This window comes from Sphingomonas xinjiangensis (assembly GCF_014199255.1).
In the GTDB taxonomy this organism is placed as follows: Bacteria; Pseudomonadota; Alphaproteobacteria; order Sphingomonadales; family Sphingomonadaceae; genus Sphingomonas; species Sphingomonas xinjiangensis.
This window is the reverse complement of the sequence record NZ_JACIJF010000001.1, coordinates 503,115-555,330: the sequence shown is the minus strand read 5'-3', so window position 1 is coordinate 555,330 and position 52,216 is coordinate 503,115. Positions and strand designations below refer to the sequence as shown.

General features: G+C 63.0%; 72 protein-coding genes, 1 tRNA gene and 1 pseudogene (2 of these 74 only partly in view). 26 read left to right on the top strand and 48 right to left on the bottom strand.

The genetic code is table 11. From position 1 onward, the window contains the following. From FHT02_RS02920 to FHT02_RS02860, 13 genes are all read left to right on the top strand, one after another. Positions 1-939, top strand: the 3' portion of a protein-coding gene (locus FHT02_RS02920; protein WP_184084012.1) for a SulP family inorganic anion transporter. The gene continues 570 nt to the left of window position 1, outside the view; only the last 939 of its 1,509 coding nucleotides appear in the window; the start codon falls outside the window, past its left edge; the stop codon is at positions 937-939. Between the two features lie 170 nt (positions 940-1,109). Continuing rightward, entirely contained in the window at positions 1,110-1,934 is an 825-nt protein-coding gene (locus tag FHT02_RS02915; RefSeq protein ID WP_184084010.1) for a TorF family putative porin, read from the top strand. Positions 1,935-2,009: 75 nt separating this feature from the next. Beyond that, positions 2,010-2,468, top strand: a complete 459-nt coding sequence (gene mntR / locus FHT02_RS02910; protein ID WP_184084008.1) for a manganese-binding transcriptional regulator MntR — start codon at positions 2,010-2,012, stop codon at positions 2,466-2,468. An 80-nt stretch (positions 2,469-2,548) separates the two neighbouring features. Beyond that, complete coding sequence (locus FHT02_RS02905) at positions 2,549-3,904, top strand: Nramp family divalent metal transporter (RefSeq protein WP_184084006.1); 1,356 nt, start codon at positions 2,549-2,551, stop codon at positions 3,902-3,904. Between the two features lie 26 nt (positions 3,905-3,930). Beyond that, the gene (locus FHT02_RS02900) at positions 3,931-6,219 is read left to right on the top strand and encodes an FdhF/YdeP family oxidoreductase (protein WP_184084004.1); all 2,289 of its coding nucleotides are present in this window, start codon (positions 3,931-3,933) and stop codon (positions 6,217-6,219) included. A gap of 70 nt (positions 6,220-6,289) precedes the next feature. Beyond that, positions 6,290-7,042 (top strand): formate dehydrogenase accessory sulfurtransferase FdhD, encoded by a 753-nt coding sequence (gene fdhD / locus FHT02_RS02895; protein WP_343056805.1) that lies wholly within the window; start codon positions 6,290-6,292, stop codon positions 7,040-7,042. A gap of 11 nt (positions 7,043-7,053) precedes the next feature. Next, on the top strand, positions 7,054-7,560 hold the full coding sequence (gene mobA, locus FHT02_RS02890; protein ID WP_343056804.1) for a molybdenum cofactor guanylyltransferase: 507 nt from the start codon (positions 7,054-7,056) through the stop codon (positions 7,558-7,560). 132 nt (positions 7,561-7,692) lie between these two features. Then, positions 7,693-8,112, top strand: a complete 420-nt coding sequence (locus FHT02_RS02885; protein WP_184084000.1) for a GIY-YIG nuclease family protein — start codon at positions 7,693-7,695, stop codon at positions 8,110-8,112. Beyond that, positions 8,109-8,246, top strand: coding sequence for a hypothetical protein (locus FHT02_RS02880; protein ID WP_184083998.1), 138 nt, complete (start codon positions 8,109-8,111; stop codon positions 8,244-8,246). The genes FHT02_RS02885 and FHT02_RS02880 overlap by 4 nt, the downstream gene beginning before the upstream one ends. A gap of 133 nt (positions 8,247-8,379) precedes the next feature. Next, positions 8,380-8,859 carry a hypothetical protein gene (locus FHT02_RS02875; RefSeq protein WP_184083996.1) on the top strand — a complete coding sequence of 160 codons (480 nt, stop codon included), beginning with the start codon at positions 8,380-8,382 and terminating at the stop codon, positions 8,857-8,859. A 516-nt stretch (positions 8,860-9,375) separates the two neighbouring features. Further along, positions 9,376-9,549 carry a hypothetical protein gene (locus tag FHT02_RS02870; protein ID WP_184083994.1) on the top strand — a complete coding sequence of 58 codons (174 nt, stop codon included), beginning with the start codon at positions 9,376-9,378 and terminating at the stop codon, positions 9,547-9,549. Between the two features lie 116 nt (positions 9,550-9,665). Beyond that, entirely contained in the window at positions 9,666-9,923 is a 258-nt protein-coding gene (locus tag FHT02_RS02865) for a hypothetical protein (RefSeq protein ID WP_184083992.1), read from the top strand. Positions 9,924-10,389: 466 nt separating this feature from the next. After that, a tRNA-OTHER gene (locus FHT02_RS02860) sits at positions 10,390-10,460 on the top strand. 29 nt (positions 10,461-10,489) lie between these two features. Here FHT02_RS02860 and FHT02_RS02855 read toward each other — a convergent pair. Genes FHT02_RS02855 through FHT02_RS02840 form a run of 4 tightly spaced genes read right to left on the bottom strand, consistent with a single transcriptional unit; the run spans position 10,490 to position 12,031 of the window. Beyond that, a complete protein-coding gene (locus FHT02_RS02855; protein WP_184083991.1) occupies positions 10,490-10,645 on the bottom strand; it encodes a hypothetical protein in 156 nt (51 codons plus the stop codon). Further along, entirely contained in the window at positions 10,642-10,944 is a 303-nt protein-coding gene (locus tag FHT02_RS02850; protein ID WP_184083989.1) for a hypothetical protein, read from the bottom strand. The genes FHT02_RS02855 and FHT02_RS02850 overlap by 4 nt, the downstream gene beginning before the upstream one ends. Beyond that, positions 10,941-11,507, bottom strand: a complete 567-nt coding sequence (locus FHT02_RS02845) for a lysozyme (RefSeq protein ID WP_184083987.1) — start codon at positions 11,505-11,507, stop codon at positions 10,941-10,943. Before FHT02_RS02845 ends, FHT02_RS02850 begins: the two co-directional genes overlap by 4 nt. Next, complete coding sequence (locus FHT02_RS02840) at positions 11,504-12,031, bottom strand: hypothetical protein (protein WP_184083985.1); 528 nt, start codon at positions 12,029-12,031, stop codon at positions 11,504-11,506. Before FHT02_RS02840 ends, FHT02_RS02845 begins: the two co-directional genes overlap by 4 nt. Before the next feature lie 62 nt (positions 12,032-12,093). Between FHT02_RS02840 and FHT02_RS02835 the strand changes: the two genes are divergently transcribed. Both FHT02_RS02835 and FHT02_RS02830 read left to right on the top strand, forming a co-directional pair. Next, entirely contained in the window at positions 12,094-12,450 is a 357-nt protein-coding gene (locus tag FHT02_RS02835) for a hypothetical protein (RefSeq protein WP_184083983.1), read from the top strand. Between the two features lie 39 nt (positions 12,451-12,489). Beyond that, the gene (locus FHT02_RS02830) at positions 12,490-13,179 is read left to right on the top strand and encodes a formyltransferase family protein (protein WP_184083981.1); all 690 of its coding nucleotides are present in this window, start codon (positions 12,490-12,492) and stop codon (positions 13,177-13,179) included. Here FHT02_RS02830 and FHT02_RS02825 read toward each other — a convergent pair. The 16 genes from FHT02_RS02825 to FHT02_RS22170 form a co-directional block, all read right to left on the bottom strand. Beyond that, positions 13,155-15,113 carry a hypothetical protein gene (locus FHT02_RS02825; protein WP_184083979.1) on the bottom strand — a complete coding sequence of 653 codons (1,959 nt, stop codon included), beginning with the start codon at positions 15,111-15,113 and terminating at the stop codon, positions 13,155-13,157. The genes FHT02_RS02830 and FHT02_RS02825 overlap by 25 nt on opposite strands. Further along, positions 15,110-15,460, bottom strand: coding sequence for a hypothetical protein (locus tag FHT02_RS02820; protein WP_184083977.1), 351 nt, complete (start codon positions 15,458-15,460; stop codon positions 15,110-15,112). Before FHT02_RS02820 ends, FHT02_RS02825 begins: the two co-directional genes overlap by 4 nt. Further along, positions 15,450-16,142: a hypothetical protein gene (locus FHT02_RS02815; RefSeq protein WP_184083975.1), complete on the bottom strand. Its 693-nt coding sequence runs from the start codon at positions 16,140-16,142 to the stop codon at positions 15,450-15,452. The genes FHT02_RS02820 and FHT02_RS02815 overlap by 11 nt, the downstream gene beginning before the upstream one ends. Positions 16,143-16,183: 41 nt before the next feature. Beyond that, positions 16,184-17,962 (bottom strand): hypothetical protein, encoded by a 1,779-nt coding sequence (locus tag FHT02_RS02810; RefSeq protein WP_184083973.1) that lies wholly within the window; start codon positions 17,960-17,962, stop codon positions 16,184-16,186. Further along, complete coding sequence (locus tag FHT02_RS02805) at positions 17,947-18,330, bottom strand: hypothetical protein (protein WP_184083970.1); 384 nt, start codon at positions 18,328-18,330, stop codon at positions 17,947-17,949. The genes FHT02_RS02810 and FHT02_RS02805 overlap by 16 nt, the downstream gene beginning before the upstream one ends. After that, a complete protein-coding gene (locus FHT02_RS02800) occupies positions 18,327-18,881 on the bottom strand; it encodes a hypothetical protein (protein WP_184083968.1) in 555 nt (184 codons plus the stop codon). The genes FHT02_RS02805 and FHT02_RS02800 overlap by 4 nt, the downstream gene beginning before the upstream one ends. A 41-nt stretch (positions 18,882-18,922) precedes the next feature. Next, on the bottom strand, positions 18,923-21,709 hold the full coding sequence (locus FHT02_RS02795) for a tape measure protein (RefSeq protein WP_184083966.1): 2,787 nt from the start codon (positions 21,707-21,709) through the stop codon (positions 18,923-18,925). A gap of 127 nt (positions 21,710-21,836) precedes the next feature. Beyond that, positions 21,837-22,280 carry a gene transfer agent family protein gene (locus tag FHT02_RS02790; RefSeq protein ID WP_221239248.1) on the bottom strand — a complete coding sequence of 148 codons (444 nt, stop codon included), beginning with the start codon at positions 22,278-22,280 and terminating at the stop codon, positions 21,837-21,839. Continuing rightward, positions 22,280-22,741: a phage tail protein gene (locus FHT02_RS02785; protein ID WP_184083962.1), complete on the bottom strand. Its 462-nt coding sequence runs from the start codon at positions 22,739-22,741 to the stop codon at positions 22,280-22,282. Before FHT02_RS02785 ends, FHT02_RS02790 begins: the two co-directional genes overlap by 1 nt. Positions 22,742-22,784: 43 nt before the next feature. Then, positions 22,785-23,036, bottom strand: a complete 252-nt coding sequence (locus tag FHT02_RS02780; protein ID WP_184083960.1) for a hypothetical protein — start codon at positions 23,034-23,036, stop codon at positions 22,785-22,787. A 24-nt stretch (positions 23,037-23,060) separates the two neighbouring features. Next, complete coding sequence (gp17, locus tag FHT02_RS02775; RefSeq protein WP_246352164.1) at positions 23,061-23,513, bottom strand: tail completion protein gp17; 453 nt, start codon at positions 23,511-23,513, stop codon at positions 23,061-23,063. Beyond that, positions 23,513-23,950, bottom strand: coding sequence for an HK97-gp10 family putative phage morphogenesis protein (locus tag FHT02_RS02770; protein ID WP_343056803.1), 438 nt, complete (start codon positions 23,948-23,950; stop codon positions 23,513-23,515). The genes gp17 and FHT02_RS02770 overlap by 1 nt, the downstream gene beginning before the upstream one ends. Continuing rightward, a complete protein-coding gene (locus tag FHT02_RS02765; RefSeq protein WP_184083954.1) occupies positions 23,928-24,287 on the bottom strand; it encodes a hypothetical protein in 360 nt (119 codons plus the stop codon). Before FHT02_RS02765 ends, FHT02_RS02770 begins: the two co-directional genes overlap by 23 nt. 29 nt (positions 24,288-24,316) lie before the next feature. Continuing rightward, positions 24,317-24,550 (bottom strand): hypothetical protein, encoded by a 234-nt coding sequence (locus tag FHT02_RS02760; RefSeq protein ID WP_184083952.1) that lies wholly within the window; start codon positions 24,548-24,550, stop codon positions 24,317-24,319. Next, positions 24,547-24,945 carry a DUF4054 domain-containing protein gene (locus FHT02_RS02755; RefSeq protein WP_184083950.1) on the bottom strand — a complete coding sequence of 133 codons (399 nt, stop codon included), beginning with the start codon at positions 24,943-24,945 and terminating at the stop codon, positions 24,547-24,549. Before FHT02_RS02755 ends, FHT02_RS02760 begins: the two co-directional genes overlap by 4 nt. A gap of 588 nt (positions 24,946-25,533) precedes the next feature. Then, positions 25,534-25,812 carry a DUF6894 family protein gene (locus FHT02_RS22170; RefSeq protein WP_425506407.1) on the bottom strand — a complete coding sequence of 93 codons (279 nt, stop codon included), beginning with the start codon at positions 25,810-25,812 and terminating at the stop codon, positions 25,534-25,536. A gap of 215 nt (positions 25,813-26,027) precedes the next feature. Between FHT02_RS22170 and FHT02_RS02750 the strand changes: the two genes are divergently transcribed. Beyond that, the gene (locus FHT02_RS02750; RefSeq protein WP_184083948.1) at positions 26,028-26,213 is read left to right on the top strand and encodes a hypothetical protein; all 186 of its coding nucleotides are present in this window, start codon (positions 26,028-26,030) and stop codon (positions 26,211-26,213) included. Between the two features lie 785 nt (positions 26,214-26,998). Here the strand turns inward: FHT02_RS02750 and FHT02_RS21835 are convergent. The 4 genes from FHT02_RS21835 to FHT02_RS02735 all read right to left on the bottom strand — a co-directional run bounded on the left by FHT02_RS21835 (position 26,999) and on the right by FHT02_RS02735 (position 33,500). After that, complete coding sequence (locus FHT02_RS21835; protein WP_281393010.1) at positions 26,999-27,133, bottom strand: hypothetical protein; 135 nt, start codon at positions 27,131-27,133, stop codon at positions 26,999-27,001. A 54-nt stretch (positions 27,134-27,187) separates the two neighbouring features. Further along, the gene (locus tag FHT02_RS02745; RefSeq protein ID WP_184083946.1) at positions 27,188-28,345 is read right to left on the bottom strand and encodes a cellulase family glycosylhydrolase; all 1,158 of its coding nucleotides are present in this window, start codon (positions 28,343-28,345) and stop codon (positions 27,188-27,190) included. Between the two features lie 146 nt (positions 28,346-28,491). Beyond that, the gene (locus FHT02_RS02740; RefSeq protein WP_184083944.1) at positions 28,492-29,814 is read right to left on the bottom strand and encodes a cellulase family glycosylhydrolase; all 1,323 of its coding nucleotides are present in this window, start codon (positions 29,812-29,814) and stop codon (positions 28,492-28,494) included. Between the two features lie 5 nt (positions 29,815-29,819). After that, complete coding sequence (locus tag FHT02_RS02735) at positions 29,820-33,500, bottom strand: FAD-dependent oxidoreductase (RefSeq protein ID WP_184083942.1); 3,681 nt, start codon at positions 33,498-33,500, stop codon at positions 29,820-29,822. 84 nt (positions 33,501-33,584) lie between these two features. Here FHT02_RS02735 and FHT02_RS02730 point away from each other — a divergent pair, with 84 nt between their 5' ends. Continuing rightward, positions 33,585-34,214, top strand: coding sequence for a PEPxxWA-CTERM sorting domain-containing protein (locus FHT02_RS02730; protein ID WP_246352136.1), 630 nt, complete (start codon positions 33,585-33,587; stop codon positions 34,212-34,214). A 206-nt stretch (positions 34,215-34,420) separates the two neighbouring features. Here the strand turns inward: FHT02_RS02730 and FHT02_RS02725 are convergent, their stop codons facing one another. Genes FHT02_RS02725 through FHT02_RS02710 form a run of 4 tightly spaced genes read right to left on the bottom strand, consistent with a single transcriptional unit; the run spans position 34,421 to position 37,354 of the window. Then, positions 34,421-34,714: a YceH family protein gene (locus tag FHT02_RS02725; RefSeq protein ID WP_184083940.1), complete on the bottom strand. Its 294-nt coding sequence runs from the start codon at positions 34,712-34,714 to the stop codon at positions 34,421-34,423. Between the two features lie 3 nt (positions 34,715-34,717). Continuing rightward, positions 34,718-35,737 (bottom strand): major capsid family protein, encoded by a 1,020-nt coding sequence (locus FHT02_RS02720; RefSeq protein ID WP_184083938.1) that lies wholly within the window; start codon positions 35,735-35,737, stop codon positions 34,718-34,720. An 11-nt stretch (positions 35,738-35,748) separates the two neighbouring features. Continuing rightward, on the bottom strand, positions 35,749-36,195 hold the full coding sequence (locus tag FHT02_RS02715) for a structural cement protein Gp24 (RefSeq protein ID WP_184083936.1): 447 nt from the start codon (positions 36,193-36,195) through the stop codon (positions 35,749-35,751). 13 nt (positions 36,196-36,208) lie between these two features. Continuing rightward, positions 36,209-37,354: a DUF2213 domain-containing protein gene (locus tag FHT02_RS02710; RefSeq protein ID WP_184083934.1), complete on the bottom strand. Its 1,146-nt coding sequence runs from the start codon at positions 37,352-37,354 to the stop codon at positions 36,209-36,211. A gap of 70 nt (positions 37,355-37,424) precedes the next feature. Here FHT02_RS02710 and FHT02_RS02705 point away from each other — a divergent pair, with 70 nt between their 5' ends. Next, entirely contained in the window at positions 37,425-37,853 is a 429-nt protein-coding gene (locus FHT02_RS02705; protein ID WP_184083932.1) for a hypothetical protein, read from the top strand. A gap of 22 nt (positions 37,854-37,875) precedes the next feature. On the opposite strand, the gene FHT02_RS02700 is transcribed toward FHT02_RS02705, so the two are convergent. The 19 genes and pseudogenes from FHT02_RS02700 to FHT02_RS02610 form a co-directional block, all read right to left on the bottom strand. Continuing rightward, a complete protein-coding gene (locus tag FHT02_RS02700; RefSeq protein ID WP_246352135.1) occupies positions 37,876-38,793 on the bottom strand; it encodes a phage minor head protein in 918 nt (305 codons plus the stop codon). Positions 38,794-38,884: 91 nt separating this feature from the next. Continuing rightward, positions 38,885-40,200 (bottom strand): annotated as a pseudogene (locus FHT02_RS02695) (phage portal protein). A 195-nt stretch (positions 40,201-40,395) separates the two neighbouring features. Continuing rightward, positions 40,396-40,644 carry a hypothetical protein gene (locus FHT02_RS02690; RefSeq protein WP_184083930.1) on the bottom strand — a complete coding sequence of 83 codons (249 nt, stop codon included), beginning with the start codon at positions 40,642-40,644 and terminating at the stop codon, positions 40,396-40,398. A 419-nt stretch (positions 40,645-41,063) separates the two neighbouring features. After that, a complete protein-coding gene (locus FHT02_RS02685; protein WP_184083928.1) occupies positions 41,064-42,497 on the bottom strand; it encodes a PBSX family phage terminase large subunit in 1,434 nt (477 codons plus the stop codon). Next, positions 42,494-42,811, bottom strand: a complete 318-nt coding sequence (locus tag FHT02_RS02680; RefSeq protein ID WP_184083926.1) for a hypothetical protein — start codon at positions 42,809-42,811, stop codon at positions 42,494-42,496. The genes FHT02_RS02685 and FHT02_RS02680 overlap by 4 nt, the downstream gene beginning before the upstream one ends. Before the next feature lie 59 nt (positions 42,812-42,870). Then, positions 42,871-43,062, bottom strand: a complete 192-nt coding sequence (locus tag FHT02_RS02675; protein ID WP_184083924.1) for a hypothetical protein — start codon at positions 43,060-43,062, stop codon at positions 42,871-42,873. Then, positions 43,055-43,615, bottom strand: a complete 561-nt coding sequence (locus FHT02_RS02670; RefSeq protein ID WP_184083922.1) for a hypothetical protein — start codon at positions 43,613-43,615, stop codon at positions 43,055-43,057. The genes FHT02_RS02675 and FHT02_RS02670 overlap by 8 nt, the downstream gene beginning before the upstream one ends. Then, positions 43,612-44,013: a hypothetical protein gene (locus tag FHT02_RS02665; protein ID WP_184083920.1), complete on the bottom strand. Its 402-nt coding sequence runs from the start codon at positions 44,011-44,013 to the stop codon at positions 43,612-43,614. Before FHT02_RS02665 ends, FHT02_RS02670 begins: the two co-directional genes overlap by 4 nt. Further along, positions 44,007-44,183 carry a hypothetical protein gene (locus tag FHT02_RS02660; RefSeq protein WP_184083918.1) on the bottom strand — a complete coding sequence of 59 codons (177 nt, stop codon included), beginning with the start codon at positions 44,181-44,183 and terminating at the stop codon, positions 44,007-44,009. Before FHT02_RS02660 ends, FHT02_RS02665 begins: the two co-directional genes overlap by 7 nt. After that, complete coding sequence (locus tag FHT02_RS02655; protein ID WP_184083916.1) at positions 44,180-44,701, bottom strand: hypothetical protein; 522 nt, start codon at positions 44,699-44,701, stop codon at positions 44,180-44,182. The genes FHT02_RS02660 and FHT02_RS02655 overlap by 4 nt, the downstream gene beginning before the upstream one ends. Beyond that, a complete protein-coding gene (locus tag FHT02_RS02650) occupies positions 44,694-45,476 on the bottom strand; it encodes a helix-turn-helix domain-containing protein (RefSeq protein ID WP_184083914.1) in 783 nt (260 codons plus the stop codon). The genes FHT02_RS02655 and FHT02_RS02650 overlap by 8 nt, the downstream gene beginning before the upstream one ends. Next, the gene (locus FHT02_RS02645) at positions 45,473-45,802 is read right to left on the bottom strand and encodes a GIY-YIG nuclease family protein (protein WP_184083912.1); all 330 of its coding nucleotides are present in this window, start codon (positions 45,800-45,802) and stop codon (positions 45,473-45,475) included. The genes FHT02_RS02650 and FHT02_RS02645 overlap by 4 nt, the downstream gene beginning before the upstream one ends. A 92-nt stretch (positions 45,803-45,894) precedes the next feature. Beyond that, the gene (locus FHT02_RS02640) at positions 45,895-46,230 is read right to left on the bottom strand and encodes a hypothetical protein (RefSeq protein ID WP_184083910.1); all 336 of its coding nucleotides are present in this window, start codon (positions 46,228-46,230) and stop codon (positions 45,895-45,897) included. Then, positions 46,230-46,484 (bottom strand): DUF2312 domain-containing protein, encoded by a 255-nt coding sequence (locus tag FHT02_RS02635; protein ID WP_184083908.1) that lies wholly within the window; start codon positions 46,482-46,484, stop codon positions 46,230-46,232. Before FHT02_RS02635 ends, FHT02_RS02640 begins: the two co-directional genes overlap by 1 nt. After that, entirely contained in the window at positions 46,481-46,618 is a 138-nt protein-coding gene (locus tag FHT02_RS02630) for a hypothetical protein (protein ID WP_184083906.1), read from the bottom strand. The genes FHT02_RS02635 and FHT02_RS02630 overlap by 4 nt, the downstream gene beginning before the upstream one ends. Beyond that, positions 46,618-47,169, bottom strand: coding sequence for a DUF2256 domain-containing protein (locus FHT02_RS02625; protein ID WP_184083904.1), 552 nt, complete (start codon positions 47,167-47,169; stop codon positions 46,618-46,620). Before FHT02_RS02625 ends, FHT02_RS02630 begins: the two co-directional genes overlap by 1 nt. After that, on the bottom strand, positions 47,166-47,303 hold the full coding sequence (locus tag FHT02_RS02620; RefSeq protein ID WP_184083903.1) for a hypothetical protein: 138 nt from the start codon (positions 47,301-47,303) through the stop codon (positions 47,166-47,168). Before FHT02_RS02620 ends, FHT02_RS02625 begins: the two co-directional genes overlap by 4 nt. Further along, positions 47,300-47,749 carry a hypothetical protein gene (locus FHT02_RS02615; protein WP_184083901.1) on the bottom strand — a complete coding sequence of 150 codons (450 nt, stop codon included), beginning with the start codon at positions 47,747-47,749 and terminating at the stop codon, positions 47,300-47,302. The genes FHT02_RS02620 and FHT02_RS02615 overlap by 4 nt, the downstream gene beginning before the upstream one ends. A gap of 2 nt (positions 47,750-47,751) precedes the next feature. Further along, positions 47,752-47,937 carry a hypothetical protein gene (locus tag FHT02_RS02610; protein ID WP_184083899.1) on the bottom strand — a complete coding sequence of 62 codons (186 nt, stop codon included), beginning with the start codon at positions 47,935-47,937 and terminating at the stop codon, positions 47,752-47,754. A gap of 71 nt (positions 47,938-48,008) precedes the next feature. On the opposite strand from FHT02_RS02610, the gene FHT02_RS02605 reads away from it, so the two are divergent. Then, positions 48,009-48,353 (top strand): hypothetical protein, encoded by a 345-nt coding sequence (locus FHT02_RS02605; RefSeq protein WP_184083897.1) that lies wholly within the window; start codon positions 48,009-48,011, stop codon positions 48,351-48,353. Positions 48,354-48,397: 44 nt separating this feature from the next. Here FHT02_RS02605 and FHT02_RS02600 read toward each other — a convergent pair whose 3' ends face one another. Next, positions 48,398-48,601, bottom strand: coding sequence for a hypothetical protein (locus FHT02_RS02600; protein WP_246352134.1), 204 nt, complete (start codon positions 48,599-48,601; stop codon positions 48,398-48,400). 99 nt (positions 48,602-48,700) lie between these two features. Here FHT02_RS02600 and FHT02_RS02595 point away from each other — a divergent pair, with 99 nt between their 5' ends. From FHT02_RS02595 to FHT02_RS02565, 7 genes are all read left to right on the top strand, one after another. Then, positions 48,701-49,438, top strand: coding sequence for a S24 family peptidase (locus tag FHT02_RS02595; RefSeq protein ID WP_184083895.1), 738 nt, complete (start codon positions 48,701-48,703; stop codon positions 49,436-49,438). Continuing rightward, positions 49,435-50,274, top strand: coding sequence for a DUF7946 domain-containing protein (locus tag FHT02_RS02590; protein WP_184083893.1), 840 nt, complete (start codon positions 49,435-49,437; stop codon positions 50,272-50,274). The genes FHT02_RS02595 and FHT02_RS02590 overlap by 4 nt, the downstream gene beginning before the upstream one ends. Continuing rightward, positions 50,275-50,679, top strand: a complete 405-nt coding sequence (locus tag FHT02_RS02585) for an HIRAN domain-containing protein (RefSeq protein ID WP_184083891.1) — start codon at positions 50,275-50,277, stop codon at positions 50,677-50,679. 92 nt (positions 50,680-50,771) lie between these two features. After that, complete coding sequence (locus tag FHT02_RS02580; protein ID WP_184083890.1) at positions 50,772-51,074, top strand: hypothetical protein; 303 nt, start codon at positions 50,772-50,774, stop codon at positions 51,072-51,074. Then, entirely contained in the window at positions 51,071-51,298 is a 228-nt protein-coding gene (locus FHT02_RS02575; RefSeq protein WP_184083888.1) for a hypothetical protein, read from the top strand. Before FHT02_RS02580 ends, FHT02_RS02575 begins: the two co-directional genes overlap by 4 nt. Next, on the top strand, positions 51,295-51,954 hold the full coding sequence (locus FHT02_RS02570; protein ID WP_184083886.1) for a hypothetical protein: 660 nt from the start codon (positions 51,295-51,297) through the stop codon (positions 51,952-51,954). Before FHT02_RS02575 ends, FHT02_RS02570 begins: the two co-directional genes overlap by 4 nt. Continuing rightward, positions 51,944-52,216, top strand: partial view of a hypothetical protein gene (locus tag FHT02_RS02565; RefSeq protein WP_184083884.1) — the 5' portion only. The gene runs 27 nt beyond the window's last position; 273 of the gene's 300 nt are visible here — the first part of the coding sequence; its start codon is at positions 51,944-51,946; its stop codon lies beyond the right edge, outside the window. The genes FHT02_RS02570 and FHT02_RS02565 overlap by 11 nt, the downstream gene beginning before the upstream one ends.

The window sequence follows — 52,216 nt, the reverse complement described above, 5'->3', positions numbered from 1 at the left end:
CCTGCATCGCTGAAGCTGCTGCCAGCGGCGTTGCTCGGGGTCGCCGCCGCCACGCTGGTCGCCTGGAGCATGGGTCTGAGCGTTACGCGCGTTGCCGTGCCGGAGAACATCGTCGCAGCGGTCACGCTTCCAGACGCCGGCTTCTTCAGCCGTTGGGTCGATCCGGCGGTGCTTACTGCCGCGCTTGCCATCGCCTTCATCGCCAGCGCCGAAACGCTGCTGTCGGCGGCCGCCGTAGATCGGATGCATGATGGCGTGCGCACCAACTACAACAAGGAGTTGCGCGCACAGGGCATCGGCAACCTGCTGTGCGGGTTCGCTGGCGCCTTGCCGATGACCGGCGTGATCGTTCGCAGCTCTGCCAACGTTCAGGCTGGTGCGCAGACGCGGCGTTCGGCGATCCTGCATGGCGTGTGGATCTTGGCCTTCGTAGCGGTGCTGCCAGGGCTGCTGCGTGAGATCCCCATGGCAGCGCTTGGTGCGGTGCTGGTGGTTACGGGTGCCCGGCTGGTGAACTTCAACCATGCCAAGCATCTGTTCCGCGACTATGGACTGCTGCCTGTGGCGATCTGGGCCGTGACGCTGATACTGGTCGTGGCAGAGGATCTGCTGACCGGCGTGCTCGTCGGCATTGCCCTGTCGCTACTCGAGTTGGTGCCGCATTTCCGCGGCCTGCGGCTCAAGGTCGATCGGCAGCAGGATGCCGGAATGCAGACGGTTGCATTGTCGGGTGCTGCAACCTTCGTCGCACTACCCAAGCTGTCCGACGCGCTCGAATCGGTCCCGGGTGATGCGCCGGTTCGGCTCGACCTCACGGAGTGCTCGGCAGTCGACCATACTTGTGCAGAGATGATGAAGGATTGGCTGCAACGTCGCCGCGCCGGCGGTGGAAGGGTCGAACTGTTCGGCGCCACCGGCAAAATGGCGGCTTTCGCCTGAACTCGGGCAATGCTTTGTAACAGCCGGGCAATTCGTTTGACACGTCACGAGCTGTAAGCAACAAGAAGTCCGGACCGATCGTGCCTCCCCGTTTTAAAGCGCAGCGGGAGAAGGTGCGGCGGTCCGGGCGCAGGAGGAACTTCCGAAGTCTGCCATAAAGGGGTTGGCTGATGAAGTTCCTTGGTTATTTGCCCGCCGTTGCGGCGGCGTTCTTCCTCTCGACGTCTGGCGCACTGGCGCAGGAAACTGACCCACCCGGTCCGGTAACCGTCTCAGGAAGCGCGGCACTCGTGTCTGACTATCGCTTCCGCGGCGTCTCTCAGACCGATGAGGAGATGGCCGTCCAAGCCGGTTTCACCGTAACCCACGAAAGCGGTGCCTATGTCGGCACCTGGGCTTCCAATCTGGCAGGCTGGGGTACGTTCGGCGGCGCCAATATCGAGCTCGACCTGTATGGCGGCTACAAATTCGCCATTGCCGGCGGTGGCACGCTGGACGTTGGGTTGACTTGGTACATGTACCCCGGTGGCGCCGACAAGACTGACTTCGCCGAAGGCTATGCAAAGCTTAGCGGGGCTATTGGACCCGTATCGCTGACTGGCGGTGTCGCCTACGCGCCTAAGCAGGACGCGCTCGGCAACTATTCGGCCACGCCCTTCAGCCGGGGCCAAAAAGACGACAATCTGTACCTATGGGGCGATGGTTCCACCAGCCTTCCAGGCACGCCGATCACGCTGAAGGCGCATATCGGCTATTCTGACGGCAATCCCGGTCTGGGTCCGAACGGCACCAGCGTAGCGCCCACCGGAAAATATTGGGACTGGTCGCTCGGTGGCGACGTGGCTGTCGGGCCGCTCACCCTCGGCGTGGCCTATGTCGACACCGACATCACCCGCAGCGAGTCCGCCTACCTGCTGCCCAACTTCTCCTCGACAAAGGACGGAGGCTCGATCGCTGACGGTCAGGCGGTGTTCTCGCTCTCAGCTGCATTCTGAGTTCGGGCTGGCGATGCGGAGCAGGCGGTATCGCCTGTTTCGCGGCGCTGGGACAGCCGCTAAGACTCATCGATTATGAGCGACGCCGAAAGCGCCCAGGCAATGTCCCCGAGCGAGCGCCGCGCCGCGGCGTTTCGACGCACGCGGGAAGCGCACAAAAGCGAAGTCGCCGAGGATTATGTCGAACTGATCGGGGACCTGATTGCCGGGCAGGGAGAGGCGCGTCTCACCGACGTGGCCGAGAACATGGCGGTCACCCAAGCAACCGCGGCCAAGATCGTCGCCCGCTTGAAGCGGGAGGGGCTAGTCGAGAACAAGCCTTATCGCTCACTCTTCCTAACTCCGGCAGGCACGCAGATGGCGGACCGCTCCCGCGTGCGGCATCGCGTGGTTTATGACTTCCTTCGCGCACTCGGGATCGAGGATGCTGTCGCTGAGGCTGACTCTGAAGGCATCGAGCATCACGTGAGTGATGTAACGCTTGCGGCCATAGCCGAACTCACAGCGCGTCTAAGCGGCCACGACGATCGATGAATTAGCCTGGGCTAAACTTGAACGAAACGGCTATGTGCTGGTTAAGCCCGCAGAAGCGGGCACTGGCGGAAGGTCGTGATATGATCAGCAGGGGCACGAGCGCAGAGGGGGGAAAGGACGGTTGGCGCACCGGCGGCGCGCCATCGCTTCCTGAGGTATTCCGGTCAGTACCCGTTCCAGCATCGACGGTGGGCTGGCGCCGCATGGCCGCCTTTGCCGGCCCCGGTTTCCTTGTAGCCGTCGGCTATATGGATCCAGGCAATTGGGCAACCGATCTGGCGGGCGGGTCGGCGTTCGGATACACGCTGCTCTCGGTCATCCTGCTGTCGAACCTCATGGCGATCTGCCTTCAATCGCTTGCCGCTCGCCTCGGCATCGCAACAGGACGGGATCTCGCCTCGGCATGCCGCGATGCGTACAGCAAGCCGGTAGCCATTACGCTCTGGCTGTTGTGTGAGATCGCGATCGTAGCCTGCGACTTGGCCGAGGTGATCGGCACCGCGATCGGCCTTAATCTGCTGTTCGGCTTGCCTCTTGTGTGGGGCGTAATCCTTACCGCGCTCGACGTCTTCCTGATCCTTGCGCTGCAAAAGCGCGGTTTCCGCCGGTTGGAAGCATTTGTGATCGCGCTGTTGGCAGTGATCGCCGGGTGCTTCGCCTATGAGCTGTCCGTCTCCCACCCGGCATGGTCCAGCGTCGCCGCAGGGCTGGTACCCACGCCGGAGATCGTGACCAACCCGGCAATGCTGTATATCGCCATCGGCATCCTGGGCGCGACCGTGATGCCGCATAATCTGTACCTCCACTCCGCAGCCGTGCAGACCCGTGACTTCGCGCCGACGCCGGAGGGTAAACGCGACGCCGCCAAATGGGCGACGATCGACACCACCGTGGCTCTGATGCTGGCCTTGTTCGTCAACGCCGCCATCCTGATCCTTGCGGCCGCGGCGTTTCACACCGCCGGCAACACGCAAGTCGCTGAAATCCAGGACGCGTACAACCTGCTTACTCCGACGCTTGGCACCGCACTGGCTAGCACCCTGTTCGCCGTTGCCCTGCTGGCGTCAGGTCAGAACTCGACCGTGACTGCCACGCTCGCGGGGCAGGTCGTGATGGAGGGCTTTCTGCGACTGCGGCTGGCGCCCTGGGTGCGCAGGCTGGTGACGCGCGCGCTCGCCATCATCCCTGCCGCCATCGTTGCGGCGCTCTATGGCGAGTCCGGCACCGCGAAGCTGCTAGTGCTGAGCCAGGTGATACTATCGCTGCAACTTCCGTTCGCGGTAGTCCCGCTGGTGCAGTTCACCTCGGACCGGACGAAGATGGGAAACTTGACCAGCCCGCGTTGGTTGAAGTTCATCGCGTGGGTCGTAACGGCGTTGATCATAGGCTTGAACATGAAGCTTCTGCTCGACACGATGGGCGCCACCGGTTCCTGACGGGACGCGTGCTGGAGTTGTGAGTGATGCGCGACGATGCCGAAGACACAGTGCACTATGACAAGCCCTCCGGCGGTTGGGGGTCGGTGCGCGGTATCTCGCTGATCGCCGGGAAGGAGGGCATTTCACCCGGCGCGCTCGACACGCTGCGCAGGCAGAACAAGCCCGGCGGCTTCATGTGCGTCTCTTGTGCCTGGACCAAGCCGGCGAGCCCACACCCATTCGAGTTTTGCGAGAACGGCGCGAAGGCGACGCTTTGGGAACTCACCAGTCGTCGCTGCACGCCCGAATTCTTCGCCGAACATACTGTTTCGGAACTCAAGACCTGGCGTGATTACGACTTGGAGCAGGTGGGTCGGCTGACTCATCCGATGCGCTATGACCATGCGAGCGACAAATACGTGCCGGCAAGCTGGGACGAGGCGTTTCAGACGATCGGCAACGAACTGCGCGTGCTCGATCCCAAGTCTGCCGTCTTCTATGCCTCTGGTCGGGCCAGCCTGGAAACTTCGTACCTGTGGGCGCTGTTCGCCCGACTTTATGGTCACAACAACCTACCCGACAGTTCGAACATGTGCCATGAGACCACTTCGGTCGGACTGAAAAAAGTGATCGGGTCTCCGGTCGGCACGTGCGTTCTCGAGGATTTCGAGAAATGCGACGCGATCTTCTTCTTCGGTCAGAACACGGGTTCGAACAGCCCGCGCTTTCTGCACCCGCTGCAGGAGGCGAAGCGCCGCGGCTGCCGCATAGTCACGTTCAACCCGGTGCAGGAGCGGGGGCTAATCGCCTTCACCAATCCGCAAAGCCCTATTGAAATGGTGACAGGCAAGCAGACGGAGATTTCCGACCTATACTTTCAAGTTCGCCCCGGCGGTGACATCGCCGCAATTCTTGGCCTGTGCAAGCATGTGCTCGCGCGCGAGACCAGCCAGTGGGAGCAGGAGCAACGACACTTGCTTGATGTGGACTTCATCGAGCAGCACACCCACGGCTTCGCCGCCTTTGCCGAGATGGCAAAGGAGATCTCCTGGGACGTAATCGAGCATGAATCGGGTATTGCGCGCGCCGATTTAGAGGCGGCGGCCGACATCTATTGCAATGCGAAGAATGTCATCGGCGTTTATGGCATGGGCGTCACGCAGCACGTTCTTGGTTCGCAGACGATCGGCATGCTGATCAACCTGCTGCTGCTCCGCGGCAATCTGGGGCGGGAAGGCGCGGGGATATCGCCAGTGCGTGGCCATTCGAATGTTCAGGGTCAGCGTACCGTCGGTATCACTGAGAAGCCCGAACTCGTTCCGATAAAAGCGCTTAAGAAGCTGTTTGACTTCGATCCGCCCACACAAAAGGGCATGAACACCGTCGAAGCCTGCGAAGGCATCATAGCTGGTACTGTGCAGGCGTTCCTCGGACTTGGTGGCAACTTTCTCCGCGCGATTCCCGAACGCGAAAAGATGGAAGCGGCTTGGGTAAAGATGCGTCTGACCGTCCAGATCGCCACCAAGCTCAATCGCAGCCACTTAATCAACGGCCAGGTTGCCTATCTTTTGCCCTGCCTCGGCCGATCGGAGGAGGACATGCAGGCTACGGGCGCGCAGATCGTGACCATGGAGGACAGCATGTCCTGCATCCACGGCTCGATCAGCCGCCGCACGCCTGCAAGCGAGCATCTCCGCTCCGAGTTGGAGATCGTCGCCGGTATCGCCAAGAAGACGTTGGCGGCTCACCCCAAGGTGCGTTGGGACGATTGGGTGGGCGAATATGCCCAAGTTCGCGATCTGATCGAAGCGACCTATCCGGAGGAGTTCGCAGACTTCAACGCACGCGTATTCACGCCCGGCGGATTCTATCGCGGCAACGCCGCGCGCGAGCGGATCTGGAAAACCGAAAGCGGCAAGGCCGATTTCACGATGCCAACCGCGCTGAACGCCTGTGGTTTCGACGATGCGCCCGGACGATATCGGTTGATCACGATGCGGTCGAACGACCAGTTCAACACGACGATCTATGGCTATTCGGATCGGCTCCGCGGTATCGAAGGAACGCGCGACGTGCTGCTTATGAACCATGACGAGATCGCGAAAGCCGGCCTGAGCGAAGGGCAGATCGTCGCGCTGGTCAGTGATGCCGAAGATGGCGTGCACCGTGAGGTCGGCGGTCTTACGGTCACGCCCTTTTCACTGCCCAATGGCTGCGTCGGCGCCTATTATCCCGAAATGAACCCGCTGATCGCGCTGTCGCATCATGACCAACTATCAAAAACGCCTGCTGCCAAATCGGTGCCGGTGCGGATCAAGGCGGACGCGCGCTGAACCGGACTGAAACAGCGTGAGCGGGGTGGAGACGCATGCGTCTGTGCCTTCGCGAGCGTTCCCGACTGATGTGGGTGCCGCGTCGCCAGGTGCGCGCATCGTCCCTTTGGAAATGCCGGTTGCCATTGAATATAATAGCATCGGCTATGGGGTGATGATGGCGACACCGGCCGACCTTGAGGCATTTGCCCTTGGCTTCACCCTTACCGAAGGGCTTGCCCAACTGAATGAGATACTCGACATCCACACCCATGCTGTCGAAGGGGGCATCGTCTTACGAATAACGCTGGCGCAATCCCGGCTGGAGCCGGTGTTGGGACGGGCACGGCTTCGTGTTTCCGAAAGCTCGTGCGGACTTTGCGGTTTGGATAACATCGCACAGGTCCTGCGGCCGCTTCCGCCAGTCTCGGCTCGTATCACCACGTCTCGGGATTCCATTCATCGCGCGCTTGAGGCACTGCCGGCCTTGCAGCCGCTCAGTGCGGCCACGGGCGCGGTACACGCCGCCGCCTTCTGTCTGCCCGATGGAAGCGTTCAGCAGGTTCGTGAGGATGTCGGCCGGCACACTGCGCTCGACAAGTTGGTTGGGGCGGTAGTGGGGGCGGGGCACAGGGTGGAGGATGGATTTTTCGTCCTCACCTCCCGGTGCAGCTACGAACTGGTGGAGAAGACGGTGCAGGTCGGCTGTCCGCTTCTCGTGACCATCTCGGCGCCAACGAGCCTGGCGGTCGAGCGCGCGCGGGAGGCCGACCTTGCTCTGGTGGCGCTAGCGCGGCAAGACTCGATGTTGGTGATGAACGATCCACATCGCTCGATCCGATGAGGGTATTAGGGGTGGTGCTCGCCGGCGGAAGGTCTTCGCGCTTCGGCTCGGACAAGGCCTTGGCGTTGCTGGACGGGCGGCCACTGATCGAGCACACACTGGCCAGCCTGCGCCGCCATGCGGATGAAGTTGCCGTTGCGGGCCGGCATGTCGATAACGTCGCCAGCATTCCGGACCAGCCTATGCCGAACTTGGGACCGCTCGGCGGGCTTTGTGGCGCGCTCGACTATGCAGCGAAGCACGGCTTCGATTCCGTGCTTACGTGCAGCGTCGACTGCCCTTGGCTGCCCACCAGATGTCTCCGGCATGCTCCCAGCTATTTGAAAGCGCAGCCGGTGATCGGACTCTGGCCGGCAGACGCTGTTGCGGCGCTCAGGAGCTTTATCGCCACAGACACCCGACGTTCGGTGCGGGGCTTTGCTGAACATCTCGGGGCAGAGCCTGTCGAAGCGGACCTTCTACCCCCAAACATCAACACACCAGCCGATCTCGCTGCGGCTCAACGCTCATGGACATGAGGCCGGTACAAGATCAGCGCTGGAAGATGGCGCCGCGAAGCTGGTGACCCCTACGAGAATCGAACTCGTGTTTTCGCCGTGGAAGAGAAATCTGCCGTCTAATCAAGGGGCTTTCCCCTTTTGGAGGCAGGAATGGGCGCAACTGGAATCAATGGGTTACAGGTAGCGGGGGAAAAGTCGAGGGCTCGACGTTGCTGGTTCATACCCGACGGAACCGAGCTAGCTCGCCGGCAGCAAGCCAAGGCCGATGAAGAGGCCGCGTGGCTTGCGGAGATGGATGCCGCGCCGCTCACATGGGGCCTCTGCTACTTCATCGGTTGCGACGAAGGTATGGTGAAGATTGGCTGGTCGAAGGACGTCAATCGCCGGCTCGCCGAATTGAAGGGTCCATCGCTCTACAAGCTGAACGTGTTGGCTGCCGCACGGGGCGGACGGGAGCGCGAAGCCTATTACCACCAGAAGTTCGACGCCCATGCACTCGGCAATGAGTGGTTCACCCGCTGCCCTGAGATCGAAGCCGAGATCGCCCGCCTGAATGGCGGTGCGGCATGAGCGAAAATGCGCTGATCATGTTAGCCGCAATCCTCTTCTATCCGGGCATCGTTCTACTGGTCGCGATCACCGGCCCGCACAACGAAACCGAACGCCGGGAGCTGAGGCAGCGCGGCAAGCGGAGGAAGTCATGACCCCTCCGACCCCCTACGGGACTGCAATAAGCGAGCGTTCGGAGGCGGGCGTTTGCCTAACCGGATGCGGGGATGCGGGTTCGGCCCCTCCTGCCCGCGCGCATCTGTCCAACCTTTTCAGCGGAGAGAAAGCATGAGCGACAAGGAAATGCTTCTAGTCCTTGTTGAGCGTGCCCAAGTGGCCGTTGGTCCTGATCGAGACTTGGATTGCCGGATCTGGCTGATCGTCGGGCCGCAGTTGGGCGGTGAGTGGCATCTTCGTGGCGACGCCCCGATCAGGCCTGCTGAGATCATCCAGGGCCGCTGGCTGGGCTCCGCGCTTGAGAAGTGGCCTGAGCCTGAGAATGTGCGGCAGACTGCGGCCAACTACCATGTGCCGAAGTTCACCGCCTCGCTCGATGCCGCGATGACTCTGTGCGAGCCGCACTGGTGGGTCAACATGAGCGCACCCCTTTCGCCGGATGCTTACGGGTACTCGCGCGAAGACCAGCGTAGGCCCCGTGCCGGCATGGAGTGCATCGGGGAGCCGTATTCCTCTGGCGGTCACGGTGCGACGCTGCCTCTGGCTGTCACGGCAATGGCGCTTCGTGCCCGCGCCCTAAGCCCCGCATGACCCCGCGCGAACCGCTGCTCGCAGGGGAGGGGAGGGAGGTGCTTGGCCAACGGTGCACATACCTCGCTGATCGTGGGCTAAACCGACCATAGAGCAGCAAGGAGAAGACCGATGATCGACAGACAAGCCGAGATGAAGCAGAACCGAGACCGCGTCGTCGCCCGTAATCTTAGGTTCCGTCGGTGGCATTATAGCCGTCCATTTAGGACCGCTGTTCCTCCGAATTGGAGGCTGCCTGACCGCTTGCCTAGCCCCGGACCAATCTCTTAAATTCCTCAAGTGCCGAGTCGGCGCAGAAAGGAGCTGGACCGTGTCGAAGTTATTAGTCGCTCATGCCGTGCAACGCTGCGGGCGCGGTGAGGGCTAAGTAGGGAGACCGCCAAACCCCTTGCTCGGGTTCGACGGTCTCGCAAGTGGCCAAATTCAGGTGCAACCAAACTGGCGGGGATGTTCGTAGCATCCTCGCCGATCTTTTGAAAAGCCCGGGTTTCACCGGAGCGGCTGGAGCTAACGAAGATGGGTGACGACCACGGGTACGAAGTCGAGAAAACCGATGCAGGCTGGATGGTGTACCACAGTGCTACCATAGGCATTGTCATGAAGACAGCGCCGGTAAGCCAGGAATACAACACCCGCGAAGAAGCAGAAGCCGAGATGCAGCGACGGATCGCCGCCACCTCGCAGGCCTAACCCCTGATCCCCGATAATCCCCAGACTTCTCCAACTGCCGCAATACCCCTTTGAACGCTGCCGTGACGCCCTGAGCGCGGCCAATGTCGTTCTCCTGCGCTGCGGAGTCCCAGAGCATGACCAGCGGCCAGCCGTTCCGGACAGTGAGGCAGGAGGCACCGCAGCGCCAAGCGAACGGGCACAGTGTCGACGCGCTGATCGCCGCAAACGTTCACCGCCTCGCGCAGGATCTGCACCGCGAGCTCGACAACGATTCGCTGGTGCTGGTTCATCCTGCTATGGAACGTATCAGGAACAACATCGCAAGTGATTCGACATGGCACGCTGCCGCCTCTGCACTAGCAACGACGATGAAGCGCTCAATGAGCACCTAGCTGAGAAGCTTTGGGACAGCCGGATCGCGCGGCTAGAAGGGCCGATCCCGTGGAGTGAGGCGGGCGGCACGTGGCAGGCCGCGTTCCGGGAATTGGCCGTCGCCGCTCGGCAGGCGCTGGTGCAGCGCGATTGAGGGGTGCCGGTCTTTCCCGACTGCCAGGCTTACATAGCAGCACCGGATCGCCTCGGCTGCGAGCTATGGGCCAGCCCTTGCGAGGGGCTAAGTGAGAGGCTTGCTGCGGGCCGAGGCCACTTGTTTGTCTAGGGCTGCTCCGGAGGCGAGGTTTCGAACCCCCGCTTATCCGGACCTCCCATAGGACCGTCCTGGTGCTGACCGCTTTCAGTTCCGGACCCTCCGGCGGTCGGTGGCGCACACCGTCGAATACGCGCCCGCAGCCTGAAGATAGTAGCTTTTCTGCCGAGTCGCGTCTATAGGAGTTGCAGGCTGCGGGCTTGCGGGAACGTCCCGGATTAGCTCAGCTGGATAGAGCGCCGCCTTCCGGTGGATGTCGCGGGTTCAAGTCCCGTATCCGGTTCGGACCTGCAATCGCGATGGGCCCGCAGCCTACCTCACCACCTCCCGCACGACCTTCGCCTTGGCGATGATCGGCGCGGCTTTCCGGACGAGACCGGGCGCGATGACGCCAGCCACGACCAGGGCGAATTCCGGGTTCTTCTTGGCGGCCTTCACGACTTTGCCGAGCAGCTTCTTCAGGTTCATGGCTGTGCTTCCTTCACGTTGACTGGATCCTTGGGGGTGCCGGAAGGGCCATCCGAGGGCGGCTGAGACGCGCCGAGCTGTTGGCCCATCCGGTCGACGCTGCGCTGGGTCCACCGCTCCTTGATGGCGCCGACGATTAACGTCAGCACGACCAGGTATGCGGAAGGGTCGAAGGGCTTGGTGTCGGTGGCGTGGGATTGTCCGAGGCCGGCCAGCACCATGACGCCGATGGCGATCACCACCAGCGTTGCGATCTCGCTGGCGTGGTCGCTCAGCTTGGGGAGGATGACGCGGGTCATGCGGCGCTCCCGTACAGTTTCGCCTCGGCAGCACGGCGTTTGACCAAGCCGGCTAGCTCCACCCCGTTGTCATACCGCCACCGCGCGAACTGGCCCTTGGCCGCCGCGTAGTCGCCGTCGTTGTGGTACCTCCGCAGCGTGCTACCGCCCACCTGGTCGGCCCCAAGGTTGAACGTGAAGCTCACCAGCGCGTCGAACTGATTGTCCGTCGTAGAGTGGAACAGCCGCAGCACATCGCGCTCAGCTTCGGCCACATCCTGCCGCAACAGGTCATCCGCCTGCGCTTCCGTGATGACCATCCCAGGCTTCACGTCTGGTCCGGTATGACCGTAGCCGATCGTCCAGACGCCACCTGTGTCTTGGTATGCCTTCAGGCGCAGGCCCTCAAACTGCTTGATCAGGTCCAGGCCAGCTTTGCCGATGTGGCGACTGCCACCGCGCTTCTCCCAAAGCTCCGCAAGCTGGTTGATCAGCCCCACGTCCTCGCTGTGCAGCTTCCCACCCGGTGCGAGGAGCCGCAGCTTAGGTGCTATGGCGTCTGCGAATTGCTGGCGTGTCGTCATGCCTCAGCTCCCGCTCGTGCGATCTTCGCTCCCGACTGCGCGCCCTTCTCCAGCGCCTCAGCCTTGGTCTGCTCGGCCTCCATGGCCTCGATGTCGTCCAGAATGCCCGACAGGCCATCAGGCGGGTTCGGCAGCCGGCGCAGGAGCATCACGAGCGCGCGGAAGCGCATCTTGGCGTTGCCCAGCTCGTGGCGGGCGATGCGGGCCGCTGCTTCATACTCAGCCTCAAGGCGGTCGACCTTCTGGTCGTATGCTGCGGTCAGCTTGTCGAGCTTGTCCTCATAGTAGAGGCGCTGCTCCTTCAGATCGGCTTCCAGCTTCTCGATGCGGCCGAGCATGTCCTCTCGCAGCTTCTGATCGACTGCGATGGCTTGGGCCCGACTGGCTTGCTCGGCCTCGAGCGTCTGCTTGCGCCACGGATTGATCTGGCGCACGACCAGACCGAGGAACAGAAGGAACGAGCCCGCCGCGCCACTGGCGGTGATCCAGCCATATGCAGAGGTGACGGGTACGGGGTCAGGCATGTGGTTCACTCCGCATGGCAGCGAGGGTACGTGATGGCGGCGAGGGGGATTGCCGCCGGGAGGTGGAAGCGCGCCGTCTGATCGTGTACGTGGACGGAATGCGGATCTTGATCTTCGGCAGTATCGTTGCGGCTGCTATCGTGAGCGGTCCGGCGTCCGCGCAAACCGCGCGCGGTGCTGGTGACCAGCGTGAGGCCTACGGCGCGCGCATGACCCCTGAAGCCAGCGACCAAACCACGAACTCTAGCCGAGTAGTCAACCGGCTGAACACTCGCCTCAATTCGCGCCTCTCGACCCGGATAGAGCGATACGCTGTCACGCCCGACGCGACTGACGCGTTGCGGGTACCCCCGGCTGATCCGAACAATGTACTTCGCCAACAGGTGGAGCCGGTGCCGCAGGACGACGACCCACTTTGATGGGTGGGGAGCCCTGCTAAAGCCCTTGCAGCGGGACTCGTGCGGGAGCAGGATTCCGGTATGAAGATAGTACTGCTCACCAAGCGCGATGACTTCAGCCGGCAGGCTCAGCAGATCGCAGCCAGTTTGTTCGGAACCAGTCTCACCGTCGCTGAGGGCGCCGTAGGTGATGACAGGCCGGACTGCTTGAAGGGACACGGAGATTACCTTGTCTCCTTCCTCTCCCCTTGGATCATCACCGCGGCGGAGCTGAGCAGGTTCGGAACGTCGATCAATTTCCACCCTGGCTCGGCGGACTATCCTGGCACCGGATGCTACAACTTTGCCCTTTACGAAGGCTCTGCTGACTACGGCGCGACCTGCCATCACATGCTTCCGAAGGTCGATACCGGCGCAATTGTGCTCGAGCGGCGCTTCAACACCTTTCAGACCGATACCGTCGCCGGCCTAAAGCTCCGAACGATGGTGACGATGGTCAGCATGTTCTGCGACATCGTCTGCGGGATAGCGCAGGGGGATCCGCTCCCGGTCGGCGCCACCCACTGGACCCGCCGCGCCTTCACTTGGCGAGAGATGGAGGCTTTGAAAGTGCTTCGCCCGACCATGAGTGAAGCTGAGATCGCGCGCCGTGTTAGGGCTACGACGTTCCCCGGCTACCCGGGCCCCCGCATGGTCGCGAATGATGGATGGCAGGCGACACCTGATCAGGGCTTGGCAGCCGTGAAGTAGAGATCGACCAAGTGCACATGGGCAGCCGTCGCCTTGAATCGAAAGGTGACGGCGTTTGCAGCGTTGCTTGACCTGCGCGCCCCGCCGAGGACGGGCTCTGCGGTATCGTTATTGGTCACTTCCACGCGTACATCACTGATGTCCGCCCAGCCTGAAGGCAGGAACACATCAAAGGCGCCGAGTTCCGCTGCATCGGAGGTGACTGTCAAAGGCAGGTGGAACTTGAGCTGACCGAGTACCGTGAAGCCAAGGAACCTCAAATCCTGCGGAGTAGCGCTCCAGCTCGAGCCCATTATCTGCGCGACTGATTGGATGGAGATCGGCGAGACCAGCCCATTGATGGCCCGATTAGAGGGACATGAGAAATATGCCACATTCTGAACTGTCGCCGCTAAATTGAACCCGTAAGCGCTCACGGCAGGATCAACGCTGGACAGCGTATCTGCCACCGTCAGGCCGAAGATATTCCGAAGGAAAGGGGCGTTCCGATAGTATTTGTTACCCGCGAAGGCAGCGTCAACGATGCCGTCGCTACCGGTATAAGTGACGCCGGTATCAAAGTCGGTAGCTGTCGTGATGAAGGCCCCATCGCCGTTGCCGCCGAGGGGATCGTCAAATTGACAGTTGGTGACCCTCAGTCGGTAGCACGGCGTCTCATGTCGAAGATGCAGGATCAACGCACCGGATGCGTTCCCTCGGCAGTCTAGGCCTGTCCACTCCATGGTGTCGAAGCCGTCGCCGTTCAGAAAGCTCTCGAATGTGATCGGCCGCCCGTAGAAAAGACCGGAAAGGTTTGCAGGCGTCCGTCGGCCATATCGACCATCGGTATACCCACCGCCGCTTGCACCCGGCAGATCCTTCCCGTTGTTCGCGAGGAAGCCGATGCCGTTGCTGCAAACCTTCCCCCGGTAGATCGAGGACAAGCTGATGCCATGGCGCCCATTCCACTGGCAGTCGGGATCTTGGATCACTAGATCACGGTGGCAGTAGTCAGTGCCGTTCGCGGGCTCATAGAAGGCGTGCCAAACGAAGATGCCATCGGTGGCCGCGTAGAATGCCCAGGGCCTGATGAGGTGGACGTTTTCAGTCTGGCCCCAAATTTTGAAGATGGCGCGCTGGCCGTCAAAATTGCTGGTTATCAGTTGGCTCTGGTTCTCACGATTGCCATGACCTCCGCAATCCACGAGCGTGATATTGCGCTTTTTCACCGTCTGTCCGTCAATGAAAAATGGAGAGTTGTCCTGTGTCGATGGCAGCGAGAACGTCTTGATGTTCATCGCCGTCAACTCCGACGGGACGTACACAGTGCCCACCCGATACCAGCGATCGTTACCGTTCGCGATGATGCTCTTTGCGGATGCTTCGTTAAACAAAGCCTGCATTGCAGCCGTGCTGTCCGACGTTCCCGCCTGAGCATCCGCCAGCGTGGGGTATCCAACCGCCCCGAACATCTCGGGCGTGAGCATCGCCGTGGTTTTGAGCTCGCCGAAGATGTCGAGCGCCTCTTGTACGGTGCCGGCCTCTGCTGTGCCGATCAGGCTGGCGCCGCCGTCGCCCGCCAGCGCAGACTTGGTCAGTACGACATCTAGCGCAGTCGCGGTGCCAGCGTCGTCGCGATACAGTCGCAAGCCTCCCGCTTCCGCCACCCAGAACGTGCCGCCGCTCGGCACTGCGGCCAAGCCGGCTGCCGTGGTGGCATAGACCTGCGGTGCGGTAAGGGCGGCGATCTCCGCTATGTCAGCGGCTTGCTCGGCTGCTATCCGATCCGCTGCTGCGCCGGAGCCCATCTTGTCGAGGATTTGGGCGTCGGTGTCGGTGGACAGAATAGGTACCCCGGCCACGTTCGAAACACGTCGGGCAACCGCGCCAAAGCTTTCGCCCCGCGCACCGGTCACTTCGATCCGCACGCCGCCGCTGGAGGTTGCACGCGTCATGGGGTCACTCCAGGGTGAAGGATGATTTGTCCGCGCGTCTCAATGACACGGATGCCCTCTGCGTCGGTCGCGCGGAAATCGTAGGCGAGGCGGACGATGCGGTTTGCACCCGGTACGCCGTCGAATTGCTGACCGCTCAGTAGCGGCTCGAAATAGCCGGCGACATCATCGCGGTTGCGGAAGGCAGCGCTGGCGATCACCGAGCCTTGCCCCGCGACCGCGCGCACCGACAGCCCGAGCGTCCAACCGGTGATATCGATGGGCTCGCCGGTTTCCTGGTCCTCCATCCACCAGCCCTGGCAATAGTCGCCATTGCGCGGAACCTCGATGTCGAGATCAGCCGCCATAGCCAGTGTCCTCCACGAAGCTCACGGTGGTGGTGCCGTACATGCCGAGCATGATGTCGGCGGCGAGGTCTTGGCCGATAACTGAACGGCAGACGACCACGGGCCAGTCGAAGTTGGCGGGCGTGCCGGCGGCGATCGACTCACGCGCTGGTGGGCTGACGCGGACTGTGGCGGTGGAGCCGTTGCGGCTCAGCACGCGCTCGATCTTGAAGCCGCAATAGCCGACGGAAAACTTCATGCCCGGCTGCACGTCATCGCCCTGATCGACGGTCACCTGGAGCGTCGTGGCGCGCAGGGTTGCGGGCGCTGATACACGCGCGACGATGTATGGGGCCGCGAACCGCACCTCTGTCGGGAAATAGTCGTCGTTCCAGTAGAGGTCGGACGGCATCGCCAGCCCGTTCCCGGCGACGGGCCGCGGCGCGGTGTCCAGCGACAGCAGCGGCACCAGCACCGAGCGCGCGCCGCCGGCAAGCTCGCCTACCCACGCTGACCAGAGCTGCTGTCGGAACGGGTCGTCCTGGCCCATCTCGCCGTAGCTGATCTCCCAGCGACCGCCTCCGTCGGTTTGGATCACGTCCTGCTCGCCGTTCACAGCCTCACCGCCACTGATCACGCGCGCAGCAACGTCGGCCTTCACCGGGTCCGGATTGAAGATATGGGCCGGAAAGATTGGCAGCATGCGGCGAGGCTAGCCGTACCGCCGTCAGCATCGTGCCGCCGTCAGGGAGTAGGAGGGGGAGGGGTGCTGACCACCGAGGTGGCCGACCAGTCGGACACTCGACCATCCCCGACGCCATAAGCGACCTGCACTTCTACTTCTTCGTCCGCAGGCACTAGCCCGACGATCAGGCTAACAGGCTGACCGGGATCTATGTCTGCATAGGTCATATCTGCGCCCCAGACCGCCGCGCCTTCGACACGGAAGCGAGCATACCATGTGAGGTCTGTCCGTTCTGGAGGCTGCACTTCGATCGCGAGGTTCACGCCATAGGTTTCGGACACCGCCGTCGCTGATAGGACCACGGGGGTGGGCAAGGGCTCTCCCACCACGCGATTGCCCACGGGCGCCGGTTCACCCTCTTCTGTGGAGGGGTTCCAACTGTCCACGTCCGGATTCACGGCAACCCAATCGAAGACAGCGCCGCCAGTCTCGTAATCGCGCTCCCCGCCGACCACTTCCGCCCACCCGCTGTAGAAGGTGGCGCCGGCCTCCACATCCTCGAGTTCGATATAGCGGTGGGACAGGACGTCGCGGCCCCCGACGGTGGTCGTGATCTTGCCGCGCTGTGGCGCATTCTGCCGAGCCTGCCGGCGTTTCGCGAGGCGGCGGTTCTGTGGGAAGGAAGGGCTCTGCGGCGCGAAGCCATCGCTGTCGATGCGCCCGCGCTTGCTGATGTCGCCTTCATCTCTCCACGACTGCCCCTCGACCACATTCCAGTCGTGCTGCTCGGACACATATTGCACGACGAGCTCGTTGATCCGGTCCTCGTCTTCCACGAAGAACTGCCGTGACGAGCTGACGATGTGCTCGGGGCCGATACGAAAGACCGGCGCGGTAATCTTGCCCGCATAGACGACCTGGCAGCCGTTCGCGTCCTGCGCCGTCCATCCGTCGAAGCAGGCCAGCATCTCGTTGACGATGTCGCCGGGCAGCTTGGATGAGTCCCAGGCCACGCATCCGCGGTATCGAGGTTCGGTGCCGCCGGCTTTGAGTGGCACCGGCTCGTCACAGACGCTCGCCGCCGTTGCCCAATGTCCGATGACGGGCAGGATCTGCGTGCCGAAGTCCAAACCGCGGTAGACCATGTAGAACCACAGCAGGTGCAGCGCTGCGTTCTCAGTCCAAGCCCATGTTGCCGGATTATGCGGGTCGTGCGCAGGATTGCGCGGATCGAAGCACCGGTAGCTCTTTGCCACCAGCGACATCGTGATCTGGTCGCCCTGAGGATAGACCTTGATGAAGTCTTTGGCTTCCACCGGGTCTTTGGTCAGATATCCCGAGAATATGCCGTCCCCGCGGTGGCCCGCGGTCCATACGCCGGGGAACAGGGTGACGAGATTGGCGTAAGCCGTCTCGGTCATGAGGCCCAGGCGCCAGCCCACCCGCACGCGAGGGCCGCTATATCGTCCGTCGGGGAGGCCCTGCACGACGTCGCCGGCCAGGGTCACCAGATCGTCGTTGAGGTAGACGCGCTCCACACCCTCAATAGGGCCGGCGGGGCAGTCGAGGAACGCCCAAACATCGCCCGTCGTGCCGTTTGCGGCGGTGTCAAACAGCATCTGCGCGCCATACCAACGCCTCCGCCCCATGCCATAGAGGCGGGGCGGGGTGGGTAGCTTCAGTTCTCGCTCGGTCGACTCCGGCTTTGTGTTCCCAGCACCTGTCAGGATCGAAGACAGAAAGCTCGTCGCTGCGGCTGTGATCGCATAGGCAGCGATGCTCGCGACCAGCTTTGACACACCGAGTTTGACGATGACGGGGACTAGGGCCTGGGGCATGGTCGCCTCCAGATCGCGATTGCTTCGGCGCTGGCGCTGACAAGACTGGTCGGGGACAGGAACGCCCACCGCTTGCCGGTCCATATCGCGCCGATCTGCACCGACTGCCGATCAGCGCCGATTGCCTCGATGATGCCGACGTCGCCGGCCTCCGGCGTCTCCACTCGCTCCAGGCGCCCAGCGATGCACTGCTCCCAAAGCGGCACCAGCCCGCCGGCGGCGTCGATCAGGGCCTGTGCTTCATCCATGCTGGAATAGGCGGGGGTCTCAATGCCCGCCCACCGCGCCGGCCAAGCCGAGCAGTCGTGCACGCCGTCCTTCCAGGGGGTCTTGGCGGCCTCCAGCAGGTATGAGCCAAGATCTCTCATTTCGGGCCGAAGCGTCGAGTGACGCGCTGACTGATGGAGGCGACCTGGTCGCAGAACCTGTCCGTCGGCGAACGGCGGTTCTGATCGGCCGCCGTGAAGAACCCGAGTTGGGGGTTGGACCTGCGCGTGTCCGACGAAGCGACAGACAGGGCGATCAAGCGAGTGCGGCCCTCGGCGGACGGCGATGAGTCGACCGTCAGGACGTCGGCTATGCCGAGCCATTCCCAAACGACACGCGCGACCTGCCAAGCCGCGTCGAAGTCCACATAGCCGATGCGGAGAACCGCGCCTTCGACTGTCGCCCGGTCTTCCATGGCGAGGCGCATGGTCTCGGCCGACACGCCGCTCAGCCCGAAGGTGTAGCGGCCCGCCCTTCCGTTGATCAGGGCTTGCAGCGCAGGGATGCCGACAAGCTCGCCAGCGCCACTCCACCGGGCCCCTTGTTGGTCAACATGGTCGGCCGGTGTTTCGAGTGGTCCGTAGCCTGTCCAAAGGGAGCAAACCGGGTCGCTGCCGAGCCTGAACAGGTAGGAGCGGCGATAGTTGGCCATTGGGCATGGCTATGCTGTGCCGGCCTCCCCCATTGCCGCCGTCAACCTCCGAAGCGGCGTGACTGAGCCACGGCACCAGGGGCGTCGCGCATGGATCGGTTGTAGCTGGCTGCGGCCGCCTTCGTGGCGCTTTCCTCGCTGATGCGCTGCATGTCGGCGTAGAGCTGCGGGGTGATGACGGCGCCCTTGAGATTGAACTGCGGGGCGGAGACGATGGTGGTGCCGCCGCGGCTTGGTAATGCGGCGCGCTCCTGGCCCAGCGGGATGATCTTCCCACCCTGGTTTGGCTGAAAATACTCGACGCGGCCGGGGCTCGCGCCTTCGTTGACCCGGACCATCTGGCCCGGCGCCACAGACCCGCCCGAGGCTCGCCCGAAAATCGCATTGCCGATGCTGCTGAGCGTCGCCCCGAAACCCTGGCCCTTGCTGTTCTTCAGGGCTTCAGCGATCGGCGCGAGCAGGTTCTGTTCGATGAACAGGGACAGCAGCTGACCGATCAGCGGGTCTTTGATGCCCAGCTTCTGGGTGACGGCGTCTGCAATGGCGTCGTCCACCTCGTCCAAGCGTTGAACGACAAGCTGCTGCACCTCATCACCGATGTTGTCGCCGCGCCCGCTGAGGCGCCGTGAGTAGCTCTCGAACGGGCTTTCGTACTGGCGGCTCAGCCCTTGCCGCTCAGCACCTTGGCGCCGCTCCAGGTTTACCCGCGCTTTCGCCACGTCCGCTATCTCGCCGGCGGCGATCGACGCCTCAAGGCGGGACCGCTCCTCGTCCTGCGCAAGTTCAAGGATGCGGCGTTCTAGCGCCAAGCGCTCCCGGCGACCGTCAACCAGCTCAGCCTCAGCGGCAAGCGTGTCCTGATCATCGCGCAGCTGGCGCTCCAGCATGTCCGCGCGGCGCTGCTCGGCCTCCTCAATACGTGCCCGGCTGCGCGGGGTGGCAATCCGCACCACCTCCCCGTCGGCACCAACTTGGCGCCCGAACTGCTTGTTGAGTTCGGCGGTCAGACGCGTCTTCTGGGCAGCCGTATAGTCCTTCTGACTGCGGATCTGCGCAAGGCGCTCTTGGTATTCGATTTCGTCAAGCGCGGCTTGGATGTCCTTCCGCTTGTCGATGTCACGCGTGATTTCAAGCTGGTCTTGCAGCTGATCCGCCATCGCGCGGCGGAGGTCGCCTTCGAACTGCGCCTGGATTTCAGCGGCAGTTGGCCCGGTGCGGCCCTTGGCCTTTTTCTTCTTCTTGTCGTCGTCCGACGCGATAGGGGCGGGCGTGAGTTCGGGCGCCTCGATCGCCTTACCCAACTTCGTCAGCGCGTTGTAGAGGTCGATCGCGGCCTTGTCGGCAACGTTCATGCGCTGCTCGGCGGCGGACACGGCCCGGTTGCCGGACTCGTCAGCGGCGTAGAAGGTGCCCAGGTTGGCGTTCCGGCCGCCTACGCGCGCCGCCATGGAGTTCTCGTTCGCCTTGGCCCGCGTCCGGGCATACTCAGCCGACGCCTGCAACGCCGACGCCTGCGCGCTGGCCAGCTTCTGCTTGGTCAGCTCGTACTCTGCCTTAGCCGCAGCCAGGGCTTCAACGCGCGTCTTTCCGTGTGCGCTTGCAAGGCGCTCTGCGGCGTCGGCGGCGCGTTTCGTGGTATCGCCTGCGATCCGCTGGGCTTCTTCGTTTACGCGCGCAGCCTTGGCGGCATCATCGGTGCGGGTGGCGAGGAAGCCGATGCCGAGGGCAAGGGCGGTAACCGCTATGCCGACGGGGCCGCCGAACGCCGCAAGCATGGTGCGGCCGGCCGTGGCGCTCGTCAGGGCCAGGGCCTCCATGGTGGTAGCGGCGCCCGCTGCCCGCGCCTGAAGGGCGAACATCGCGGTCGACGCAAGGCCAGACGATGCCGCAGCCGCGGTCATGCCGGCAGCGAACCGACCCAAGGCCAGCGCGGCGATAACCGCGAGTGCGTCTGCCACGGTATCCAGGTTGTTCGCCAGCAACTCGAGCCCGCCCGCGATTGCTGCCGTGGCGCCGTTGGTCTGCGCGGCCTGGCCGATATAGACGGTCAGCTGGTTGGTGAGCTTCGTGAAGGCGCCCGAGATTGTGAGGCCCGCACTGCCCGCGGTCTTTTCCAAGTCAGCCAGCGACGCCGTGATGGCGCGGAACAGCTGAATGTTGGAGACGCCTGGGCCTTCGGTGTCCTTGATCCTTTGCGTCAGACCGGCGAGCGAACCGCCAGTGCCTTCGATCCGCTTGGCGGCCTCACGCAACAGCGGCTGCATCGTGTCGAGCAAAGAGTTGAACTCTTCGGCCTGGATGCGCGGCGAACCGAGCGCCTGGCCAAGCTGGAGCAATGCCCCACTGGCTTCCTCGGTGCTGGTCCCGGAGATGCGCAACGAGGCGGCGACTGCCGACGTCAGGTTGATCAGGTCGGAGGTGCTGGCGCCAAGCTCACGCTGGTTCTGCGCGGCCCGGGAGTAGAGGGTGCCGACGGCTTCGATCGCCACGCCGTTCTGCTGAGCGACGGCGAGCAGCTTCTCTTGGATGCGGGCGAGGTCTTCGCCTTCCAGGCCGGCGACGCGAAGCTGGTTCTGGAACCGCGTGTAGCTGTCGATGATGCCGGTAAGCTGCTGTACCGAGAATGCGCCTGCGAAGGAGCCGGCAAGGGTGCGAAGTTGTCCGCTGATTGCGCCAGACGACGATCGGATCTGCCGCTCTAGGCTCTCAACCGCGCGTTCCTGGCGGTCAAAGCTGGTCTGTGCGAGCGCTGTGGTGCTCTTGAGTTCCGCCTTGTAGCGGCCGAGCTCGGCGCGCAGTTCAAGGATGACGGGATCGATGTCGGCCATCAGTGCGCTCCGAACTGCCCAAGCATCATCTCGCGGAAACCCTCGGACACCTTTGGCTTGTCGTCCAAGGCCTCGTTGTGAGCCTCCATGGCCTCCCAATAGGTGCTGAGAGAACAGCGCTCGAAAGCTAAGCCGAGGTGGTTGCAGTTGACGACGACGGTTCCCTTTCGGAACGGCTCATGTCGTTCGGTTCGGCTTCCGGCGCTTTTTTTTTGAGCGATACGCCCATGACTGCGGCGTTCAAGATGGCCCATGCCACCGGGACTGTCTCCGCGTAGGGCCGCCCATCGACATAGTTGTCCACTAGGTTCTTCGCGTCGATCGGGGAAGCGCCGCCGCCGATGGCAGCGCACCGGATCACCTCGTACACGTCTTTGATACGAGCCGAGCCGAAGCCCATGAAGCGGGCGACGTCGGTGTCGCGCTCTAGGCCGATCGCCGCGCCGAACTCTTCGAACATGGCGACGATCGACTTGTCGCCGCAAAGGCGTTCCACCTCCACGATACGCGCCATGGGTAGCCAGAACGTGTAGCTGCCGTCGCCGAATGCCAGGGTGACCGCAGTGTCCATCAAGCGGTCGGCGTGCCAGTGGTCCAGACGGGGCGGTTCTCGCCCGCGATGGTGATCTCAGCCGTGCCATCTTCGCCGACGTTCGTGTTGAACGCGGTCAGCACACCGGGGCCGGTGTAGTAGCCGAAGATAGTGCCGGTGCGGGGAATAGAAGCGGCATCATCGTACTTGCCGTATTCGACACGCCAGTTGCTCCGGTTGCCCAAAGCCGCTTGCATGTTCTCGAACTCGTCCATGTTGATGACGCCGGTGCCGGTCAGATCCCACTGGATGCCGGTAACACGAACGGCGCGGGTCGCCACGTCTGCCGGAGCGGCACAGTCACGGCGGAAGCGATCCGACGTGTTCGCCGTCTGGTTCAAGCCAGCGGACTCAATGCCGCAGACGATGTCGAAGGTGCCGGGGGAATCTGGGTCCTCACGGCGGACGACCACATAATCGGGTTCGTTGGGGTAGCTCACGCGCGTGTCTCCGCTGGATATCCAGCGCGGAGACTATGGGCGGCTACTCCGGGGCGTTGCCGCCGTCACGGGCGATGTAGGCGGTGCGCTCGCGGATCATCTTGCGCGCGCGCTCGGCCTGCCACTCGCTTTCCGATGGGGCAAACGCTTCCATGAGGGTTAGCCGAACACGGTGGGCGTCCATGTCACGCCCTTCCGACTTCAGGTCATCAGCTATCGCGTTGATGTCGTCTGCGTCGATCCCATCAATGCGGAGCAACTGGCGCAACATGGCTAGGGCGATGTGGTCCGACACGGCTCCACGATACCGCCACCGGCCTCACTCGGCAACGGCTCTGACGTTCACCAGGCAGCTATAGTGGAACACGTCGAGTTCGGCTCCATCCGGGAATAGGCGGATGTCGGTCAGCCGGTAGGTGAGGCGGAGAGGGTGGCCGTCAACGTCAACCGTTTCGCCCTGCAGGTGCAGCGCGCCCTCGATCGCCATCCCGATACGCTCTGCATGGTCCTCCGCCTCTTCTAGGACGGTCGTGCCGCTCTTGCGCGGGCCTGCAAACGCATCCACGGGAAGATTGATGTTCGCGCCATTCAGGCACGTTGCCGTGCGAGGTAGTGTTTGCGGAACCCCCGTCTTGATGAAGGGACTTAGGCGCCTCTCCGGGGCAGGCACCTTCTGCGAATATATACCGGCCTTCTCGACAAGGGAGGTCAGCAGAGGGTCACGCCTCAGTCTCGTCAGGAGGGCGCGGCGCGCATGGTATTGTAGTCCCATCATCCTCGCGACTTCCTTGAGAAGCGGTCTACGGCATCAGCCACAAGTCGTTGAGCTTCCGGAGCCATCTTGTCGCGTGCAGGGCGCATGAACGGCCTCGCGGCCATGCGGGACGTGCCGAACTCCAAAGGCGTGCTGTGCGGTGCCTCGCTGGTTACAACGACGAGCTTGTCACTCTTCTGAAGCACCTCGATTTGGCCTGCCAAGCGACCGGTGTCGTTGTTGGGAGCCTCACCGGGGGAGCTCGGGGTGTGGCCTTTGCCAGATACGGCACCGCGGGTGATGCTCAATTGCGCCTCCACGGCGATGCTCTCGCCGGCAACGAACAGTGCCTTGCCGACGACGCTATCCAAGCCAGCCCCGCTTAGCTTCCGCAGCCGACGCAGGTGAGCTTTGTGCCCTTTCAGTGGCAAGTCACGCCCTCCGCCCCCGCCCATCAAAAGCGAACCCAAGCACGTCCTGCGCGCTAGAAGCGACGGACCAGAGCCCGACATGATTGGCCGGCACGAAGGCGCCAGGCAGCACTTCCACGATGGCGTCCGTGTCGACGCGGCGCTCCAACCCCGGCGCGAGCACCAGCATGCGGACGTCACGATCGGTGTATCCCGCCTCCTGCCGCATCGCCTCGGTCACCTGGTCAATCTGGACCATGCAATCGACCTCGACCGGCTCCCCGGGCTCGATGATCGATCCGCCATCGTCCACGACCGGCACCCCAGGCCAGTGCAGCCGCCCCGCGTGAAACGGACCACCGACCGCGCCTGAAATGGCCACCGCAATTTCTGCGAACGCATCGGCTAGCATCAGCGCGACGGCCTGGAGGGCATTGGTGACCCGGGCGGGCTCGGCGGCGGCGCCATAGGCACGCCCTGCACCTTCTGAATGTGCCGCTCCTCACCAGTCAGCCGGTGACGCTCGTGGATCCAGGCCCAGGTTTCGTCATAGGTGCGCCAGAAGATCATGCAGTAGATCAGGCGCAGCGCGATTATGCCCCAGGGCACAGCGGCTAGTAGAATGCCGAACGTCGCGTCACTCATCCGCACCACCCCGGGCTGAGCGTGCCTACCAGTCGCGGGCCTCCGACGTTGCGCCGCAGGAACACCTCGAACGCGCGCCCGTAGCGGGTGGCCTTGTACCCGGTCGACACGCCGACCGAGCTGTCGAAGCTCACCGACATGCTGGCGGACTTGAAGTCGGTTACACCCATGGTGCGCAGGTCGCCTACAGCGCCGGTTCCGCCGAGGACGCCGTTCTCGGACATGTTGTGCGCGGCCAAGGTCATCTCAGCAGGCGCGCGGTCTACCTCGGCCCAGCTTTCGGTGACGATCAGGCGCGCGTCCTGCAGCCAGTATTCGATCGTGTCCGCTGGCACCGCTGCGAACGCGGGGAAGCGCTTGCGGAACTCGTCGGCGGTGGGTTGGGTGTAGGGCATGGCGGGAGGGTGACATGCCGGTGGACAGGGGACTGCCGCCGTGAGGTATGACCCGCTCCGCGCCCAGCTCGTCCGAAATCTCGTTAAGCAGACGGCATGGACATGCGGGGGTAACATTTGATGCTCAGCTTGCTCATCGACAATCGCAGGAGAGCTTCAATGTCGCGGATCTGGCTTCGAATTCTTCGGCGCGGCAGGAGCGATAAGGCAGTCCGTCAGACGGAAGCGTTCAGCGTCATGCAAATTGTGCAGTGCGACCCCGTCCAGACGGCCCTGCGAGATCAATGCCGCTAAAGAGATGACCCGGTCTCAGGGGGGCGTGAGACCGGGCCAGGATGGCAGTACATTATCCCTGTAGGGGCCGAAGCCCGCCGCATTGGGTGGAAACAAGCTGGAAATGTATTGGATGGAATCGACAAGCTGGCACACGGCATGCCTAAAAGCACGGGACGGTTAGGTCACCGGCTCCAGAACTGCTTCTGTTCTATGGGGTGCATGCGGAGACGCTGAAGCCGCTGCCGCCGGCGCCTTCCCGGCTTCGCTGGCCTCGGCGCTCTAGGGATCGCCAGGCAATCTCGACTCCGGCCGTCAGTCCATGGTCATCGTAGCTGCCGAGGATTGACCATCGATCGAGATTTCCCAAAGCACCAATCCCACCGCGTCTGTGACGGTCACACTCCATGGCCGAGAGCCCCAGAACCCTTCCGGCGCCTCCTGCATCATCTGACCGCAGGTCTGGATCGCCTGCCTTCGTGCGTCGACTGGCCCTGCGAGATCAGTCCCGTCAACGTCAGTGTAGCGGGTGCCCGTCTGGGTGTGAAAGTAGAAGAGTGGTATTAAATCGCTCCGCGCAGATCGGGGGAGCAACAACGCTACCGGTCACCAGCGGCCGAATAAGTGGCTGGCGATGCGACAAGAACACCCGGCAGGCCAGTTCGGGCCCGGGCACACCTGCGGGCGTCGTTGGAAGCTGGAGCGGCCCAACGGGGTCGCACCGACCTCGCACGCAGGTCTGCTGCGGCTTTAAGGGTTACTACGTAACCCCCTTGAGGCTTAAGTAGGAAACAGGTAGCCGCCCGCAAATGTTGGGAAAGATGCGGCATTATCGGGTCTACAAACGGGGCGAAGTGACCGGCAAAATCGTCAAGGGCAAAGATCTGCTCGCAGACAATGACGATCAGGCGTTGAAAGCGGCGAGCGAAGATCCAGACTGCCCCACATGTGAGGTCTGGAAAGGGACGACGCCAGTCGGCTCCATCAAACGTTAGCCGGTATGCCCGCTCGTCGAGTCGAGATTTGGTTTGGGTGGGTCGAGGGCAATAGCGGATCTCGACCTCGCAGGTGAGTTCGGGCGCCTCATGGATCAGCCGCCGGGTACTACCTGATTTTATATAGTACCTCAGTAGCACTTTACGTGGTAGAGAACTCGATATTGCCAGCTATCTAAAGCATGCGGCAACTGAGAGCACTGGAAAGCTCCCGCTTACGGGAGAAGCACAATGTCCGATTGCGGATCTGTTAAGAATCTTAAGGTACGCGCTATTGCGGCACGAAAGGCCGCAAAAAGCGCTGAAGATCTTTTCGCTAAGGCCGGCCATGAGCTGATGGCTGCTCAATGCGATGAACTTGCGCGCAACGCCGCCGCGAGACCGGCAGATCAAGTCGTGGTACGGCGGTAGCCAATAGCAAAGTGCGGCAAGCAGACGTTGTCGGAGCGTTTTGTGACACCACCCTCCGGCAAAAAAGTCCTCAATCCGATTTGGCTGAGTGCTTTGACCGGCGCTATACAGTTAGCGGGTCTCCAAACGCCCTTTCCAAGAAGAGCCGAGCCGCTTTCATCCCCCTGCGGCTCGGCTCAATCTACCCCAGATCCAGCGTTCGCGCGACGGTGCACGGCAGTGTCATGATGAGGCGCAAGCTCTCAACCCCCATTCTATTCATCGTAGCGTTACGCTTCGAGGCGCAATGATTGCCCGGCTTTCCAGGGGCGCCCTCCTGGAAAGCCGCAACCGGTAACGGGCCGCGCAGAACTACGAAGCTGCGCGGCCCGCTGCTACGCAGCGCGGTGCAGCTGGCGCTCATAGGCAAGCGCCATGTCCATGTGCGCTCGGAATGCTTTCATCGTCGTTGCCCGCATGGCGGCGAAGCGTGCGGCGGCGATTCGTCGGTGGAAGTAGTCAGTGTCCATATTGCTTCGCCAAATGGTTAACGAAGCCTTACCGCGCTATTCCGTACTTATACCTCAGTCGCCCCGCAGCTGCTTGATGAACGGCGTGACCTCAACCTGGAACCGCGTGTCCTTCTTGGGCTCGATCTTGAAGTGGTACTTCTCCGGCCACATACGCCCGCCACCCCACCACGTGACACCCAGGAGGACGTCGCCATTGGCCTTGATGTCGGCAATGGCGTCCTTGCCCATCTCTGCGCAGGTTGCGTGAGTGCCGTAGCTGGAGCCAAACGCCGCCTCTGTGATCACGCCTTTTAAATTACGCTTACGCAGCTGGGCCGCGAAGCTGTCGATCCCGCTGGTCGGCCCCCATGTCAGGTCGCAGGTTCCGTTTGTTCCGCTCGAACCCTTATCCCAATAGCGATGAGCGTTGATGTACGTAAGGTTCAGAGGGTCGAGAGGCCCCCCTTTGTCTCTGTCCAGGGCGCAGCCAGCGCTTTCGCACGCCATCGCAGCTGCCTCACCCTTGTCGAAGCGGAAGGTCGCCGACCACTGCGGGTACTCCAAAGCAATGGGGTGCTTGATACCGTTTGCTCGCAGCCCGGCAATCACCAACTTCGAATCTCGTACCCACTGCATCCAGTCATTTGTCAGCACAGGATCGTTGAAGCCGCTAGGCTCATTGACAAGATCCAGTATCACGGAGCCGTCATCGGAGAAGTTGCGCGCGAAGGTAGTCCAGAATGTGACCATCTCCTGGACCGACTTCCACTTGTAAGTGTGGTTGTCGAGGATCATCCGGACCCCCTTACTACGGGCGTACTCCGTAAGGGTGCGCAGTTCGACGATCCGAGCTGCCGTCATTCGATTGTCGATGAACGGATAGCGGATTAGCTTGTAGTTGTAGCGCTCGACATAGCCTTGCAGGTCCCAAAGCGACGGACGAAGAACATCACTGCCGTTCGCCTCCGCCCCGGACAAGTTGGCGCCGAAGAGAGGAGCGGCTTTTGCGACTGCAACAGTCTGCTTCGGTACCGAGCTAACCGCCGATGCAACCGGCAACGTCACAGAAGGGCCGCTTTTCGAGGCTTGCATGGCGGGTGCAGGCGCGGCCGCCGGCGTTAACAAGATCCCGGCGCTCTCGTTCGATTGAGAAGCTACTGCAGAAACTGCGAGGGCAAAGGCAGACACAGCCGAGAATACAGCGAGCTTGCGTGAGTTCTGAGTTTTCATGTGGGGCGACCTTTCTGCGGTCGCTAATGGCTCGAAGCGGTAAACCTTTCGTGACCGAAGGCTCGCTGATTCTACTTAAACGAAATTAGCGCGTGGTGCCTCTCGGTCCCGCAGCCTGGAAGAAGGAGCTGTGCGCTGCGCAACGATCAATCCCGCCCGGTAAGTTGCCGAATGAAGGGCGTGACCTCAACTTCGAATCGCGTCGCCTTTTTAGGTTCGACTTTGAACAGGTAGCTCTCTGGCCAGATGCGGCCGCCGCCCCACCAGGTAACGCCTAGCAGCACGTCCGAGTTCGCCTTGATCTGCGCTATCGCGTCGGCGCCGATCCCTTTGCAATTGCCCTTCACGCCGTGGCTCGCACCGAATGCTGCCTCGGTGATGTAGGCCTTCAGACCGCGCTTGCGGAGCTGGGCGGCAAATCCGTCGAAACCGCTAGTAGGCCCCCAGGTGATGTCGCATGACATGCTCGTGCCGCTGGAACCCTTGTCCCAGTACCGGTGGCCGTTGATGTAAGTCCGGTTGATCGGGTCCAACGGCCCGCTCTTGTCCCGGTCGATTGCACAGCCGGCGCTCTCGCAAGCCTTGCCCGGCCTCTCGCCCTTGTCGAAGCGGAACGTGGCCGACCAGCCGGGATATTCCAGCGCGATGGGGTGGCGGATACCATTCTTGCGCAGACCAGCGATGATGAGTTTGCTGTCGCGGATCCACTGCATCCAGTCGTTCGTGACGACAGGGTCATCGAAACCCCGAGGTTCGTTGACCAGGTCGAGGATAACCGAGCCATCATCGGGGAAGTTGCGAGCGAACGCGGTCCAGTCAGCGATCATGACCTCGGGCTTGCGCCACGTGTAGTCATGGCGATCGAGGATCACCGGCACACCCTTGGATCGGGCATAGGCGACGTTGGCCTTCAGCTCCTCAATGCGAGCCGGGGTCATCCGCTCCAGCTTTAACGGGTAGCGGATCAGCTGGAAGCCGTAGCGCTCGATGTAGCCCTTGAAGTCGTCCAGGCTAGGTCGGATGGCGTCGTTGCCAGCAGCTTCTGCGCCTGAGAGGTTCGCACCGAAGAGCGGGCGGGAAGGCTTGGCCTGGGCGATGGGCGCGGGTGCAGGACTGGCAGTCGGCGTCACCGGCTCCGGCGTCGGCTTGGCGCACGGCTTGGCGTCGACGGGCGCGTACACCCAGCCCTTGCCGTGCGGGCTGCCAACAAACCGCAGCTTGGTTGCGCCGTCCACCGCGAAGCCGCGGCCGTTCTGACGATCGATCCAGACAGTGAACGACTTGTTTCGGCTGCCGTCCTTGTTCAGGTCTCGACCCATCTGCTTGCGGAGGACGAGGGTGTGTCCTGCACAAACGATGTAGCGCGGCGTCGGGTCGGCGCCGATGACGCGGTGTTCCGTCTGGGCGAGGGCGGGGGCCGAGCTGCTCAGCAGGAGCGCGGCGAGGCAGGCGAGTAGGCGCATGGTCATCGCTCCTAGGTGGTGGCGGGAATGAAGGGCTTAACCGCGTCGGGCGTGGCCTGCGCCAGTGCCACAACGTCACTGTAGTAGGTCGTCATGGCATCCTGCAATGTGACACCTCGGGTCTTCGCGACCGCCATACCTAGACCGTGCATCTGCGCCGTCTGCCCGGAGCACCCTTCCATTCGGTAGGTGCCGAACATGACGTGATTGCCAGCGACCGACCATGCAGTTGCGAGGTTCGGCATCACGGAAGCATCGGGCATCGTGATTTCAGCAGGAACCGGCGTCCACCCGTTTGCCCCGCCCATCGCGGAGAACATGTTGCCCTCAAGCCAGAGCTTGTACCCTTGCGAGAGATCAGCCGCGTTGATGGGAATGTAGTACCGCTCCATGTGGTGGCTATCGAGCGCGTAGCTTGCGGCTGCCACGGTGCGGGCCGAAACGCGAGGCGTTTGGCCGTCTGCCGCCGTGGCGTCGTTGCCGGTCCAGAACGCGCCTCCGATACCACCAGCCATCCGGTTGTATTCACGGACGTAGAGGCAACCGGGGAAGTTCGGGATGTCGTTCACACCCGGCTCGTTGTAGTGATCGTCCGGCCAGCCATAGGCTTGCAGCGCTGTGACCATGCTCGTCGGCAAGCGCGCATCACCCGAGTACAGGATGTAGTAGATCAGCCCGAGGATGTAGTTTCGAACGTTCTTGAGGACTTGAAGCCGTCCGGCTGCACTGCGGCCAGCAGCGACGTAGGCGGTGCCCGATCCCATCATGTCGGTAGACAAGCCACCTTGGTTGTTCACGTCGGTCTTGCCCTTGTAGAGCGTCGAAACCTTCATGCACTCGCGAAGCGCCATGGTTACGCCTGCCGCCGTCATCAAAGCCGCCTGCCGACCGATGGCCTCATAATTCGCGGCGCTATAGCCCTCGGGTGGCACGCCGTTGAAGAACTGATCCCACGGAATCTGGTTCGCCTTCACGTTCGTCCACGTCTGTCGGAAGTTGAACGACTGCGTTTTGGTGTCCGCGATGCCAACAGGAGTGTTTGGCATCGGGCCAGCCACGAAGGGAAGCGGGCCGCTGTTGATGTCGCCGGGGACGATGAACGGGTCGATGTTCCAAAGCGCACCAGGTCCGGTCGGGTTGGTGGCAAACTGGTTGATGTTGCCGCCATTGGCAGACAGCGAGCCACGGAAGCCGTCAAGGGCGTCGGTCCCGGTCCCTGCCGCTTGACGGCCAAAGATCGTCGGCACTGGAAGCAATGCGATTGCGTCACCCTCGTAGGAGTTATCTTCGAGGAACGTGGATGTGAACGTGCGACCGTCACCTATGGAAAGCGTGAACACGCCATTGCTGCGCGAACAGGCGGTCGGCATCGCGCCAGTCGCGTACATGGGGATACCAGCCTGCGCCAAAGCCTGACGCAGCACCTTGTTCATCGAGCCGGGATTGAACTTGAGCGTGGTATCGGTAGCGCCATCAATTGCACGAGCCCGCACAATCATGGTCCTCATCAGGCCCCCGACCGTCTCGGGGTGATCGACGTCGAACTCGCCCAAGCCGTTAGCGCTCATGCCGCCGATATGCGAGCGGCTGGTTTCATTCCAGCCGCCTACCATCGCCACGTCCAAGCCCTGCCGCTTGGCCTCAAGCGCGGCCATTACGGACTGGATCGTGAAGCCGTAGCAGATCACGTCATAATTGGTCTTTTCGGGCGCAAAGCCTGGGTCGTACCAGTTGACCGAGCCCCAGATTACTTCCTCGACCCAGCTACGCACGACGCGGTAGAGTGTCCGCATCTGCGGATCGGTAAGCGCCTTCTTGGCAACAAACCCAGCAAGATGTCCCGCTGCGCTGTGGCCACTGAAGCCGTTCACCATAAGCTGACGGATGGTCAGCGCGCCGTTGGTTGGTGCAACGGTCCCGAGCCCGGTCTTAGTCGCAACCTTCTTGGCGTTGTGCCACGCCGCAATACCATCTGCGCCCGAACGAACAGCGTGCCAGTTGGTGTTGTGCCAATCAGCGGCAGTACCAGTCACACCTAGTGCTGCTGAGAACACACGGGCATTGAACGTGCTGCTGTTATTGTTGCTTTGAGCTACGATGAACGCACCGCCAGTACCGTCAGCAACGCCCATGTCGCCAACGGTGCCCACTGGCGAATAGCTTTTGTAGAAGCCAAAGGTGGCGTCACCCGGCGTCAGGGTGCCGTAGCCTACAGTCGTATCGATGTAGGCGGTGTCGGCTCCGGTGGAGTAGCCGATGACATTGCCGAGCGGGTTTGCGACGCTCAGGCCAGCAACGGGGCTGGTCCACGTCAGAGCGCCCACCTTTACCGGGTCAAGCGTGCCAGGTGACACAAGGTTCGTCAGCGCGTCGCCGGGATGGGCAACCCAAAGCTGCGACAGGTCGGTGAGAACCGGCGTGTGCTTGTCCGAAGCGGCGAGCCGCTTGAACTGATTGTCCATGAAGCGCTGATACGCAGGCGCGGGCGTGTAACCCTTGGCCTGCATCGCAGAAACGGCCGAGGTGGTCTGGGCCGAAAGAGTGTAGGTGGGCAGTGTCGGATCAACCGGCGTGCTGTCGTCATTCCCGATCGTGCCCGTCGACGTCACGGTATTCAGCCCCGCCGCCGTGACGGTGAGCGTGAACGTGTCGTCGGGCTCCACAGCAGTGTCGCCGCTGGCAAGCACGGTGATGGTCTTGACTGTCTCGCCCGCCGCGAACGTGCCGCTGCCGCTCGGGAACGTGCCGCCGAAGTCCGCCGCATTGGCCGGGTTCGCGCCTGAGCCCGCCACAGCCCAGCTGTACGGGTAGGCTGCGGTCGAGCCATCACGGTTGAGGGTGAGCGTCCATGTGAACGCCGTGGTGCCGCTGTTGCTCTCGCTGACGGTGACTGGAGCGGATAGGGACAGGGTAGGCGACGGCGTCACCACAGGAGCGGCCGCAGTGGTCACGCTGAAGTCAGCCGACACGCCGCCCACCGTCAGCGTCGCCTTCGCCACGGTGCTGTAGCTGGCCGAGCTGTTCAGCCGCACGCGCATGGCCTGGCCGTTGCTAACCGTGCCGCTGCTGGCGAACGCTCCATCCGCGACCTGAGCCGTGCCGCCAGCTACCGTCCAGCTTGCCGGTGTGTCGATGCCGGTGATCGTGAAGGCGGCGCTATCCGTGGCCGTGTTTCGCGCTGCTCCGGTTACCGGCGTGATGCTGAAGGCGTCGGGGGTGGTGTCGGGCTCGGGCACCACGTTGCCCGCCACATAATCATACTGCGACTGCGTGACCTGGAAGCCCTTGACGGTCTCCACCAGCACAAGGCGCACGCCATCGCGTCCGATGACCGTATTGCCATACGACAGCACACCAGGCGCGCTCTCGGTGATCGTGTATTTGCCCTGAAAGATGACGCTCTTGCCGTTCTTCAGGCGCTCGGCGAGCTCAATCGTGCCGTTGCGGTTCGCGTACAGGCTTTCGGAGAAGCTGCCGTCGCGGACAAACTCAAAACGGGGGCCTGCAACATCGCTGCGAGCCTCACCATCGATTTTCTGCTCTGCGGTGCGATTGGCCCGGTAGAACGAAAGGACGAACTCACGGTCGCTCAAGTCGAGGACGTTGTTCGACCCGTCCTTGAACTGCACCTCGAACAGGAAGGGTTCTCCTGCCGCCAGCGTGAAACCGTATTTCGCATCGACTTGCAGCATGTGGCGGGCGCTTCCTCAGCAGACGTTCCCGGGCCTGCATGAGGATAGGGCAGCGGCTAGGTTGCCGCCGTCACATGTTGAGACTTGCTTAATATCTACGACGAAGCGCAGGTTCGCTTCTACAGCGAATCAGGGGAGAAGATGATGAAGCGTGGATTACTTGCCGCTGCGGCCGGCCTGTCGATGATTGTTTCTGCCGCAGCTGAGGCTGCTGTGATCAAGTTCACAGGCTCGGCGAACGGTCGGGATGTTTCAGGCCTCATCACCTACGATCCGAACACGCCTGCAGTGGACACCACTGAGTACACCAGCGGCACCGTGTCTTTGTACTTCCCAGGAACGTTGAAGTTTGTATCTGGAGGCTTGAAGAGGAATAGCGAATTCACGCTGGTGGTGGGCGACGCAAAAGAGGGCAACTCCGAAGGAGCGACTGACGTTTTCAACGCTTTCGTGCCAGCCGGCAGCAGAGAGAGCTACGGATTCTTGCTTGATTATGGCACCGCTTCAGCTTGGGACAGCAGCGCGATTCCGACCTTTCTAGCTTCCGGACCCGCCACATTCTCGTACGACTACGCAGGCGATGGCTTCAGCATTCCCGTCACTTTCTCGACGGCAGTTCCCGAACCCACGACTTGGGCAATGATGATGATGGGCTTCGGTGTGTCGGGTGCAGCCATGCGTCGACGGCCACGCCGAAAGGTCGCAACGGTCTAAACGCAGCCAGCGATCGTCACGCGTCATCAATAATTAACTATGCACACCTACGAGGCTGTGCAGACGCAGCTAGGGCTTCTCTCCACGTCACGTCGGCAGGGCCTTCTCGATGTCGCCGGGGGGTGTGGGGAGGCCCTGCAACCCGACACAAGAAGGCCGCCCCATTGCTGAGGCGGCCCAGGTTCGCCGGGAGTTTGGCGCGGGGATTACTTGGCGGGCTTGGTCACCTTTTCGAGGTCTGCCGTCAGCTTCGTGATTTGGTCGGCCTGACCCTCAACCTGCTGCTTCAGCTCGGCATTCTCCGCCTCAAGAGCAGCGACGCGATCGGCTTCTTCGCTGCTGACCTGCGTGGGCTTCTCACCAAGGTCTGAGGCGGCGATCACGTCCTTGGGATCGAGCTTCACGCTCTGGCCCGGATCCAGATAGTGGATGTACGGACCATTATCCGAGTTGACGGTGATGCCGCGCGTGCCGGGGGCGTAGTTGGTGTAGGTCTTCATGGCTTACACTCCGTCCACGAAGGTCTTGGCCTTCGGAATGCGGTTCTCGTAGCCGCCGATCGACATGATGCCGGGCACCTCCCACGAGAACGGGCCCTTCTGCCAGGCGGCGAACAGCTGGTGGCCGCCGCCGGGAAGGTGGAAGCGGTGCACCTCGGGACGGTTGTCATAGGCCGCGAGTCGCTTGGTGGCGCCGGCGCCCGCCGTCTCCAGATGGCGCGAGCGCTTGATGATCAGGTTCTCGACCACCGCGTTCTGGCGAATGTACTCCAGCACCGACATGCCGGTGTCGGTCATGCGGCGCGAGGCCAGCGAGTTGTACGAAGACGTCGGCAGTGCCAGCGTGTTCGCGCGGTAGGTCTCGCCGGTGTTCACTTCGACCGAAGTCAGGGCGTCGTTGACGACCGCCACAGCTTGGTCGGGGGTGCCCGAGGTCAGCGAGCTTGCCGCGGTAACGGTGGTCGCCAGCGGGTCGTTGACGAAGCCCGTGGTGAACTTCAGGCCATCGCCGCGCATGGCGGTCTTGTGGATGAAGCGCTCGGCGGTCTCGGTCGAGGCGTTCGCCTTCTCCGCGACCACGTTGACGCCCAGCTGCTGGCCGCGCTCCAAGTCCATGCGATTGAACTTGTAGCCGATGCCGGCCATGTGGTTTTCCTGGAGGAACTGGGTACGGTTGACGTCCGCATACGGCATGTCGTCCGCAGCCACGTCGAACCATTCCGGCTTACCGGCGATGTCACCCGAATAGTACAGTGAGCCCGCCGACCAGATCGAGCCTGCCGTGTCGACCGGCATGAACTCGGCATAGTCCGCCAGCGGGTACTTCACCATGTAGGTGCCCGCCTCGACGCGGAGCAGCTGCGGCGCCAGGAATGCCATCGTCTGCTGTGCGTCATTCAGGTCAACGCCGCGGATGGCATCGGCCCAAGAGGCATCGCCCAGGTGAACGCCCGACACCGTAGGGTTGGCCTCCAGATAGGCGACCGCTGCCGGGATCGAGTCAAAGAACATAGGCTTGGTCATGTCAGTCCCCCTCAGCGGCGCACGATGCGGACCGGGGCGCCGCTCGCCGCCGTGTCGTCAAATTCCCAGCCCGTCGCGGCGGTGTTGCCGGTCGAGACGTTGGTGATGGCACCGGCTGCGGTCACAAAGACCGGATCGCGGTCAGCTACTGCGGCACCGGCGAGCACCCAGATCTTGCCGCGGTTTTTGACCCGCAGGCTGTCCTTGGCCGCGTAGGTGTCGGCGGCGCGGTCTGCCGTGACCGGCAGCGTTTTGTTGGCGATCGTGAAGCCCAGGAGGTTCGCCGACGGCGTGGTCACTGCCCCGCGGTCATTGGTGCCCTGGTAGACCGCCTTGCCGAAGCCGACCGTGCCGGACTCCAGCACGCGCGTGAGAATGTTGGAAAGCTCGCCGTCAGCTTCCATGCCGGGGTAACCGACAGGGATGTCCTCGGCGAAGGTGCTCTGAAGAACCGCCACTGTTCAGTCTCCCTTAGTTCGCAGTGGCGCGGTAGGCGCCCTGCTTGTCTGCGAGCCACGCGGTGCGCGCGGCGCTGACTGCGGTTGCTGCGTCACCGATGGTGCGCGGCGTGCCGATCGGCTGCACCTGCTGCTGGGCCGGCTTGGCGTCCTTGGTCAGCACGGCAAAGGAAGCGGCGATCTGGTCGGCCGTCCAATCCTTGGCCGCGTCACCCATCTGCTTGTCGACAGTCGCCTTCATGATGGCGGCCTCGTCCATCTCGTCGGAGACAGTGACGCCCAGCGCCTTCGCCTTGTCGACGGCGATTATCAGCGCCTTGCCAGCGTCGCGCAGCTGCTGCGGGGTCGGCTTGGCGTCTGCGACCTGCTGCTCAAGCGTGGTGATCTTGGCGTCCTTGGTCGCGCCTTCGGCAGTGAGGGTGGAAACCTGCGTCTCCAGGCCCGCAGCCTTGGTATTTGCAGCATCGCGCGCGGCAAGGATCGTGGCGATCGTCGCCTGCGCGGTGTCCGCGTTGGAAATGTCGACGGTGAGCCCGTCGATGAGCATGGTCTTCACGGGCTTCTCCTGCGTAGTGAGGCTGTCGAAAATCTGTGGAGGGGCAGACGCGCAGACGGCAGCGTCACGGATCGCGCACTCAGGGCCAGCACGGCCCCGGTCGACCAAGGCGACATGATTGCCGCGGATGTTGGTTTGCTTGAACGGGCAGGCGGTGCCGTCGGCGGACACGAAGTCACCGCGCACCAGATCGCAGGAATAGCCGTTGCTGAGTTCGCGCTTGCCGCCCTCGACTGCCGAGATTGCTCCGGCGTCGGTCAGCATGAGGTCGAACGAGAGGTAGCCGCCCTCTTCCCACTTGGCCCCCATGATGGTGCCGCTCGCGTGGTCCTTCCAATTGGCGGAAGTGACCGGAACGCTGGGATGGTCGTTGGTGATCGGCTTGCCGATGAAACTGTGCGCCGACGCCTTGTCGAAGACCTGATCGGCCTCGCGGGCAACCTTCACGATAGCCTGGTCGCGGAACCCGTGCTTGTTCTCGGGGTCCACGTCGCGGCCGGTATATTCGTAATGCCCCACCCTGGCCGCCTTTGCTCGCACGGCGAGATAGCCGTCCTGCGTGCGGCGCGGGGCATCAAGTGTAAGTCGGTCCTCGAATAGCATGCTCCCCGGAGTATCGGGGCTTGTGAAGGGGTGTTGCCGCCGTCAGTGTGGAGAAGAGAGGAGGCTTGAAATGCCGGATGAGCGGTTGAGCGCTATCTTCGCAAAAATTGACGAGGCGGATGCGAAGAAGAAGGCGGCGGAGGAGCGCATTGCTGAAGAACTGCGCGTGCAAGCCGAGAATGCAGCGAGTGCCGCAGTCGATTGGGTTAGCTCGTCAGCCGCTCTGGATTCAGCCATCGAAGCCCTCAACTCGGACCTAGAGAAGCGGGGAATGTACTTCGAACGAGGCTCGTCAGAGGCGAGGACCACGCCAGCATTGGATGACTTCGTTACTTATATCGAGAACCCGGGACGGGAAATCCGCACTGGCGTGCTGCGTATCAACGTCACCAAGTACGGCCATATTAGTTTGCAGATCGGTTCTCCTCGAAAGATGCCCGACCGCACGGAAGTTTTTCCGGTTCTGTTGACGAGGCGAAATGGCGCGATCTTCTGCTGACGTTTCTTGAGCTTAACATCGGCTAGTCATCCAGCACCAGCACGCTCTGCGAGCGGCACCCGCAGTAAGGCTGCCGTCCGGGGAGGTCATTAGCCTCGGGCGGCGCCAACACCGTCTTGCCGTCGACTTCTCCACCAGCACCAGCAGCGGTGTCGGCGTAGATGTCGCCGTCGCGGTCCTGGTGCCGCACACGCGGGTGAAGCTTGCCGGAATGCCGCCACTTCCAATAGCTGATCCCCGCCTGCCGTCGGCGCTCGTCGGCCAGCGCAGACGACACCTTGCTCAGCTGGTCGGACGCAATGCGCTGCGATCGATCCCGCGCCAGCCCGGTTGCCTCACGGATCGACTTCGCCACTTCCCGCGCGGGCGTGCGGTTCTGGAGCCCGGAGAACACGGCGTGGGAGATGCGCTTCCGGGTCTGGGCGGACACGTCGCGGACCAGGTCGCTGTTCCAGGCGAGGTAGCTGGCGAGCGTTTCCCGCACGTCCTCAGGCCCCAGCATCGTGCCCAGGTCCACACCCGTCGCGCTGAGCACCGCGCCCCGCCACTTGTCCCGCTGCCAAGCTTCAGTCCGAACCGTCCAGTCACGCAATGCGCTGTCCAGCAGGATAAACAGCCGCTCCAGCTCGGAGCTTGCGGCATCGAGGCGGGCTTGCAGGTCTTCGGCGGAGTCGGTCGTCATGCCGGACAGGGTGCGGGCGTATTCCTCTGCGATGCCGGCTGCGTGGCGTTCCCAGGCGGTGACGACGGGGAGGTAGGCCGCGCGGTAGAGGTCGGTACTGAGGACTGCAGGGGGCACGATGTCGCGGATGACGATCGCCTTGCGCCGGGGATTGCGGGCGCGGCGGGCTAGGGTGGCGAGGTCGTAGCGCATTAGCGCTTCCGCAGCGGCAGCACCCGATACGCGCGCCAGCCAGTCGGGGGAGGCGCGCTGACCCATTGCCCTCCGACCATGTTCTCAGCGCGAAGGATGCGCCCTACGCAGATGCCAAGCGGCAAGAGGGCGGCATTCAGGAGGCGACGTGCGCGGCTCATTTCTCACCCGCCTTGTCATTCGCAGCCCGGCGGGCGGGGGTGCTTCCAACACCACCCGCGCCACCTTCGAGACGGGGATCACCTCCTTCCTCTCCGTTGCCGGATTGGGTCAGCTCGCTTGGATCGGTGCCGTCGTCGTCGCCACCGGAGAGGCCGAAGCGCTCGCTCTCAGGAAGCTTCGCCAGCGCAGCACCGAGCCCCGGAATGTACTCCCGCTCCTCCATGAGGTTCTGTACACCCTCGGCGAACGCACGGTCGGGAATGGCGCCGGTGTTCTGGAGTTTGACCACCGCGTCCATGGTCTTGTCGAACGTGTCGGCTTCCTGCTGCTCGGTGGGCGTCCAGAGAGGAGCCCAGCGCCATGTCACGGCATCGGGCTTGGCAACGCCAGCGGAGCGCAGCAGGAACGGGTCCAGCGCCTCCAGGCAGGGGCGAACCTCGTTCTCCTGCCCATCGAGACGGCGTCGTTCCAGTTGTCGTTATCGTGCTCGCCGGTGGCGTTCATGCCTGCAGGCGACCGGCCCATGAGGCGCGTAAACGGGATGTCGCTCACCGCCGCAACCTGCTGGTTGAAGGCGTCCATGACAGCTGGGATGCCGTTCCAGGTGATCTGGTAGTCGGTGATGGTCTCGCCGGGGCTCTCGGCGCCTGATGCAGCGGCGAACACGGTGGCGTTCAGCGTGCTCTCGCCCTCAGCGATCAGGGCGACACGGCTTGCGAGCTTCTGCTGGCCCTCGCTGGTGGCGGTGAAGTCGGTGAGGTTCGGGATGCCGATCCGCAGCAGCTTGGCCTTCTTCACTAGCTGCGAGAACCACGCCTGCGTCTCGTCGGAGCGCTGCACCTCGCAGAACACGCGCAGGAGCCGGCTGTCACCCCAGAACTTCTCTTCGTCACCAGCAGCCGAGCCAGCGGGCAGGGGCTCACCGCGGAAGCAGATGACCCGCGACGGGTGGATCTTCTGCGTGCCCGTTTCCGCCTGGATCTCGAACATGAGAGGCTGGCCGTTCAGCGGGTCGGCCAGATTGCGCACCCAATCGCGGCCTTGGATTTCCCAGCGCGACACGACGTTGAGCGCGATGATGCCGCCCTGTGCGATCTGCGCCGGCGTCAGGGGCTGTTCGTGGCTTCCTGCAGTGATGATGAGGATGGCGCCGCCGCCGACGCCGCGCAGGACCTCAGCCTGCTTGACCTTAGCACGCAGCCCGAGCCGCTTTTCCTCGCGCTCGATCTGGGCAATGACATCTTTGGGTGCCTGCCAATCGCGCCACTTCTGCGTGCGATCGGCCGCGGGGATGCTGATCACCTTCTTCATCATGCCGCTCGACATGTACGCGGCAAGGGCGAGCTGGTGATTGAAGACGGCGGGCGCCGATGTGCTGGCGGCGAACCGCGCGAACGGGTTCAGGCGGACTGCTGAGCCGATGGCGGAACGCAGGCTGTCGGTGATCCACGCCATGATGACGTGGGTGGCAGGCGCAGCGAGGCGGGTTTGCCGCCGTCAGGGTGTTTAGGCGGCGACGAGCTTCAGGCGAGCAGAGGCCTTCGCGCTGGTGTTATTCACAACCAGGCTGATCCCCGCATGCTGTTCGCGAGGAGCGGGAGAATCGACCGGCATGATGTGAGCTCGAAATGCTGGCGAAACCACGCACAGGAGACCCGCCAGCAGCAGAATTGTCGAAGAGAGCGCCCAGATGGCGCCCGCTATCGTAAGAAGCGTTAGCATCTCGTTAACCCCTTTTGCGATCGCATAACGCAATTGAGGCTGAGTCGCTACTGCTCCATGTTAGCCGGCCGCTGGGAGAATCCCGCTACTGAACCAGGGCTTTCAGGAGGAGCGCGCCTGAAACGACCCAAAATGGTACAGCTAACGCCGATCCGATGAGCACACCGCGGAGTGCTTTGCCGCCGTACACGGGCTCATTGCCCTGCTGAAGCGATCCTGTCGCCATACAACCTCTCCACGCGCCTTTGTTACAAGCAACCTGTTGATTCGCTGGCGGTTCTCCCGCTCTAGATCGACCAACGTCATCGTTGTGTAATGTATCCGCCCGGAGAGCAACTAGGTTGAATCCCTAGAGCATAATTTTTCGGTCGCCGTGGGGGAGCAGGCATCTCGCGCCGACGTTCAGCCTCGGCCGTTTGCAGGTGGCGAGCCAGTGTGCTGAGTTGCCGCCGTCAGAGCAGCGCCCCCATATCGTACCCCTTCCGCTTCTCGTCCGCGAAAGCCATCACGACCGCGTCGGCAATGTTGTGCGACGGGATGCCCCGCTTCTTCAGGGACTTCTTACCCTCGACCTTCATGCGCCCGTTCAAGCTCTCGCGTCGTGGCGATGTAAGCTCGCCTTGCAGCTTCTGCCGCAGTGGCAGGCCGGAGGGTATAGAGATCAGTTTGTCGGCATCATGCGGCAGGCCATTGCGCGCCTGCCATGTGTTGCGGAAGCGATCGCCAAGCATGCCCCAGCCCTGCGCCTTGAGGTTCAGGAACATGTCGCCATGGGTTTTCCCGGGCTGGTACTCGCGGTCTGGGTTGGATGGCCCTTCTGACGCCGTCCAGCCCTGGTAGGACACCTGCCGCAAGCCTGGCTTCTCCGCATGCAGCCGGCGGAACTCGCCAGGCACGGAAGCGCCGACGCCGATGTCATCAATGTTGAGTGTGTCCAGACCTTCGCGAACGACGATCGGGTGGGCATGCGCCGCGGCCTTGTTCGGGTTCTCGTCCTGCCACTCGTCCAATCCCATCAGCACGCACCCATAGCGCCAGGCCAGCGCGTTCGGATCGTTCGCCTTGGGCGCCGCGACGTCGCCCTCAACACCGCCCGACACGTCCATGCCGCCGATCTTGCCGCCGCCCGTCGGGAAATCCGGTATCTTGAGGTGCGCATCGATCGACGCTTCGAACCACGCCGGCTTGATGATCGACAGCGCGTTGTCCGCAACCGGCTCGCCAAGATATACGTGGCGATACAGCTCGGGGTCCACCAACTGCATCAACTCAGCGTCGTCGGCGAGCTCCCGAGGGAAGCGGGGGTTGTCGGTGAAGTTGATCTTCTTGGAGACGCAATAGACCCGGCCGTCGCGCTCTGGCGGATACATGGGATCAGCCACGAAGCGCCGGTATGTCTCCTCCAACGGGTTCTCCGGGTTGAATGACACCCAGATTTCGGACCCGCTCTTGCGCATCGTCGGGATCAGCGCGTTCCAGCTTTCCGCGGTGACCGGGTTGGCCTCCTCCAGCCACGCCGCATCGAAATCTGAGAAACCCTTGAGCTTTTGCGTGTTGAGCCGGGTCGCGCTCGCCTTGATGCCTGAGAAGCGGATGCAGCCGCCCGAGGTGAGGCAGCGGATCTCGGTCTTCAGGATCTCGAAATGGTCCTCCAGCCCGCGCCGCTCGATCTCAGCGACGAACTCCTGGTACACGCTGTCCGCGATGCTCTCCATGATCTCGCGAAAGCAGACCACCCGCCAACCGAAGTACAGCACGTTGCTGGTCAGGATGGTGCAGAAGGTGCGCGTCTTTGCACTGCCGCGCCCGCCATATGCTACCTTGAAGCGCGCGGGTTGCAGATAGTCCCGGTATACCGGGAAGATGTCGATTACTTCCTGTGTCACGTGTCTGTGATGTTGTATACTGGAGCCTTGGGCGTCATGCTGCCGTCACTGCTACGGTGGTCAACCTGTGTGCTGTCGCTCCAGTCGTCCTTGCCCATGTTCTTCATGCCGAACACGGCAAGCGTAGAAGCGCCAGGCCCACCGCCGCCAAGAGCAATATTGCGCCCGACCTTCTCCCACCAAGCGGCGCATTTCGCCTTCCCCGCGTTGGCGGCTTCTAAAAACTCTGGGTGCTCGTTCATCCAGACGTTGATAGTGGCACGCGAAACATCGATCGACGCAGCGAACGAAGTCAGGCTTGCCCCCTCCTGCATGTGCTCGACAACCTGCTCGCAATAGGCAGGATCGTACTTCGTTGGCCGACCTCCTGCCATCACTTGCCCTTTCGCCGAACATGGGCCTTACGCATCAGGCTCAGCCGCTCAGGCCCCGACACCCGAAAGTACCGCAGCGCCGGGTTCTTCCCGTACATCTGGTTCACGCGAGCCCAACCGCCGGCGATGAAGTTCTGCTCGAACTCAGGCGGCACGGGGCGGGGGCGCTTGGTGGAGTATGGCTTAAGCATCGTTCTGGTCCCCCACGTCATCCTCATTGATCGCTGCGAACCCGGCGCGCTTGGCTCGCTCCAGAAGCTCCCAGGCATATTCCCGCACATCGACGGGCATGCGGTTCCAACAACGGAACATCTCGGTTGCGAGGCGCTCGGGGTCGTCATCGATGAAGGCCGCGGTGAGTTGGCGATGCTGGGTGACCACGCGTTTGACCTCGCGCTCGCCCCAATGTTCGTCGCTGGCCTGCTTCAGCACCGGAAGGCGCCGATCGGCCGGCAGTGCTGCGATGTAGGCGTGAACCTCGAATGGCACGCCCTCAGCCCGCATGTGCTCGGGAAACGCCGTCGCGACCTTCTCCGCCTGCTTCAGCCGCTTGGGGTCAATGCCCAGGCGTTCGGACAGCAGGCCGAGTTCAAGCTGGTCCCCGAACTTCTCCTGGCCTTCAGCGAGCCAGTCGCCGATCTGCCAATCCAGTTCGCGGCGCTGGGCGGCAAGGGTGCGGCCCTGTTCAATCCAACTGTCGAACGCCGGCACCGGCGCGGTTTCCACGATTGCGAGTGCGCTCATCTCACTTGCTCCAGGTTGACGGTGCGGGAGGGGGTGGCAACATGGGGCGGGTTGGTGCGCTCGATGGTGACGCGCCAATCTCCCTGCTCCTCGCTGCGGTACGTGATGCCCTCAACATCGAACGTCGCCTGCGTTGCGCCCATCTTCAGCGTCAGGAGGGCCAGAGCGACGACACCGTGCTGGGTGATGATCTCAGCGGTGTTGCGACCGCGCTCTGCCGCGTCCTTCTCGTAGAACTTGGCACTGTTCGCCAATGCCCACCGGACCCACTGCACCAGCGAGCGGTCGTCCAGATCGCATGCCGCCATATCCCGGTAGCTGTCGGGCAGGTTGAGAAACAGCTTGTCCGTGAGCGTGGCCCAGAACGCTTGTCCTGCTCGTCCGATCTGTTTCAGCATCCCACTCTCCTCGCGCGTTCGTTGCGGATCAGTTCTTCGATGAGGGGCCTTGGGACGATCTTGCGGGTGGGCCAGCGGTGGAAGTCGGTGGGGCGGACCTGGCCAAGACGATCGTCGGTGCTGCCGCGAAGCACGGTGGTGATCATGGCGGCGGTGTAAGGCTCGCTCATGCGGCCTGCTCGACGGGCGCGCTGTTGGGGATGTCAGCGGGATCGACGCCGCGCGCGATGTACCATTCCCGGGTTGGCGCTGTCGGCGGTCCCTTGTGGGCACGCTGACGGGCAGGGGCGTCATCCATCTTCAGCCCGAGCTCGGCGATGATCGCCGCGGCCTGCTCGGGGGTGCAAAGCTCGTCCGGATCCACGGTGACCGGCTCCTCAGCCGGCAGCGCCAGCGTTGCCAGCACCCGAGCGCGATCACCCTTCCGCTTGCGCCAGACCTGATCGGTGGCCTTGATGATGGCCGGCACGATCTTCGACGGATGGTCGCACGTCTCGCGAGCCAGCTCGCAGCCAGCCTCGAGCAAATCAGGCGGGATGTCCTTCAGCGCGCCCCAGGCAGCGCGCAGCCATTCTGTGCGATCCTCAGGCGTCATGCCCGTGGGTGCAACCAGCGTCAGGCAGGCCGTCAGCTGCGTGCGGAAGTCCGCGGTGCTCGCCGGCGCCAGCTTTGCCTCAGCCTCAGCCAACGCCAATTCGCCGTAGCTCCGCAGGCGGCGGTCGAGGTGCTTGGCGTTCGGGTTCACCGAAGACAGAAATCGCGGCAGATGCTGTGCGGCCGAGACCGTTGCAATTTGCGCCGTTCCGGTTTGCAGGTTTCGCTCTCCAGTCATCGTCCGCCCTTCTCAGCCATCCGTGCCATGCGGTGTCCCAACACAGCTTTTTGCCCTTGCCGTTCTCGTTCTTCGCGTTGGCGGCCCAGCCGCGCATCGCTTCCAGCTCGTCTTGGAGTTTGCCCGGCGGCCACTTGGTGACCTTGGCTGCCAGTGCCTCGGGCAGTGCTTTCGTGGGGGTCCAGCCTTCAGGGAGGCGGTGGTATCGGCCCGCATCGCTCGCGCCCGCCCTCGAAGAAGACGTAGTCTTCTGAGAGGTATTGGTGGTTACTGACGTATTGGCGGAACGTCGTTCCGGGGTTTCGGTCGTTTCGTTCCGGGGGGAAGCAGGTTCCGGGGGAAAAGACTTCCGGGGGGAACGTGCTTCCGGGGGGCACGACGTTCCGGGGTGAACGGTGTATCGAACCCCTTTCCCAGCAACCTCGTTGCGGGTCAGATGCCCAGCCAGAACGAGCCGTCCGACGCTGGTGCGGATCGCGCGATCGGTCAGGCCGCTCTTGTCGGCCAGCTGCGCCATGGAAGGCCAGCAAAGGCCGTCATCGTTTGACCAGTCGGCCAGCGCGAGCAGCACCAGCTTGTCAGTGGACGACAGCTTGAGGCTCCAGGCCGCGGTCATCAGGCGGATGCTCATGCGACGTCCCGCCCTTCCAAGATGTGTCGCACGTTCGTTTCTACGAACGGCTCGAACTCGAACCACTCGCCCATGCAGCGGCTGTCGCTGAATACGTGATGCAGTTCTGCCTCTTGGCTCTTGGTGCCGAACACGAAGCCCAGCATTTCCATCTTGAACGGGCAGCCGGTCTGGAGGCTGGCGAGACGAGCAGCAGGATCGCCGGCGGTGAAGCCGATCTTCACGTGCGTCACGTAGGGCGAGCCAATGCCGATGAAGTAGACGAAGCCTTCAGCCATCCCGAACGGCGTTTCGGTCCAGCCAGGGATCTCGCGCTTGCGCGACACGCCTGCGCGGAGCCCGGAAACGAAGCTCTCGGCCAGACAGCCGTCAGTTGGGAAGCCTTCGCCCCAATGGCGTTTGAAGGACCAAGCTCCGCTCACCCGATCACCACCACAACCTTGCCGCCAGCCACAGGCTCAGCGAAGTGATATGACGGCAGGAAGCGGCTATCGTTGACCTTCAGCGCGTCCGCGATGCCGTCGAAGTACGGCTTCATCCGATTGGGGAAGTTGACCCGATCGCCGCGGCGGTTCGGCGGGTAGAATGTGACGATGACGCGGATGTCGCCCGCCCCTCGGAATTCCGATGCACCTGCCGCCATTGCCGCAGCCTTGGCCCACGCGCGATGCTTCGCGACGATGGGAGCCTTATGGCGCCACCGTCCGGACTGGTGCCCGGAAAGCTCCGACGAAGGCCAGGGCAGCTGGATCATCAGATGTCGAAAGCCAGCTGCATGCCGAGAGCGGCCGCATAGGTGGCGAACAACGTGTCGGCTTCCTTGGCGTGGTGAGCCTCGACCTTCCGGCGCGCGACGATCTTACGGATCGTCTTCACGTCAAATCCGACGGACTTGGCTTCGGCGTAGACATCCTTGATGTCATCCGCGATGCCTTGGCGCTCCTCAGACAGACGCTCAATTCTCTCGATCAGGAGGCGCAACTGGTCTGCGGCAATCACTTCGCTCATGCGGTCTGTCCTTGCTGGAAGCGCTCGCGCGCGGCCCGAAGCTCGGCAATCCGCCTGGCCTCGTATTTCGGGGTGAGGTGTGTGCTGGCGCGGCGGCGGCGCAGGCGCAGCGAGCGGAGGATGCGGGAGAGCATCACATTGCCACCAGCGCGTTGCCGGTGAGCGAGAAGTCATGTTCGGCGCGGCGCATCACCGGCACGGTGATCAGCCCAGCGCCGGCCTGCACCCGCTTGATCTGCTCCTCCGTTCGGCGCTGAAGCGGGGTGAGCGCGGCAAGACGGCGCTTCTCAGCGTCAGCGATCTCGCCTTCGACCATCTCCCGGGCAGTCGTCGCCCCGTAGTCTCGGCGCCACTTCTTGTACTGGTCCAGCCACTCGGGCGGGCACCAACCAAGCGCCATCTGCGACTTGGTGCGCCCCGCCTTCGCGCGATCAGCAAGGTGCCTGAAACTGGCCAGCTGCGCGTTGGCTCGAACTACCAGCGCCGCCTTCGCTTCAGGGTTCGCGGCGAAATACGCCTTGCGCCCCTCGCCGACGCGCTGCCGCCATGCCGGGTCGCGGGCAGTGAGCCTCGTGCCACAAGCTCGCCCGCAGGTGCGGGTTTCCTCCCAGCGCTTGTGAGTGATCTTCTTCTTCCGGAAGAAGGTGGTGCCGCACATGGCGCAGGTCTTGGAGGGGGTCTTCATGCCCGCGCCTCCACAGTAAAGTGCGGCAGCCTCATCGGCTCACGCACGCGGTGGAAGGTGAAGCGGCGCAGGCCGATCTCGACATAGGCGCTTGGCGGTTGCACCGATGCCCGAAGGGGTGTTGCGCTGGTCATGCCGCCTTACCCCGGAAGCAATCGATCGCCTCGCCAGCCTCGATCAGCGTCCGCTTCATGCGGGCGATCTCCAGGTCATCAATGTTGCCGTCTTCCAGCGCGACCGAGACTTCGAACATCAGCTTGGACAGCCGCGTTTGCAGCGACTGGTCCGACACCTCCGCGGTGTGGAGCGGCACCAGCTTCATGCCGATCAGCGACAGCGCGTCATTGGCGAAGCGTCCGTTCCAACGCTCACAGCCGCGCAGAAAGGACGTGACCGGCATCTCGGCATAGCCGGTGCGGTACGCCTTGCCTGCGTCGACGCCCTTGTGGAGGTACTTGCCCAGCTCGGCGTCGGTTAGGCCGTCTTCGGCTTTGATCGCGGAAAGGCTTTCACCCAGCGTCTCGACCAGCTTTGAACCGGATACGCTGCGGTGCAGCAGGGGGATTGCCGTACCTGACATCGTTACTGCTCCGAGATATGGAAAGAGGGAACATCATCACCGCGCTCACGGGGCAGGCGCTCAGCGGCCCGCAAGTCAGCGCTGAGCTGGTGGGCGATGCGGGCGGCGGTCGCGAAAAGGGCAAGGGCCAGGAGCAGGCCCACCAGGAAGGTGGCGCGCAGGAGGTCGGGGGTCACGCGGGTAGCCATCCGGCGGCGAGGCTCGACTCCGGAGTTGGTTCGGCTATGCTGAGCAACGACCCGGTGCGAAGGAGCCCTGTGTGCAGGTCGGGATTGCCATCCTCGGATTGCTCGCCGCTATTCTCGGGCCACTTGCCACTTTGGCGTACAAAAGCGACCGAAAGTGGCCGGCTTTCTATGCCAGCGCGTGGCCGCTGCTCGTGGGCTGCTTCGCGATCTTCTGTTGCTTGGGGCTTGGCGCGGCCTTTGTCTTGGCTTGGCCGAAGGAGGGCGGGCCTTTCATCGCTGCCGCAGCGGTCGCCGGAGTTGGAAGCCTTGCTCTGGTGGTCGCGCTTGTATTCGCCGATTGGGTCCGTGACGGCCAGGAGAAGCAGGAATCCGGGGGCAAGCGCCGTCGAAATACCACCGACCCACACCAGCGGTAGGGGGACACTCACGCTCGGTCGGCGCGTGTCGTCATGCTGAAGGCTCATGCCGCAGCCTGCTGCGGCTCGTACGAAGCCATGAAGGAACGGACCCTTGTTTCGGTCTCGGGCCAGACCCGGCGACCTGCGCGGATGTCGCGCACGAAGTGGGGGTCGTTCATGGCTTCGCGGCCGAAGCGAACTGCCGACACGGAATGGCGAGCTAGGAAGGCTTCGATCGCCTTCGCGAGGGGCTGCATGTCATCCATGGCTCCGCAATGTACGTAGGGCGCCCCCTACGGTCAAGCGAGAACAGTAGGGCGAACCCTAGTCTTATCGTGGAGCCGCCAGTGTGGGAAACGGCCCACATGGCGAACGACGACCGTACTCCGTTGCAGAGGGCAGTTGCTGCTCGGATCGCGGCATCAGATCGCACGCGGGATCATTACGATAGCCAGCTACGGAAGGCGCTTGAGACTACCGGTAAACCTCTTTGGGATATTGAACGGGGCAAGGTGAAGCGGCCAAGCCCACGCATCCTTCGAGCGATAGAGCAGGTGCTTGGCTTCGAGCCGGACGAGCTCGTCAATCTAGTGCATCCGAGAGATGATCAGCCTGCCGTGCGGATGCCTATCTCCGAGCGTCGAGAAGTCTCCTCCGACAGCACGCCTACGCTGTCGGTTGATGGTGGCGAAACAGTCGAAATCACCCGCCTAGACCTGTCCCTACCCATGGGACCTGGCGCGACTGTCGACGACTTCATCGAGAGCGAGCCGCTGAAATTCGACCTCGGCTATGTCCGCAGCTTCACCCGCACGCCGCCGCACCGTCTGCGCCTAGCGGCCGGGGCAGGGGACAGCATGTTTCCGACGCTCGTGCCGAACGATCTGGTCTGGATCGACACGACGCAGAACCAGCTACTTCACGCCGATCGCATTTACGCCGCCTCAATCAATGGTGGTGCAGCTATCAAGCGACTGCGGCCGGTAGCGGGTGGCCGCCGGGTGCTGGTGATCTCGGACAACAAGATGGTGGAGCCCTACGAGGTTGACGCCAGCGAGGTCGTGATCTGGGGCCGAGTTATCCGGTTTGCGAGGGATCTGTGAGTACTGCGCTGGCTCAGCACGACGAGATCATCATCCGTTACGATGGCCTCGATGCCGCTAACCACTCGATCGAAATCGATGCTCTTGGAGACTCCCTTAAAGGCCTGGGCAGGATCATCGGGGTCGCCGCCACGTTCGCCATAACGGAGAAGCTCGTCCTTCATTCGGATGCGCGCCCCCTGAAGGTCGTAGTCGGCCCACCTGAAGCAAACTGCTTAACGCTGCATGCGGCTCTCGCTTGGGTCGATCAGAGCGACTTCATGGCGGGGACGGCTAGTGCATTAACCGCGAGTCTGGTAACGTACGTAATCACGCGGTTCGCTAGGCGAAAAGAGGAAATGAAGCATCTCCGCGCCATTGCAGAGCAGGCGCTCAAGCAGGCGGGTCATAGGGATGATGCTATCATCACGCGCCTGCTGGACACCGTGGACAAGATGGCGGACAGCCTGAAGCCCGCCGTTCGTAAAGCTGTGAAACCGGTCGGCGTGACCGCTCAGACCATGACCATTCGTGGCTCTCGCGCGGATGGCGAAGCCCTCGTTGTAGACAAGGCGATGCGGGATGTAATCGACGCTGACGAGCCTATCGAGATCGGCGACGAAGTAGCCATCACCGTCCGGTTCTTCGAGATGAATTGGGATACTCGGACTTGCCGTATCGCGACTGAAAGCGACCCGGAGACTAGATACTCAGCTGAGATCACCGACCCAGCAATTCAGGTTCCGAACAACGCCTACGCGACTGCCTTCGCAGGACAAACACCGCTAGCCGTCCGAGCAAAGCCTACGCTGCGGGAAGGCGAAGTAGAGCGGTGGTACATCAGTGCGCATTTCTAAGTGCCCCGTCCCGCCCTTAGCCTCTCTGTCGTAGGCGCCGACTACCCCAACAAGCGCGGCCCGGGGCGCCGTTTCGAGCTGCAAATCTGCCAGCCATGCGAGCCGGTCCAGCTCGTACCTGAGCCCAAGAACCCCGCTGACGAACACGCAATCGCGGTGTTTAGCTGCCGCGGCATCCAGATCGGCTACCTCGCCTCCGAGCGTGCGGTGCTCATCAGCGGCATCATGGCGCGGGGCGAGGAAGTGCGCGCCATCTACCAGCAGCCCGAGCCCTACGGTGCCGTCATCCGCGTTGCGTTCGATGGTGAGGAGCCGGTGTTGCCGGTGCTTAAGCCAAAGCAACCACCCGTCGAGACAGTGGACCCGGAGCATGATTGGTATCCGGACGAAGAGTGGCCCGAATAAAGTAGGGCGGGCCCTACGATTGTGGATTGACAGCGTAGGGCGTACCCTACATACCACCTCCATCACCTCAGCCCGCCCGCAAGGCCGGCTCGATGACGGAGGCCGATGTGGCAGAGCAGCAGGGATTGGAGCGGCAGTTCGCGGCGTGGGTCGCTGAGCAGCCTGCCGAACGCGGCTACAACTACATGGACAATTGCGGTTGCGCGCTCGCTGCGTTTCTTCGTGAAACCGGCGTTGATGCTGACCCGCATGTTGGCGGCTTCGGCTGGGGCGACAAGGACAATGCCGACCTCAACCCGTTTACCGGCGAGCATCTTGTCTATGCTCTGAGCCGCTTGCCGCACACGTTCGGCGCGTTGTCGGAGCGCCTGTCGGTTCCTCAGGTGCGCGCATGACCGAAGGCATGGCGACGAAGCCTGAGAACCCGACAGCTTACCCGAGCGGCGATTTCACTGGTTGCGAGCCCGGTTATGGCATGACCCTGCGCGACTGGTTCGCGGGTCAGGCGCTTGGAGGCATGTGCGCCACACTGGATGGCGTGGGCGATCCTAATTGGGAGCTGCTGGCGTCCGACTCTTACAAGGCTGCGGACGCCCTTCTTGTGGAGCGCGGGAAGTGACCGAAGGCATGGCGACGAAGCCTGAGGGGTTTCAGGGCGACCCGACCACATGGGCTTACAAGGACGGCGTGCGCGCTGCTCGGGCTAGCGAATACCGCGACAGCAACCCATGCGACCCAGACCGTGAGAATCTTCGTTGGCTGAATTGGCTCGCTGGGTTCGACGCAGCCACCACCCCAACCAAGCCTGAGGGGCTGCCGGAAGGCATGGTGGAGGCACTTGTGACGCGGCCTGAAGCATCAACCATGGAGCGTCTTGCGCAGGTCATTCAGGGTTCAAACCTGAAGCCGACCAAGCGTTTCCTTTCGGCGGCGTTTCTTGGCTACGAGCTGGCCAAACATGAACTCGCCTACACCCCAACCAAGGCGGCAACCGCCGAGGGGCAGGGGGAGGGTCCTTTTGGCTACTGGGTAGAGCAAAAACACGCCGATCCGGTGTTGCTGCGAAAGCCGGCCTACATCCCCGAGCCCAACGAACGGCGCACGGTAACGCCGCTTTACGCTGCACCGTCGCGTGCGGAACAGATCCTCCACCGGATCGCGGTGCTAGTCAACGCGGGCAAGATCGAAGGCCTGACTTCCGACGCTGTAGAGGCTTTGGAATCTGCCGATCTTGCAGCCCTCGCCAACCTCCCCGGAGGTTGTGATGCGAGCTGAGCGCTTCGACGGGGTCACCCTGTACCGCGAGATCGACGCGCTCGGCGGTACCGCTGAGAGCGAGCACGACAAGGGCTACGTCGCCGCGATTGACGACGTGCTGGCGATCCTGTCGCGGCGCGGGTTCAGCGAGCACCGGAGCCCGTACTCGGATGTGATCGACGCCCTAACACCGGTGTTGGACGACCTTGGCGTTCCGGGGTCGGACGGCTGGACGGGTGGCCATGTGCACACGACCGATCTGGACCGGTTGCAGGCGGCG

What these genes read in the sequence shown, in the direction of transcription:
- FHT02_RS02745 (WP_184083946.1), bottom strand. Translation starts at nt 28,345, where the DNA reads ATGAAAACTCAGAACTCACGCAAGCTCGCTGTATTCTCGGCTGTGTCT.
- FHT02_RS02880 (WP_184083998.1), top strand. Translation starts at nt 8,109, where the DNA reads ATGAGCGAAAATGCGCTGATCATGTTAGCCGCAATCCTCTTCTATCCG.
- FHT02_RS02820 (WP_184083977.1), bottom strand. Translation starts at nt 15,460, where the DNA reads ATGGCGGCTGATCTCGACATCGAGGTTCCGCGCAATGGCGACTATTGC.
- FHT02_RS02725 (WP_184083940.1), bottom strand. Translation starts at nt 34,714, where the DNA reads ATGAAGACCTACACCAACTACGCCCCCGGCACGCGCGGCATCACCGTC.
- FHT02_RS02805 (WP_184083970.1), bottom strand. Translation starts at nt 18,330, where the DNA reads ATGAGAGATCTTGGCTCATACCTGCTGGAGGCCGCCAAGACCCCCTGG.
- FHT02_RS02670 (WP_184083922.1), bottom strand. Translation starts at nt 43,615, where the DNA reads ATGAGCGCACTCGCAATCGTGGAAACCGCGCCGGTGCCGGCGTTCGAC.
- FHT02_RS02850 (WP_184083989.1), bottom strand. Translation starts at nt 10,944, where the DNA reads ATGACCCGCGTCATCCTCCCCAAGCTGAGCGACCACGCCAGCGAGATC.
- FHT02_RS02870 (WP_184083994.1), top strand. Translation starts at nt 9,376, where the DNA reads ATGGGTGACGACCACGGGTACGAAGTCGAGAAAACCGATGCAGGCTGG.
- FHT02_RS02580 (WP_184083890.1), top strand. Translation starts at nt 50,772, where the DNA reads ATGACGGAGGCCGATGTGGCAGAGCAGCAGGGATTGGAGCGGCAGTTC.
- FHT02_RS02700 (WP_246352135.1), bottom strand. Translation starts at nt 38,793, where the DNA reads ATGGGTCAGCGCGCCTCCCCCGACTGGCTGGCGCGCGTATCGGGTGCT.
- FHT02_RS02815 (WP_184083975.1), bottom strand. Translation starts at nt 16,142, where the DNA reads ATGCTGCCAATCTTTCCGGCCCATATCTTCAATCCGGACCCGGTGAAG.
- FHT02_RS02680 (WP_184083926.1), bottom strand. Translation starts at nt 42,811, where the DNA reads ATGCAGGAGGGGGCAAGCCTGACTTCGTTCGCTGCGTCGATCGATGTT.
- mntR (WP_184084008.1), top strand. Translation starts at nt 2,010, where the DNA reads ATGAGCGACGCCGAAAGCGCCCAGGCAATGTCCCCGAGCGAGCGCCGC.
- FHT02_RS02720 (WP_184083938.1), bottom strand. Translation starts at nt 35,737, where the DNA reads ATGACCAAGCCTATGTTCTTTGACTCGATCCCGGCAGCGGTCGCCTAT.
- FHT02_RS02800 (WP_184083968.1), bottom strand. Translation starts at nt 18,881, where the DNA reads ATGGCCAACTATCGCCGCTCCTACCTGTTCAGGCTCGGCAGCGACCCG.
- FHT02_RS02855 (WP_184083991.1), bottom strand. Translation starts at nt 10,645, where the DNA reads ATGAACCTGAAGAAGCTGCTCGGCAAAGTCGTGAAGGCCGCCAAGAAG.
- FHT02_RS02750 (WP_184083948.1), top strand. Translation starts at nt 26,028, where the DNA reads ATGTTGGGAAAGATGCGGCATTATCGGGTCTACAAACGGGGCGAAGTG.
- FHT02_RS02840 (WP_184083985.1), bottom strand. Translation starts at nt 12,031, where the DNA reads ATGCCTGACCCCGTACCCGTCACCTCTGCATATGGCTGGATCACCGCC.
- FHT02_RS02595 (WP_184083895.1), top strand. Translation starts at nt 48,701, where the DNA reads ATGGCGAACGACGACCGTACTCCGTTGCAGAGGGCAGTTGCTGCTCGG.
- FHT02_RS02845 (WP_184083987.1), bottom strand. Translation starts at nt 11,507, where the DNA reads ATGACGACACGCCAGCAATTCGCAGACGCCATAGCACCTAAGCTGCGG.
- FHT02_RS02795 (WP_184083966.1), bottom strand. Translation starts at nt 21,709, where the DNA reads ATGGCCGACATCGATCCCGTCATCCTTGAACTGCGCGCCGAGCTCGGC.
- FHT02_RS02650 (WP_184083914.1), bottom strand. Translation starts at nt 45,476, where the DNA reads ATGAGCATCCGCCTGATGACCGCGGCCTGGAGCCTCAAGCTGTCGTCC.
- FHT02_RS02630 (WP_184083906.1), bottom strand. Translation starts at nt 46,618, where the DNA reads ATGCTCTCCCGCATCCTCCGCTCGCTGCGCCTGCGCCGCCGCCGCGCC.
- FHT02_RS02905 (WP_184084006.1), top strand. Translation starts at nt 2,549, where the DNA reads ATGATCAGCAGGGGCACGAGCGCAGAGGGGGGAAAGGACGGTTGGCGC.
- FHT02_RS02790 (WP_221239248.1), bottom strand. Translation starts at nt 22,280, where the DNA reads ATGGACACTGCGGTCACCCTGGCATTCGGCGACGGCAGCTACACGTTC.
- FHT02_RS02705 (WP_184083932.1), top strand. Translation starts at nt 37,425, where the DNA reads ATGCCGGATGAGCGGTTGAGCGCTATCTTCGCAAAAATTGACGAGGCG.
- FHT02_RS02665 (WP_184083920.1), bottom strand. Translation starts at nt 44,013, where the DNA reads ATGCTGAAACAGATCGGACGAGCAGGACAAGCGTTCTGGGCCACGCTC.
- FHT02_RS02600 (WP_246352134.1), bottom strand. Translation starts at nt 48,601, where the DNA reads ATGGATGACATGCAGCCCCTCGCGAAGGCGATCGAAGCCTTCCTAGCT.
- FHT02_RS02710 (WP_184083934.1), bottom strand. Translation starts at nt 37,354, where the DNA reads ATGCTATTCGAGGACCGACTTACACTTGATGCCCCGCGCCGCACGCAG.
- FHT02_RS02660 (WP_184083918.1), bottom strand. Translation starts at nt 44,183, where the DNA reads ATGAGCGAGCCTTACACCGCCGCCATGATCACCACCGTGCTTCGCGGC.
- FHT02_RS02885 (WP_184084000.1), top strand. Translation starts at nt 7,693, where the DNA reads ATGGGCGCAACTGGAATCAATGGGTTACAGGTAGCGGGGGAAAAGTCG.
- FHT02_RS02755 (WP_184083950.1), bottom strand. Translation starts at nt 24,945, where the DNA reads ATGCCCTACACCCAACCCACCGCCGACGAGTTCCGCAAGCGCTTCCCC.
- FHT02_RS02675 (WP_184083924.1), bottom strand. Translation starts at nt 43,062, where the DNA reads ATGCTTAAGCCATACTCCACCAAGCGCCCCCGCCCCGTGCCGCCTGAG.
- FHT02_RS02875 (WP_184083996.1), top strand. Translation starts at nt 8,380, where the DNA reads ATGAGCGACAAGGAAATGCTTCTAGTCCTTGTTGAGCGTGCCCAAGTG.
- FHT02_RS02865 (WP_184083992.1), top strand. Translation starts at nt 9,666, where the DNA reads ATGACCAGCGGCCAGCCGTTCCGGACAGTGAGGCAGGAGGCACCGCAG.
- FHT02_RS02735 (WP_184083942.1), bottom strand. Translation starts at nt 33,500, where the DNA reads ATGCTGCAAGTCGATGCGAAATACGGTTTCACGCTGGCGGCAGGAGAA.
- FHT02_RS02635 (WP_184083908.1), bottom strand. Translation starts at nt 46,484, where the DNA reads ATGAGCGAAGTGATTGCCGCAGACCAGTTGCGCCTCCTGATCGAGAGA.
- FHT02_RS02740 (WP_184083944.1), bottom strand. Translation starts at nt 29,814, where the DNA reads ATGACCATGCGCCTACTCGCCTGCCTCGCCGCGCTCCTGCTGAGCAGC.
- FHT02_RS02625 (WP_184083904.1), bottom strand. Translation starts at nt 47,169, where the DNA reads ATGAAGACCCCCTCCAAGACCTGCGCCATGTGCGGCACCACCTTCTTC.
- FHT02_RS02900 (WP_184084004.1), top strand. Translation starts at nt 3,931, where the DNA reads ATGCGCGACGATGCCGAAGACACAGTGCACTATGACAAGCCCTCCGGC.
- FHT02_RS02575 (WP_184083888.1), top strand. Translation starts at nt 51,071, where the DNA reads ATGACCGAAGGCATGGCGACGAAGCCTGAGAACCCGACAGCTTACCCG.
- gp17 (WP_246352164.1), bottom strand. Translation starts at nt 23,513, where the DNA reads ATGGGACTACAATACCATGCGCGCCGCGCCCTCCTGACGAGACTGAGG.
- FHT02_RS02770 (WP_343056803.1), bottom strand. Translation starts at nt 23,950, where the DNA reads ATGGGCGGGGGCGGAGGGCGTGACTTGCCACTGAAAGGGCACAAAGCT.
- FHT02_RS02615 (WP_184083901.1), bottom strand. Translation starts at nt 47,749, where the DNA reads ATGTCAGGTACGGCAATCCCCCTGCTGCACCGCAGCGTATCCGGTTCA.
- FHT02_RS02640 (WP_184083910.1), bottom strand. Translation starts at nt 46,230, where the DNA reads ATGATCCAGCTGCCCTGGCCTTCGTCGGAGCTTTCCGGGCACCAGTCC.
- FHT02_RS21835 (WP_281393010.1), bottom strand. Translation starts at nt 27,133, where the DNA reads ATGGACACTGACTACTTCCACCGACGAATCGCCGCCGCACGCTTCGCC.
- FHT02_RS02620 (WP_184083903.1), bottom strand. Translation starts at nt 47,303, where the DNA reads ATGACCAGCGCAACACCCCTTCGGGCATCGGTGCAACCGCCAAGCGCC.
- FHT02_RS02825 (WP_184083979.1), bottom strand. Translation starts at nt 15,113, where the DNA reads ATGACGCGTGCAACCTCCAGCGGCGGCGTGCGGATCGAAGTGACCGGT.
- FHT02_RS02760 (WP_184083952.1), bottom strand. Translation starts at nt 24,550, where the DNA reads ATGAGTGACGCGACGTTCGGCATTCTACTAGCCGCTGTGCCCTGGGGC.
- FHT02_RS02915 (WP_184084010.1), top strand. Translation starts at nt 1,110, where the DNA reads ATGAAGTTCCTTGGTTATTTGCCCGCCGTTGCGGCGGCGTTCTTCCTC.
- FHT02_RS02810 (WP_184083973.1), bottom strand. Translation starts at nt 17,962, where the DNA reads ATGCCCCAGGCCCTAGTCCCCGTCATCGTCAAACTCGGTGTGTCAAAG.
- FHT02_RS02610 (WP_184083899.1), bottom strand. Translation starts at nt 47,937, where the DNA reads ATGGCTACCCGCGTGACCCCCGACCTCCTGCGCGCCACCTTCCTGGTG.